At 59.1% G+C, this 54,667-nt stretch carries 57 protein-coding genes and 1 tRNA gene (2 of these 58 cut by a window edge); 39 read left to right on the forward strand and 19 right to left on the reverse strand.

All coding sequences use genetic code 11. The annotated features are described in order from the left end of the window. Positions 1-341 carry the end of an aspartate--tRNA ligase gene (aspS, locus tag B9Z41_RS06830; RefSeq protein WP_100146306.1) on the forward strand. 1,474 nt of this gene lie to the left of the window's left edge, so the window shows 341 of its 1,815 coding nt (coding positions 1,475-1,815); its start codon lies beyond the left edge, outside the window; it ends in the stop codon at positions 339-341. Positions 342-426: 85 nt separating this feature from the next. Here aspS and B9Z41_RS06835 read toward each other — a convergent pair whose 3' ends face one another. Next, positions 427-1,044: an ATP-binding cassette domain-containing protein gene (locus tag B9Z41_RS06835; protein WP_100146307.1), complete on the reverse strand. Its 618-nt coding sequence runs from the start codon at positions 1,042-1,044 to the stop codon at positions 427-429. 64 nt (positions 1,045-1,108) lie between these two features. Between B9Z41_RS06835 and B9Z41_RS06840 the strand changes: the two genes are divergently transcribed. Next, entirely contained in the window at positions 1,109-2,038 is a 930-nt protein-coding gene (locus tag B9Z41_RS06840; RefSeq protein WP_100146308.1) for an alpha/beta fold hydrolase, read from the forward strand. On the opposite strand, the gene B9Z41_RS06845 is transcribed toward B9Z41_RS06840, so the two are convergent. Both B9Z41_RS06845 and B9Z41_RS06850 read right to left on the reverse strand, forming a co-directional pair. Then, positions 2,004-3,107 (reverse strand): class I SAM-dependent methyltransferase, encoded by a 1,104-nt coding sequence (locus tag B9Z41_RS06845; RefSeq protein ID WP_233202571.1) that lies wholly within the window; start codon positions 3,105-3,107, stop codon positions 2,004-2,006. The two genes, B9Z41_RS06840 and B9Z41_RS06845, sit on opposite strands and share 35 nt — an antisense overlap. Positions 3,108-3,138: 31 nt before the next feature. Beyond that, the gene (locus B9Z41_RS06850) at positions 3,139-3,780 is read right to left on the reverse strand and encodes a hypothetical protein (protein WP_100146310.1); all 642 of its coding nucleotides are present in this window, start codon (positions 3,778-3,780) and stop codon (positions 3,139-3,141) included. Positions 3,781-3,962: 182 nt separating this feature from the next. On the opposite strand from B9Z41_RS06850, the gene B9Z41_RS06855 reads away from it, so the two are divergent. The 5 genes from B9Z41_RS06855 to B9Z41_RS06875 are packed head-to-tail and all read left to right on the forward strand — an operon-like array spanning position 3,963 to position 7,918. Beyond that, a complete protein-coding gene (locus B9Z41_RS06855) occupies positions 3,963-4,700 on the forward strand; it encodes an endonuclease/exonuclease/phosphatase family protein (protein ID WP_100146311.1) in 738 nt (245 codons plus the stop codon). Then, positions 4,700-5,878, forward strand: a complete 1,179-nt coding sequence (clsB, locus tag B9Z41_RS06860; RefSeq protein ID WP_100146312.1) for a cardiolipin synthase ClsB — start codon at positions 4,700-4,702, stop codon at positions 5,876-5,878. Before B9Z41_RS06855 ends, clsB begins: the two co-directional genes overlap by 1 nt. Positions 5,879-5,914: 36 nt before the next feature. Next, a complete protein-coding gene (gene folE / locus B9Z41_RS06865; RefSeq protein ID WP_233202572.1) occupies positions 5,915-6,616 on the forward strand; it encodes a GTP cyclohydrolase I in 702 nt (233 codons plus the stop codon). A gap of 4 nt (positions 6,617-6,620) precedes the next feature. Continuing rightward, entirely contained in the window at positions 6,621-7,046 is a 426-nt protein-coding gene (locus tag B9Z41_RS06870; RefSeq protein ID WP_100146314.1) for a BLUF domain-containing protein, read from the forward strand. A 23-nt stretch (positions 7,047-7,069) separates the two neighbouring features. Then, positions 7,070-7,918, forward strand: a complete 849-nt coding sequence (locus B9Z41_RS06875; protein ID WP_100146315.1) for a DUF429 domain-containing protein — start codon at positions 7,070-7,072, stop codon at positions 7,916-7,918. 12 nt (positions 7,919-7,930) lie between these two features. Here B9Z41_RS06875 and B9Z41_RS06880 read toward each other — a convergent pair whose 3' ends face one another. Both B9Z41_RS06880 and B9Z41_RS06885 read right to left on the reverse strand, forming a co-directional pair. Next, the gene (locus tag B9Z41_RS06880; RefSeq protein ID WP_100146316.1) at positions 7,931-9,211 is read right to left on the reverse strand and encodes a DNA-directed DNA polymerase; all 1,281 of its coding nucleotides are present in this window, start codon (positions 9,209-9,211) and stop codon (positions 7,931-7,933) included. A 38-nt stretch (positions 9,212-9,249) separates the two neighbouring features. After that, complete coding sequence (locus tag B9Z41_RS06885) at positions 9,250-10,926, reverse strand: SulP family inorganic anion transporter (RefSeq protein ID WP_100146317.1); 1,677 nt, start codon at positions 10,924-10,926, stop codon at positions 9,250-9,252. Positions 10,927-10,968: 42 nt separating this feature from the next. Between B9Z41_RS06885 and B9Z41_RS06890 the strand changes: the two genes are divergently transcribed. Then, complete coding sequence (locus tag B9Z41_RS06890) at positions 10,969-11,535, forward strand: thermonuclease family protein (protein ID WP_233202573.1); 567 nt, start codon at positions 10,969-10,971, stop codon at positions 11,533-11,535. Positions 11,536-11,544: 9 nt separating this feature from the next. On the opposite strand, the gene B9Z41_RS06895 is transcribed toward B9Z41_RS06890, so the two are convergent. The 3 genes from B9Z41_RS06895 to gpmA form a co-directional block, all read right to left on the reverse strand. Continuing rightward, positions 11,545-12,297, reverse strand: coding sequence for a molybdopterin-synthase adenylyltransferase MoeB (locus B9Z41_RS06895; protein WP_100146318.1), 753 nt, complete (start codon positions 12,295-12,297; stop codon positions 11,545-11,547). 18 nt (positions 12,298-12,315) lie between these two features. Beyond that, the gene (locus B9Z41_RS06900; RefSeq protein ID WP_100146485.1) at positions 12,316-13,776 is read right to left on the reverse strand and encodes a S41 family peptidase; all 1,461 of its coding nucleotides are present in this window, start codon (positions 13,774-13,776) and stop codon (positions 12,316-12,318) included. Between the two features lie 80 nt (positions 13,777-13,856). After that, a complete protein-coding gene (gene gpmA, locus B9Z41_RS06905) occupies positions 13,857-14,600 on the reverse strand; it encodes a 2,3-diphosphoglycerate-dependent phosphoglycerate mutase (protein ID WP_100146319.1) in 744 nt (247 codons plus the stop codon). Positions 14,601-14,701: 101 nt separating this feature from the next. Here gpmA and B9Z41_RS06910 point away from each other — a divergent pair, with 101 nt between their 5' ends. The 4 genes from B9Z41_RS06910 (at position 14,702) to B9Z41_RS06925 (ending at position 16,914) form a co-directional block, all read left to right on the forward strand. Continuing rightward, complete coding sequence (locus tag B9Z41_RS06910; RefSeq protein WP_100146320.1) at positions 14,702-15,109, forward strand: rhodanese-like domain-containing protein; 408 nt, start codon at positions 14,702-14,704, stop codon at positions 15,107-15,109. 20 nt (positions 15,110-15,129) lie between these two features. Then, complete coding sequence (gene grxC, locus B9Z41_RS06915; RefSeq protein WP_100146321.1) at positions 15,130-15,387, forward strand: glutaredoxin 3; 258 nt, start codon at positions 15,130-15,132, stop codon at positions 15,385-15,387. A gap of 79 nt (positions 15,388-15,466) precedes the next feature. Next, on the forward strand, positions 15,467-15,898 hold the full coding sequence (gene secB / locus B9Z41_RS06920) for a protein-export chaperone SecB (protein WP_100146322.1): 432 nt from the start codon (positions 15,467-15,469) through the stop codon (positions 15,896-15,898). A gap of 20 nt (positions 15,899-15,918) precedes the next feature. Then, positions 15,919-16,914 (forward strand): NAD(P)H-dependent glycerol-3-phosphate dehydrogenase, encoded by a 996-nt coding sequence (locus tag B9Z41_RS06925; RefSeq protein ID WP_100146323.1) that lies wholly within the window; start codon positions 15,919-15,921, stop codon positions 16,912-16,914. Between the two features lie 41 nt (positions 16,915-16,955). On the opposite strand, the gene yjjJ is transcribed toward B9Z41_RS06925, so the two are convergent. Continuing rightward, positions 16,956-18,299: a type II toxin-antitoxin system HipA family toxin YjjJ gene (gene yjjJ / locus B9Z41_RS06930; protein WP_100146324.1), complete on the reverse strand. Its 1,344-nt coding sequence runs from the start codon at positions 18,297-18,299 to the stop codon at positions 16,956-16,958. Between the two features lie 229 nt (positions 18,300-18,528). Between yjjJ and B9Z41_RS06935 the strand changes: the two genes are divergently transcribed. Continuing rightward, entirely contained in the window at positions 18,529-18,999 is a 471-nt protein-coding gene (locus B9Z41_RS06935; RefSeq protein WP_100146325.1) for a hypothetical protein, read from the forward strand. A 117-nt stretch (positions 19,000-19,116) separates the two neighbouring features. On the opposite strand, the gene panC is transcribed toward B9Z41_RS06935, so the two are convergent. The 7 genes from panC to metG form a co-directional block, all read right to left on the reverse strand. Next, complete coding sequence (gene panC, locus B9Z41_RS06940; protein ID WP_100146326.1) at positions 19,117-19,983, reverse strand: pantoate--beta-alanine ligase; 867 nt, start codon at positions 19,981-19,983, stop codon at positions 19,117-19,119. A 10-nt stretch (positions 19,984-19,993) separates the two neighbouring features. Continuing rightward, positions 19,994-20,869: a 3-methyl-2-oxobutanoate hydroxymethyltransferase gene (panB, locus tag B9Z41_RS06945; RefSeq protein WP_100146327.1), complete on the reverse strand. Its 876-nt coding sequence runs from the start codon at positions 20,867-20,869 to the stop codon at positions 19,994-19,996. 36 nt (positions 20,870-20,905) lie between these two features. Next, positions 20,906-21,703, reverse strand: coding sequence for a ScpA family protein (locus B9Z41_RS06950; RefSeq protein WP_100146486.1), 798 nt, complete (start codon positions 21,701-21,703; stop codon positions 20,906-20,908). 86 nt (positions 21,704-21,789) lie between these two features. Next, positions 21,790-21,993: a DUF3460 family protein gene (locus B9Z41_RS06955; RefSeq protein WP_100146328.1), complete on the reverse strand. Its 204-nt coding sequence runs from the start codon at positions 21,991-21,993 to the stop codon at positions 21,790-21,792. Positions 21,994-22,022: 29 nt separating this feature from the next. After that, on the reverse strand, positions 22,023-23,702 hold the full coding sequence (locus tag B9Z41_RS06960) for a SulP family inorganic anion transporter (RefSeq protein WP_100146329.1): 1,680 nt from the start codon (positions 23,700-23,702) through the stop codon (positions 22,023-22,025). Then, entirely contained in the window at positions 23,699-24,445 is a 747-nt protein-coding gene (locus tag B9Z41_RS06965; RefSeq protein ID WP_100146330.1) for a YoaK family protein, read from the reverse strand. Before B9Z41_RS06965 ends, B9Z41_RS06960 begins: the two co-directional genes overlap by 4 nt. Positions 24,446-24,450: 5 nt before the next feature. Continuing rightward, on the reverse strand, positions 24,451-26,598 hold the full coding sequence (gene metG / locus B9Z41_RS06970; RefSeq protein WP_100146331.1) for a methionine--tRNA ligase: 2,148 nt from the start codon (positions 26,596-26,598) through the stop codon (positions 24,451-24,453). 78 nt (positions 26,599-26,676) lie between these two features. Here metG and apbC point away from each other — a divergent pair, with 78 nt between their 5' ends. From apbC to B9Z41_RS07060, 18 genes are all read left to right on the forward strand, one after another. Next, positions 26,677-27,768: an iron-sulfur cluster carrier protein ApbC gene (gene apbC, locus B9Z41_RS06975; protein ID WP_100146332.1), complete on the forward strand. Its 1,092-nt coding sequence runs from the start codon at positions 26,677-26,679 to the stop codon at positions 27,766-27,768. Between the two features lie 67 nt (positions 27,769-27,835). Further along, positions 27,836-28,726: a helix-turn-helix transcriptional regulator gene (locus tag B9Z41_RS06980; RefSeq protein ID WP_100146333.1), complete on the forward strand. Its 891-nt coding sequence runs from the start codon at positions 27,836-27,838 to the stop codon at positions 28,724-28,726. A 180-nt stretch (positions 28,727-28,906) separates the two neighbouring features. Then, entirely contained in the window at positions 28,907-30,574 is a 1,668-nt protein-coding gene (gene boxC, locus B9Z41_RS06985) for a 2,3-epoxybenzoyl-CoA dihydrolase (protein WP_100146487.1), read from the forward strand. 46 nt (positions 30,575-30,620) lie between these two features. Beyond that, positions 30,621-32,048, forward strand: a complete 1,428-nt coding sequence (boxB, locus tag B9Z41_RS06990; protein ID WP_100146334.1) for a benzoyl-CoA 2,3-epoxidase subunit BoxB — start codon at positions 30,621-30,623, stop codon at positions 32,046-32,048. A 24-nt stretch (positions 32,049-32,072) separates the two neighbouring features. Further along, on the forward strand, positions 32,073-33,353 hold the full coding sequence (boxA, locus tag B9Z41_RS06995) for a benzoyl-CoA 2,3-epoxidase subunit BoxA (protein ID WP_100146335.1): 1,281 nt from the start codon (positions 32,073-32,075) through the stop codon (positions 33,351-33,353). Positions 33,354-33,401: 48 nt separating this feature from the next. Further along, a complete protein-coding gene (locus tag B9Z41_RS07000; protein ID WP_100146336.1) occupies positions 33,402-33,998 on the forward strand; it encodes a DUF3305 domain-containing protein in 597 nt (198 codons plus the stop codon). After that, complete coding sequence (locus tag B9Z41_RS07005) at positions 33,988-34,575, forward strand: DUF3306 domain-containing protein (protein ID WP_100146337.1); 588 nt, start codon at positions 33,988-33,990, stop codon at positions 34,573-34,575. Before B9Z41_RS07000 ends, B9Z41_RS07005 begins: the two co-directional genes overlap by 11 nt. Then, positions 34,502-36,601 (forward strand): 4Fe-4S binding protein, encoded by a 2,100-nt coding sequence (locus B9Z41_RS07010; protein WP_100146338.1) that lies wholly within the window; start codon positions 34,502-34,504, stop codon positions 36,599-36,601. The genes B9Z41_RS07005 and B9Z41_RS07010 overlap by 74 nt, the downstream gene beginning before the upstream one ends. Beyond that, positions 36,601-37,224: a molecular chaperone gene (locus B9Z41_RS07015; RefSeq protein ID WP_100146339.1), complete on the forward strand. Its 624-nt coding sequence runs from the start codon at positions 36,601-36,603 to the stop codon at positions 37,222-37,224. Before B9Z41_RS07010 ends, B9Z41_RS07015 begins: the two co-directional genes overlap by 1 nt. A gap of 152 nt (positions 37,225-37,376) precedes the next feature. Beyond that, positions 37,377-37,580: a formate dehydrogenase gene (locus B9Z41_RS07020; RefSeq protein WP_100146488.1), complete on the forward strand. Its 204-nt coding sequence runs from the start codon at positions 37,377-37,379 to the stop codon at positions 37,578-37,580. A gap of 32 nt (positions 37,581-37,612) precedes the next feature. Further along, entirely contained in the window at positions 37,613-40,579 is a 2,967-nt protein-coding gene (locus B9Z41_RS07025) for a formate dehydrogenase subunit alpha (protein WP_100146340.1), read from the forward strand. Positions 40,580-40,592: 13 nt separating this feature from the next. After that, positions 40,593-41,219: a formate dehydrogenase FDH3 subunit beta gene (gene fdh3B, locus B9Z41_RS07030; protein WP_100146341.1), complete on the forward strand. Its 627-nt coding sequence runs from the start codon at positions 40,593-40,595 to the stop codon at positions 41,217-41,219. Then, a complete protein-coding gene (locus B9Z41_RS07035) occupies positions 41,216-41,449 on the forward strand; it encodes a hypothetical protein (RefSeq protein ID WP_369823299.1) in 234 nt (77 codons plus the stop codon). Before fdh3B ends, B9Z41_RS07035 begins: the two co-directional genes overlap by 4 nt. Positions 41,450-41,463: 14 nt before the next feature. Continuing rightward, positions 41,464-42,615, forward strand: a complete 1,152-nt coding sequence (locus B9Z41_RS07040; protein WP_100146489.1) for a formate dehydrogenase subunit gamma — start codon at positions 41,464-41,466, stop codon at positions 42,613-42,615. Between the two features lie 16 nt (positions 42,616-42,631). Beyond that, on the forward strand, positions 42,632-42,967 hold the full coding sequence (locus tag B9Z41_RS07045; RefSeq protein WP_100146342.1) for a hypothetical protein: 336 nt from the start codon (positions 42,632-42,634) through the stop codon (positions 42,965-42,967). A 71-nt stretch (positions 42,968-43,038) separates the two neighbouring features. Beyond that, positions 43,039-43,902: a formate dehydrogenase accessory sulfurtransferase FdhD gene (locus B9Z41_RS07050; RefSeq protein WP_100146343.1), complete on the forward strand. Its 864-nt coding sequence runs from the start codon at positions 43,039-43,041 to the stop codon at positions 43,900-43,902. Next, positions 43,899-46,523 carry an ABC transporter permease gene (locus tag B9Z41_RS07055; RefSeq protein ID WP_100146344.1) on the forward strand — a complete coding sequence of 875 codons (2,625 nt, stop codon included), beginning with the start codon at positions 43,899-43,901 and terminating at the stop codon, positions 46,521-46,523. Before B9Z41_RS07050 ends, B9Z41_RS07055 begins: the two co-directional genes overlap by 4 nt. 20 nt (positions 46,524-46,543) lie before the next feature. After that, positions 46,544-46,948 (forward strand): group II truncated hemoglobin, encoded by a 405-nt coding sequence (locus B9Z41_RS07060; RefSeq protein WP_100146345.1) that lies wholly within the window; start codon positions 46,544-46,546, stop codon positions 46,946-46,948. 57 nt (positions 46,949-47,005) lie between these two features. Here the strand turns inward: B9Z41_RS07060 and B9Z41_RS07065 are convergent, their stop codons facing one another. Then, on the reverse strand, positions 47,006-47,647 hold the full coding sequence (locus B9Z41_RS07065; protein ID WP_100146346.1) for a Smr/MutS family protein: 642 nt from the start codon (positions 47,645-47,647) through the stop codon (positions 47,006-47,008). Further along, entirely contained in the window at positions 47,644-48,321 is a 678-nt protein-coding gene (gene radC, locus B9Z41_RS07070) for a DNA repair protein RadC (protein WP_100146491.1), read from the reverse strand. The genes B9Z41_RS07065 and radC overlap by 4 nt, the downstream gene beginning before the upstream one ends. Before the next feature lie 59 nt (positions 48,322-48,380). Between radC and B9Z41_RS07075 the strand changes: the two genes are divergently transcribed. The 5 genes from B9Z41_RS07075 to B9Z41_RS07095 all read left to right on the forward strand — a co-directional run bounded on the left by B9Z41_RS07075 (position 48,381) and on the right by B9Z41_RS07095 (position 51,713). After that, positions 48,381-48,845 carry a peptidylprolyl isomerase gene (locus tag B9Z41_RS07075; protein ID WP_233202574.1) on the forward strand — a complete coding sequence of 155 codons (465 nt, stop codon included), beginning with the start codon at positions 48,381-48,383 and terminating at the stop codon, positions 48,843-48,845. After that, on the forward strand, positions 48,842-49,774 hold the full coding sequence (ispH, locus tag B9Z41_RS07080) for a 4-hydroxy-3-methylbut-2-enyl diphosphate reductase (protein WP_100146348.1): 933 nt from the start codon (positions 48,842-48,844) through the stop codon (positions 49,772-49,774). Before B9Z41_RS07075 ends, ispH begins: the two co-directional genes overlap by 4 nt. 19 nt (positions 49,775-49,793) lie before the next feature. Further along, on the forward strand, positions 49,794-51,116 hold the full coding sequence (serS, locus tag B9Z41_RS07085) for a serine--tRNA ligase (protein ID WP_100146349.1): 1,323 nt from the start codon (positions 49,794-49,796) through the stop codon (positions 51,114-51,116). Continuing rightward, positions 51,113-51,598, forward strand: a complete 486-nt coding sequence (locus tag B9Z41_RS07090) for a hypothetical protein (protein ID WP_100146350.1) — start codon at positions 51,113-51,115, stop codon at positions 51,596-51,598. Before serS ends, B9Z41_RS07090 begins: the two co-directional genes overlap by 4 nt. 24 nt (positions 51,599-51,622) lie before the next feature. Then, positions 51,623-51,713: transfer RNA gene (locus tag B9Z41_RS07095), tRNA-Ser, on the forward strand. A 148-nt stretch (positions 51,714-51,861) separates the two neighbouring features. Here the strand turns inward: B9Z41_RS07095 and B9Z41_RS07100 are convergent. After that, the gene (locus B9Z41_RS07100) at positions 51,862-52,839 is read right to left on the reverse strand and encodes a tripartite tricarboxylate transporter substrate binding protein (protein ID WP_100146351.1); all 978 of its coding nucleotides are present in this window, start codon (positions 52,837-52,839) and stop codon (positions 51,862-51,864) included. A gap of 191 nt (positions 52,840-53,030) precedes the next feature. On the opposite strand from B9Z41_RS07100, the gene B9Z41_RS07105 reads away from it, so the two are divergent. The 3 genes from B9Z41_RS07105 to B9Z41_RS07115 form a co-directional block, all read left to right on the forward strand. Further along, entirely contained in the window at positions 53,031-53,237 is a 207-nt protein-coding gene (locus tag B9Z41_RS07105; protein ID WP_199172953.1) for a heme-binding protein, read from the forward strand. Between the two features lie 107 nt (positions 53,238-53,344). Next, positions 53,345-54,571, forward strand: a complete 1,227-nt coding sequence (locus B9Z41_RS07110) for a voltage-gated chloride channel family protein (protein ID WP_100146353.1) — start codon at positions 53,345-53,347, stop codon at positions 54,569-54,571. Then, positions 54,568-54,667, forward strand: the 5' end (the start) of a protein-coding gene (locus B9Z41_RS07115; RefSeq protein WP_100146354.1) for a hypothetical protein. The gene runs 350 nt beyond the window's last position; only the first 100 of its 450 coding nucleotides appear in the window; the start codon lies at positions 54,568-54,570; its stop codon lies off the right edge, out of view. Before B9Z41_RS07110 ends, B9Z41_RS07115 begins: the two co-directional genes overlap by 4 nt.

Below are 54,667 nucleotides of genomic sequence, written 5' to 3' on the forward strand. Positions count from 1 at the left end.
GTTGGGAAATGGGCGGCGGCTCAGTGCGTATCCACCGTGCGGACGTGCAGCAAAAAGTGTTTGATGCTTTGAAGATCACGCCTGAAGAAGCCCAGCTGAAATTTGGCTTCTTACTCGACGCACTGCAATACGGCGCACCGCCACACGGTGGCTTGGCTTTTGGTTTGGACCGCATCGTCACTTTGATGACCGGTGCCGAGTCGATCCGCGATGTGATTGCCTTCCCCAAAACCCAGCGTGCGCAGTGCTTGCTGACCCAAGCGCCAAGCCCGGTGGACGAAAAACAGTTGCGCGAATTGCACATTCGCTTGCGCAATGTGGACGCAGTGAAGGCTTCATAGGCCTTGATAGGCAGGCACTTCGGTGCCAACAAAAAGGCGCTGAGTTCATTCAGCGCCTTTTTTGTTGGCGAGTCCTGTTTGTGGTTTACAACGTCGCGTCTAAATTCAGCACACTCGCCAGTGGTACATCGCGCGGTGCTTCGTAATCGGCCACTAGCCACGCGCGGTGGGGGTGATCAGCAGCCTCACGCAAGAAGTCTTTGATCACACGAATAGACGCTAGGTCAAGCCCGCCAAACGGTTGATCCAGCAACGTGACGGTGGCCCCCGATGTCAGCGCGGCAATCACCATCACTTTGCGCCGGCTGCCTGTGGACAGCATGTTCAAACGTTTGTGGCGGTGTGTGTGCATGTCCAGCGCGTGTGCCAACTCGTCTTGCAATGCGTCGCTCCAGTTGGGGTAGCGCTTGCGCAGCGCATCCCAGCAGGCTTGCACGGTGGTGTGGTCATGTGCGGTTGCTTGCAGGTCAGTCCAGAACACGCCACCGGCGGGCACCGTCACCGAGCCACTGGTTGGCGGCATATCACCAGCCAACAACCGCAGCAGCGTGGTTTTGCCAGTGCCTTCGTCGCCGCAAATCCAACTCACACCTGGGGGGCAGTTGAAGTTGAGGTGCTCAATGATGGACAAGCCTGCAGGTCCGCCGCTCAAGTGGTGTGCTTGCAGCAAAAAAGAAGAGGTATTCATGGTGGATGTCGGCATGGTGTGATCCTATTCAACAAGTTGCCTTTGTTGAGACAACAGCATGGACTAGGATGACCTATCCATGACCACCGTATCTCTTCCTACCCAGTTCAGCCAGTTGCTACCGACAAAACGTCGACTGGCTTACAGCGACGTCGGTGACGCCAACAGCACGCAGGTGCTGTTGTGCTTGCCCGGTCTGCTGGAAACCCGCACCACGTTTGAGCCTTTGCTGCGCGCGGCGCAGACGATTCCCGATTTGCGTGTCATCAGCCTGGACCATTGCGGTCGGGGCGACTCTGACCCCTTGCCCCACGACAGCGGCTATGCGATGTCGGTGTATTTGCAAGATACGGCGCAGTTTATGCGCCAGGTGGTGATGCCAGATGGCGCACCGGTGCCTCGTATCGAGGTGCTGGGCACCAGCATGGGGGGCATCTTGGCCATGTACTTGGCGCAAGACCCGCAGTTGCAAATCAAAGGCTTGTTCCTCAACGACATTGGCTTGAGTTTGAATTGGATGGCTATCTACGGTTTGTACGGCAGCATGAAGCAAGGAGGGCGTATGCCCGCACCGCACGAGCTGGCACAACAACTGAACGTGACAGTTGGGTCAGTGGAGGCTGTGCAATCGAGCACGCACTTTGATTTGCCCTACAAGAAAGACTGGAAGGGCATGCACTTTGCGCATCTCTTAGAGACCTTCAATGGCCCGGTACGTTGGATTTATGGCGGTGAGTCGGCGGTGTGTACGCGAGAGCAACTCAACGAAATCAAGCGCGTGTTGCCGGGCAGTCCGCTGTTTTTAGTTGCCGGTGCTGAGCATCCTGCACCGTATACCGATGCAGTTTGCCAATTTGTGTTGATGGCCCTCAAGCCTGCACCCGTGGCGCATAAGAAACATTCAGAATTTACCCAACAAGAGCTGTGGGTACAGACCACCACACCCGGTCAAGACCAAGGCTTTTGGCCCTGGCTCAAACGGCGCTACCTAGGCGCCAAAGCGAAGTAACTTCTTGGGCCCTGGCTGCATGCAGCGGGTCGCTGGTGTCCATCACTTTGCTGTGGCGTGGACGAATGTCGTGCCGTCCCAGCACCTGCAGATCGGCCTGTGTGATCCAGTCCAGCAGCTCTTCACGGCTGCGCAGGCCCAGGTGCTCTGCCAAGTCGGACAAGATGAGCCAACCTTCGCCTTGTGGCGTCAGGTGTTCGCGCAAGCCTGCCAAGAAGCCTCGTAGCATGCGACTGCCTTCGTCATACACCGCATGTTCAATGGGCGAGCTAGGTCGCGCGGGCACCCAAGGTGGGTTGCACACGACCAAGGGTGCTTGGCCTGGGGGAAATAAATCTGTTTGCAGCAGTTCAACCTGCGTCACCTTCAAGCGCTGCAAGTTCTCACGGGCACAAGCCAGTGCACGCGGGTCTTGGTCTGTGGCAACCACACGCCGCACGCCGCGTCGTGCCAGCACAGCAGACAACACACCGGTGCCGACGCCAATGTCAAATGCCAATTGCGTGTCGGGCAGTGGGGTGTTGGCCACCAAGTCCACATATTCGCCACGGATGGGGGAGAACACGCCGTAATAGGGGTGGATGCGGTTGTTGGGAGGCTCTCCCAAGGCCGTAATTTCTACGCCTTTTTTGCGCCACTCGTGCGCGCCCACCACGCCTAAGAGTTCGCGCAATGACACCATGCAGCCTTTACCGTTGCTTGGCCCCCAGGCTTCTTGGCAGGCCACGCGCAAGTCGGGTGCGCGGCGCAAGGGAATGCTGTAGTCAGCGTTGAGCGGCACCAGCACCATGCCCAGTGTGCGGGCGCGTTGGCCCAAGGCTTGGCGGTGCAAGTGAAAGCTTTGTGCGGCTGTGGGGTGTGTTACTGGTGTTTTGGCGGCTTTGCGTGGCTTGCGGTCCGCGCGCCTGACCAAGGCTTGCAGCAGTTGGCGCGCGTTGTGAAAGTCGCCTTGCCATAACAAACCCGTGCCTTCACAGGCCAAACGGTAAGCCGCATCTGCATTGAGGGTGTCGTCTGCCAGCACCACGCGCCGGGGGGCTGGTGCGCCGCTTTCAGCGCGCCAATTCAAAGATAAGGGGTCTGTCAAAAGGGGGAGATTTCTAGGGGGTGTTCTTCCAGTACCAAGTCAGACCCAGTTGCCAGCGTTTGCTGTCGGGTTCATACCAATACTTTCCGTTCATTATCACTTGGTCGGAGTCTGCCAAGTGGGTGTAGCGCAGGTAAGGTGTGACCACGTTGCGCGAGTCCAGGCTGTAGTCCCAACTGATTTGCGCGTATGTGCCATGTTTTTGGGTGTTGGTCACGTCTTGCTTGCCATTGCCGGTTTCTGACAAACGTGAAATGTGCTGGCCACGTAACAAGATGCCGGTGTCTATTTGCCACGCGTTGCTGCTCACCCAACGCAGAGGCAACCACAGTTGGACCGCTTGTCGTTCGTAACCTGCGCTGCCTGTGCTGGTCGTGCCGCGTAAATCGTTCCACAAGGTGTGGATGCCTAAGCCCGCATACAACCCCTCGGTATTGCCTGTGCCGGGCAGCACACGGGTCATGCTGCGCCAGCGCGACTCAATGTTGATGACACGATCCATGGCGCCCGTTTTGTCGCTGCTGTAATGTTGCTGACCGACAAACAAGTCTCCTTCGCCAAGCAAACCCGCCTGTTTGCCCAGGCTCAGTGTTCTGACGTGTAGCCCCAGCTCAGGTCCATGCAGTTGCATTTCGGGTTCTTTGTAATGGTTCATTCCGACACTGGTAGACCATTTATGCTCGGGGGGCTCAGCCCTTGAGTTTTCAGTAAAAATGGTAAAAACAGTACCGAATATGAAATGTAAAGCTTTTTTCATTTCTGATTTTTAACACAAATTAATTAAATTGTATCAATTTCTTTAATTATTATTTATTTGATATATATCATTGAATATTCATGAAAACCTTCAAAATCGCTACTTACAACATTCACAAAGGTGTGCAGGGCTTGGGGCCAGCACGTCGTTTGGAGATTCACAACCTTGGCCATGCGGTTGAGCAATTCGATGCAGACATCGTGTGCCTGCAAGAGGTGCGAGCCTTCAACCGCTTGCATGCACGCCGCTTTGTGCATTGGCCTGACATGGGGCAAGCAGATTTTTTAGCCCCCGAGGGTTACACCGCGATCTACCGAACCAATGCCATCACCAAGCACGGTGAACATGGCAACGCGTTGTTGAGCCGTTGGCCTGTGGTCGACCACAGCCATGAAAACATGTCTGACCATCGCTTTGAACAGCGTGGTTTGCTGCACGTCACCTTGCAAGTTCAAACGCGTGATGTGCATGTCATCGTGGTGCATTTGGGCTTGTTGCCTGCCAGTCGCGTGCGGCAGGTCAAACAATTGCAAAGCTACATCGCACGCGAGGTTCCCGCAGACATGCCGGTGCTGGTGGCGGGCGACTTCAACGATTGGGGCAACACGGTGTCTCGCATGATGGCTGAATTCGGGTTTCAAGGGCACCTGGGTGCGTCGGCACCGACCTATCCCTCACGTTTGCCATTGGTTCAACTGGACCACGTGTATGCGCGGGGCGTGCAGGCTGTGAACAGCGTCACGCCACAAGGCAACATCTGGGCCCGTATGTCAGATCACCTGCCCTTGTTGGTCGAATTTGCCTGGGATGCTGCCTGATGCAACAACACGCGGCACACGACATTTGCTTGCTGCGTGGTGCGGTGGACTTGTTCCCTGCACTGATTGAGGCCATGGATAGCGCCCAACACGAAGTGCGTTTGGAGACCTATATTTTTGACACGGCGGGCGCTGCGGCAGACGTTGCACATGCCATGGTGCGTGCAGCAGCGCGCGGGGTGTCTGTCTGCTTGGTGGTCGACGGCGTGGGCACGCGCGAGCTGCCTGAAGTTTGGCGCCAGCGCTTTGAACGCGCGGGGGTGCAATGTCGCGTGTATGCGCCCTTGAGTGGCGGCGGCTTGTGGCTACCCAGCCACTGGCGACGTTTGCATCGCAAGCTGTGTGTGGTGGACCGCGAGCTGGCTTTTTGTGGCGGCATCAACATCCTCGATGACTTCTTGGACCCACATGTGAAGGGCTTGCTGGCAGTGGCCAGGCTGGATTACGCGGTCAGCCTGCGGGGGCCTTTGGTTGACGCCGTGCACGACACCATGACACAGCTTTGGTCACGCTTGGAGGCCGTGCGCGAATTGCGCAGCAAAGATGTGGTGGGCGCGTTGGATGCTTTGTTGAGTGCTGATCAGACCGTGCAGTTGTCAACCCGAGGCACCGCGCAACTGGTGTTGCGTGACAACGTGCGCCACCGTGTCCACATAGAGCGCGCTTACCGCAAAGCGATTGGTGTGGCACACCAAGACATTGTGCTGGCCTGTGCCTATTTCTTTCCGGGGCTGCGCTTGCGTCGTGCCCTGGTGATGGCTGCGCAGCGCGGTGTTCGTGTGCGCTTGCTGCTGCAAGGGCACTACGAGTACTTTTTGCCTTACCACGCCTCTCGTCAGTTGTATGGCCAGCTGTTGGCGGCAGGGGTAGAGATTTATGAGTACCACGCCAGCTTCTTGCATGCCAAAGTGGCCGTGGTCGATGGGGTTTGGGCCACGGTGGGCTCGTCCAATCTCGACCCTTTGAGTTTGCTGCTGGCGCGTGAAGCCAATGTCGTGGTGCGTGATGCCACGTTGGCCCAAACCCTGCAAGCCAGTGTGGTGGATGCCATGGACACAGGTTCCGTCAAGGTCGATCCACAGGCTTATGTTCAGCGTGGTTGGTGGCAGCGCGCCGTGGACATGATGGCCTCTTTGGTCTTGCGCTTTGGGGTGTTTTTGACGGGCAAGCGGTACTGACTGTGGGGCTTTACGTTCGCTGCTACCATGCTCGCCATGAATGAGAAAGACACCTTCGAAGGCACGCCCGTTTCGGTCAAGATTCGCGAGCGTTTGACCGCCGCGCGCAAGCGCTACCACTCCAACGACAACATTGCCGAGTTCATCCAACCTGGTGAGTTGGAGGCCTTGCTCAACGAGGTCGAAATCAAGATGCAAGGCGTGCTCGACAGTCTGGTCATTGACACCGAGCATGACCACAACACGGGCGACACTGCCCGTCGTGTGGCCAAGATGTACTTGCAAGAAGTCTTCAAGGGGCGTTACCTCACGGCTCCTGCCATCACCGAATTCCCCAACGCCGAACACCTCAATGAGTTGATGATCGTCGGGCCCATCACCGTGCGCAGCGCATGCAGCCACCACTTTTGCCCGGTGATCGGCAAGATCTGGATTGGTGTGTTGCCCAACGAACGTACCAACGTGATCGGCTTGTCTAAATACGCGCGCTTGGCCGAATGGGTCATGGGGCGTCCTCAAATTCAAGAAGAGGCTGTGGTGCAACTGGCTGACTTGATCCAAGAAAAAACACAGCCCGATGGCTTGGCCATCGTCATGGAAGCCAGCCACTTTTGCATGTCTTGGCGCGGTGTCAAAGACATGGACAGCAAGATGATCAACTCGGTCATGCGCGGTGCTTTCTTGAAAGACCCCAACTTGCGCCGTGAGTTTTTGTCTCTGATTCCTAAAAAGGACTGATGCCATGCTGGTTCGTTTGTTGTATGTGAGCCGTGCGGTGCACCCTGAGTCGCCCGAAGCCACCGAGTCCATCTTGGCCAGTGCGCGTGACCACAATCTTGGCAACGGCATCACCGGTGTGTTGTGCTATGGCGGGGGCATTTACCTGCAAGCCATTGAGGGCGGGCGCAACCAAGTCAACGCGCTCTATACCCACATCGTGCGCGATGAGCGTCACAAAGACGTGGTCTTGCTCAGTTACCAAGAAATCAGCGAACGCCGTTTTGGTGGATGGACCATGGGTCAGGTGCGACTGGACAAACTCAACCCCTCCATCGTGCTCAAGTACTCTGAAACCGCAGAGCTCGACCCCTACGGCGTGTCGGGCCAAGTGTCGTTTGCGCTGCTGGAAGAGTTGATGGCCACCGCGTCCATCGTCGGCCGCGCCTGAACACGCCTTGCAGTTTGGCCGGCATGAGTGCCTCGCCTGTTTTGCTGGGCTGCGACTTCAGCAGCAGCCCCTCTCCACGTAAACCCATCGTGTTGGCCCTGGGCCATGTGGCGCAAGGTCGGGTTCAGTTGCGCGAGCTGGTGCGCTTGCACACCCTGCCAGACTTTGCCAATTGGCTGCAACAACCGCAGGCTTGGGTGGGTGGTTTTGATTTGCCTTTTGGCTTGCCGCGTGAACTGGTGCAGACCTTGGGCTGGCCGACCGATTGGCAAGCCTGCATGCAGCACTATGCCGCCCTGAGTCGTGCCGACATCCGCGCGACCTTCAAAGCCTTTTGCGATGCACGCCCTGTGGGCGGCAAATTTGCCCATCGCGCCACTGACATACCGGCGGGCTCCAGCCCTTCCATGAAGTGGGTCAACCCGCCTGTGGCCTACATGCTGCACGCCGGTGTGCCTTTGCTCATGCAAGCTGGTGTGTGTGTGCCACGCTTGCATGTGCCTGCCCCCGTGAGTCACCCATCTGTAGAGCGACGCATTGCCTTGGAGGCCTACCCTGGCTTGTTGGCGCGAGAGCTGATTGGCAATACCAGCTACAAAAGCGACGACAAAGCCAAGCAAACCCCTGAGCGCTTGATTGCCCGCAAGCAACTGTTGCAGGCCCTGGAGTTGGGCCAGACCCGCTTGGGTCTTCGCCTCAAACTCACCCACGCCCAACACGACACCTTGGTAGACGACGCCTCCGGCGACAGCTTGGATGCTGTGCTGTGCATGGTGCAAGCTGCATGGGCTCAGACGCAGCACGAAGCAGGGCACCCGCACTATGGCTTGCCTGCGTGTGATCCGCTGGAGGGGTGGATCGTCACCGCCTGAGCTGCCTGTGCGTCAGCGCTCGGTTTCCAGGTCAGGAATTCGATTGAAGGCAATGCGCATCGGCGCGGTGTCCAGCGCCTCGTGTGCGCTGGCAAAGTACACCGCATTCTTGCCATGCGTGCGGTTCAAGATGTCCATTGCCGCCATCAGGCGAGTGCGGTCACGCTGCACGGCGCGGTTTTGCCCGGTGTGTCCCGGTGCCGCGCCAAGCTCAAACGCCGGAGCGTCAAACAAATCGGGTGTGTGTTGCGCCGCGGGCACCAGCCCACACAGCTGCACCCCCACGGCCAGGGGACGGGGCAAACGATGCAAGCCACTGAACCACAGTTGCTCCAGGGCATGCAGCAGCGTGGCGGTGTCTTGTGTTTCACCCATCTGTGTGTAGCGCTCGCCACCCGGCTCGGTTTGCCAGCGGTGGGCGCAACGTGCAAACACCTGCATGGCCGTGGCATAAAAACCTTGTTTGCGCAGCCGCATGGCCGCCTTTTGCGTCAGGCGGTTCAGCACCTGCCATGCCCCTTGCGGGTTGCGCAGCTCAGGCGGCAACACATGCGAATGCCCGAGCGAGCGCGTCACGGTTTCGCGTGGCCCATACCACTGACCACGCAGCTTGTCGTACATGTCTGACCCCGCCAAACCGCCCCAGGCGGTGTGCAGCACATTGCGCGGGGCGGCATACAACTGCTGCATCGACTCAATGCCGCAGCGTGCCAAACGCTCGCGCATGCGTGGGCCAATGCCTTGAATGTCAGACAGCTTGAGCGGGTACAAGCGCTCAGGCAACTCGTGCAGTTCAATCACCGTCAATCCGTTGGGCTTATGCATGTCAGATGCCAACTTGCCGAGCATGGTGTTGGGCGCAATGCCAATTGAGCTGCGCAAACATTCGCCCACCGTGCGTTGCACCTCGGCCTTCACTTGCTGCGCCAGGGCCACAGCGCGGTCACGCTCGCGCCAGCGGCCTGTCAACTCGCACTCCATCTCGTCAATGCTCAGCACCTGTCGCACTGGCACGATGCGGTCAACGGCAGCCACGGCCTGGTGGTGAATCTCCACGTACTTGGCGTGGTCGGCCAGCACAAAGTGAATGTCGGGGCACAAGCGGCGCGCTTCGGCTACGCCGGTGCCGGTGCGAATGCCAAACGTCTTGGCCTCCACGCTGGCTGCAATGCAGCACGACGTCTCGGCCATCACGGGCACCACGCCTACTGCCCGACCGCGCAGTGCAGGGTTGAGCTGCTGCTCAACCGAGGCGAAATAGCTGTTGAAGTCGACGAAGAGGGTGCGGAGCATCTGCCCATGATACTGTATTTAAATACAGTATCATGGTGTCAAATGTGCCACTCTTCGGTGAAGTCATCCACCCGCTGCAAGGCATGAATCGCCTCTGCATCGGTGCGGTACATGCGCAAGCCCGCGTGGGGTTGCAAGCAGCCTGCACGGTGCAACACGGTTTCGACGGGCAGCTTCATGCCGCTGATGTGCAGGGTGATGCATCGCTCCGCCAGCATGGCTTCGAGCTTGGCTAGGCTCTCCACACCCGTGGCGTCAATGCGGTTGATCGGCTGGGCAAACAGGCAGACATGATGCACGTCGTGGTGGTGGCTCAGGTGCTCCACCACCGCTCTCTCCAATGAGCTGGCCGCGGCAAAGTCCAACTCGGCATCCATGCGCAGGGCATAGAGCTGTGGGGCCAAGGGGGGCAGTTTCCACAAGTGGCGGTCGCGCAGGCTGCCATCGGCATGCAAGCCCACTTCGATGATGCGTGGGTGCAAACGCGTGTGCAAGAAGTGGCTCAAGCCCATCAGCATGCCAGCCAACACGCCCCAATACAAACGCGGCGCCGACAGCAGGGTGATCACCAAGGTCACGACCGCCGTGGCGGCTTCGACTCGGTTGATGGTGTACAGCTTCACAAACGCGCGTGGCTTGATCAACCCCATCACGGCCGCCACCACAATCGCTGCCAACACCGACTGCGGCACGGGTTGTAGCACCGAGGTGAACCACAGCAAGATCAGCAAAATCACGCCGACAGAAAACACCGTCGCCCACGCAGACTGTGCGCCTGCGTACAGATTCAAGGCCGAACGCGAAAACGAAGAACTGGTGGGAAACGCGCCACACAAACCCGAGGCCACTTTGCCCAAGCCTTGGCCAATCAGGTCTTGGTCTTGGTCCCAGCGTTTGCCACTGCGGTCGTTGTCGACCTTGGCACTCGAGGCGGTTTCTAAAAAGCTCACCAGGGTGATCACCAGCGTGGGCAACACCAAGTGTTTGAAGGTTTCCCAGTCCAACACCGTGGGCCAGTACACACTGGGCAGACCTTGCGGCAAGGCACCCACCACCGCTGTGCCTTGGGCCGGTAAGTTCAGCCCAGCGCTCACACCCGCAGCACCTAAAACCACCACCAGCACGGTGGGAAACGTGGGGCGCCAGCGGCGTGCCCACACCAGCAGCACCAAGGTCACCAGCCCAAACAGCAAGCTGGCCCCGTCGATGTGCTGCGGCTGCCACAGCGATGACCAACCGTGCGTGAGGCCCAGCAGCGCGGGCAGTTGCGAGACAATGATCAGCACACCTGCCCCTTGCGTGAAGGCCATCAACACGGGGGAGCTGACCAAATTCAACAGCCAGCCAAAACGCGCAAACCCCAAGCCCACTTGCAGCAAACCCGTCATCAGCGACAGCCACACGGTGAGGTTGACCCACTCGGCGCTGCCCGGCTCGGCCATGCCTGTGAGCGAAGCCGACACCAAGATGGCGGTGAGGGCGGTGGGCCCGACCGACAAGCGGCTTGACGCGCTGAACAGCACCGCCACCAGCGCCGGAATGAGCGAGGCATAAATGCCCGTGATCAAGGGCATGCCCGCCAGCGCGGCATAGGCCACGCCTTGTGGGATGACCATCAAGCCCACACTCAAGCCGGCAAAGGCCTCGCTGTGTAGCAGTTGTGGGGTAGGGCGAGGCCAGTTTAAAAACGGAAACCAGTGTTTCAAATCACGCATGGGTCGATCCTAACTGGGGGCTGTATCAACGGCTGCCTCTCGATGTCTGTGAGCGACGCTGCCAAATCTTCGGTGGTCAATGGCGTCCAATATGTCGTGATGCAAAAACTCAGAACTCTCTATCGGTTGCGCGCCTGCGTGGGCGTGGTTTGCCTATGGGCGGGGGTGACGCTGGCCAGCGTTGAGCGAGCTTGGGTCGGTGTGGTCACGCATGTCAGCGACGGTGACACCGTGTGGGTGCAGTCGGTCCAAGGAGGTGAGGTGCACAAGGTGCGCTTGCTGGGTATTGACGCCCCAGAGATTTGCCAAACCTGGGGCCCTCAATCGCGTGATGCCTTGCATGCTTTGTTGCAAGGCCAAACGGTCGAGGTGTTGGGCCACCACCGCGACACCTATGGGCGCTTGCTGGCGCAGCTGTCACGCCAGGGCCATGACGTGGGGGCTTGGATGGTGGCGCAAGGCCATGCGTGGTCGTACAGCTACCAGCAGCAGGCGGGCGTGTATGACGCTTTACAAATGCAGGCACAAGGGCAACGCAGGGGCTTGTTTGCAGACCCACGTGCCATGCCGCCACGTTGGTTCAGGAAGCGCTTTGGCGCTTGCCCTTGACGCGTCAATTCAATGGGCGTGGCTGCACACCGGGCAGCTGGGGTTGCGCTGCAAGCGCACCTCGTTCCATTCCAGGCTGCGTCCGTCGAGCATTTGCAAACGGCCCGTCAGGCGTGAACCCAACCCCGCCAGTAATTTGACGGTTTCCATGGCCTGCAAGCTACCGATCACGCCTACCAAAGGCGCGAGCACCCCCAGGGTGGCGCAACGCACTTCTTCAGGGGCTTCGTCGGGCGGGAAGATGCAGGCGTAACAGGGCGACTTGGCGTCGCGTGCGTCGTACACCGCCAGTTGTGAGTCCATGCGAATTGCCGCGCCCGACACCAGGGGCACGCGGTGTTTCACGCAGGCTGCGTTCACCGCTTGGCGAGTGGCGAAGTTGTCGCAGCAGTCCACCACCACTTGCACGGTGGGTACCAAGGCGTCGAGTTCTGTGGCGTCGAGCTTGTGTGCCAAAGCGCTCACGCGCACCTCGGGGTTCAAGGCCTGCATGGCTTGGGTGGCCGAGGCCACCTTGCTCATGCCGACACGCTCGGTGGTGTGGGCGATTTGGCGTTGCAGGTTGGTGAGGTCCACCACATCATGATCAGCAATCGTGATGTGGCCCACACCCGATGCCGCCAGATACATCGCCACTGGAGAGCCCAGCCCACCTGCGCCGACGATCAAGGCATGGCTGTCGAGCAAGCGTTGTTGGCCCTCCACACCGAGGTCATCCAACAGGATGTGGCGCGAGTAGCGCAGCAGTTGGTCGTCGTTCACGGCAGGCTCACCCGTGTGTCACTTGTCTTTGGCTTCCACGACAGGAGGGCGCTCGGTTTGTGTTTTGCTAGCCAACACAGGCAGTCCTTTGAGACGCTGGATGGCCTGTTGCAACTGGAAGTCCTTGTCGCTGCCAAACTCGGGCGGGCGGCGTTCGCTGTTGGGTTTTTTGGACTCTTCTTCCAAGCGCTTGATGGCTTCTTCACGCGCCTTTTCGCGCTCTTTTTCTTGTTCTTTCGTGGCTTCATTGCCCTGGCCGCTTTGCAGGTGCTTGTCGAGGTCGGCCTCACGCATGCGCAAGATGGCATACGGACTGCCCTCTGCGGTGTCATCTAACAGCACATCGGGCACGATGCCTTTGGCCTGGATAGAGCGTCCGCTGGGGGTGTAGTAGCGCGCGGTGGTGATCTTCAGGGCAGTGTCTGTGCCTAACTGGCGCACGGTCTGCACCGAGCCCTTGCCAAAGGTTTGGCTGCCCATGATGGTGGCGCGTTTGTGGTCTTGCAGCGCACCTGCCACGATCTCGCTGGCCGAAGCCGAGCCTTCGTTCACCAACACCACCAGCGGCACATTTTTGTAAATACCTTTGGTGTTTTGTTGCAGGCGGGCAATCGGGTCGGCATTGCCACGGCGGTAAAACTCGGGCGAGGCTTTGTAGGCAAATTTACTTTCAGCCATTTGACCGTTGGTTGATACCACGGTCACGTTCTCTGGTAAGAACACAGCCGACACGGCCACTGCAGCATCCAGCAAACCGCCTGGGTCGTTGCGCAGGTCAAGCACCAAGCCTTTGAGCTTGGGTTCTTGCTTGTAAATCTCTTCGAGTTTTTTGGTGAAGTCTTCTACCGAGCGTTCTTGGAACTGGCTCAAACGAATCCAGCCCAGCCCAGGCTCAATCACTTTGCCCTTGACGCTTTGAGTTTTGATTTCCTCGCGCACGATGGTCACAGGGAAGGTGCGGTTCTCGTCTTTGCGGAAGATGGTCAACAGCACTTTGGTACCAGGCTCACCGCGCATGCGTTTCACGGCGTCATTGAGCGACAGGCCCTTGACCACGGTGTCATCAATCTTGGTGATCAGGTCGCCCGACTTCATGCCAGCTCGGAAAGCTGGGGAGCCTTCGATGGGGGACACCACCTTGACCAGACCCTCTTCCTGGGTGATCTCAATGCCCACGCCCACAAAACGACCCGTGGTGCCTTCGCGGAACTCTTTGAAAGTTTTCTTGTCGTAGTACTGCGAGTGTGGGTCCAGGCTGGCCACCATGCCAGTGATGGCGTCGTTGATGAGTTTTTTCTCGTCCACGGCCTCGACGTAATCGCTCTTGACCATGCTGAACACAGCGGCGAGTTGTTGCAACTCTTCCAGCGGTAGTGGTGCCATGTTGGCGCGTGCCGTGGTTTGCAGTGACACGGTGGTGAGTGCCCCGGTCAATGCCCCGACGGTGATCCAACCTGCGATCTTGAGTTTGTGGCCCATGGTGCCCTTGCGTGTAGACGTGATGTAAGAGAGGCTCAATATACAACGCGCCCGCACGGCGCATTGTGTCTGGCAGGTAATTAGCCTTTGCCTTGTGAGGCCACTGCGGCAGCCGCTTTGGCGGCGGCTTGTGCGTCACCCAGGTAGTAGTGGCGAATGGGCTGGAGGTTCTCGTCAAGCTCATACACCAAGGGAATGCCATTGGGGATGTTCAGCCCCACGATGTCTTGGTCGGAGATGTTGTCCAGGTACTTCACCAAAGCGCGGATCGAGTTGCCGTGTGCGGCCACCACAATCCGTTTGCCTGCCTTGATGGCCGGTGCCATCGATTCGTTCCAGAACGGCATCACGCGCTCCACGGTGTCTTTCAAACACTCGGTCAGCGGCACTTGTTCCGGCGCGAGCTTGGCGTAGCGCGGGTCGCTGCGTTCGCTGCGGGGGTCGGTGGCTTCTAGCACCGGTGGGGGCGTGTCATAGCTGCGACGCCAGATCAGCACCTGGTCTTCGCCGTACTGCTTGGCCATGTCGGCTTTGTTCAAACCTTGCAAGCCGCCGTAATGGCGCTCGTTGAGTCGCCAGCTTTTGACCACGGGCAGCCAGGTGCAGTCCATTTCTTCCAACGCCAGGTACAGGGTACGGATGGCGCGTTTCAACACGCTGGTGTAGGCCACATCAAATTGAAAACCTTCCGCCTTGAGCAGACGACCCGCGTTTTGCGCTTGGGCGATGCCGGTGGGGGTTAAGTCCACATCGGTCCAGCCGGTGAAGCGGTTTTCAAGGTTCCAGGTGGATTCGCCGTGGCGGATTAAAACGAGCTTGTACATAGGGTGTTTTGAAACAAAGTCAGCTAAAGGAGTGGGCTGATTTTAGAATGCCGTCCTGACACTGATTTTTTTACTACAACTTCTCCTGAACTGGACCCCCCGTGAAATTTATCCTCGACAACTGGATGTTGATTGCTGTTGCGCTGACCAGCGGCTTCTTTTTGCTGCTGCCCGTGGTGCAAGATGCAGCGGGCTCTGGCCTGTCGCCTACGCAAGCGGTGCAATGCATGAACCGCGAAAAAGGCGTGGTCATTGATGTGTGTGGCGACGACGAGTTTGCCGCTGGTCACGTGTCGGGTGCTGTGCATGTGCCCCTGGACCAACTGGAAGCGCGTTTGCCCGCCGTGGTCAAGAACAAAAGCGTGCCGTTGATCATGATGTGCGCCTCGGGCGTCCGCTCCAAACGCGCCCAGGCTGTGGCACAAAAACTGGGCTATGAGAAGGTGCATTCGTTGCAAGGTGGGCTGAAAGCTTGGAAAGAAGCTAATCTTCCCGTCACCAAAGCTTGAATTTTTAAAGAAAGACCCTCATGCAAGCCGTCAAGATGTACACCACCGCTGTTTGCCCTTACTGCGTTCGGGCCAAACAAATTCTTCAAGCCAAAGGCGTGGCACATATCGAAGAAGTGCGTGTCGACACCAACCCTGACGAGCGCATGCGCATGATGGACCTGACGGGTCGACGCACCGTCCCTCAAATCTTCATTGGCGACACCCACGTGGGCGGTTGTGACGACTTGATCGCTCTCGACAGCCAAGGCGGTTTGGTGCCTTTGCTGCAATCTTGAGCTGACATAATCGGCGCCATCCCGATTTGCTGCCCGCTTCGGTGTTCGCCGACGCGGGCTTTTTTGTACAAGGAAAAAAATGTCTGACGACCTCACCCCCGTGTTCCAAATTCAGCGCGTCTACTTGAAAGACCTGTCGTTGGAGCAACCCAACTCACCCGCCATCTTGACGTCACAAGAGCAGCCTTCCGTGGACATTCAGTTGGGCGTTGGCATGGAACAAGTGGCCGACGGCGTGGTGGAAGTGACCGTCACCGCCACCGTGACCACCAAGCTGCAAGACAAAACCGTGTTTTTGGTGGAAGCCAAGCAAGCCGGTATTTTTGAAATCCGCAACTTGCCGGAAGACCAAATGGGTGCTGTGGTGGGTATTGCTTGTCCGCAAATCGTCTACCCCTACCTGCGTGGCAACGTGGCCGATGTGATTCAACGCGCTGGCTTCCCACCTGTGCACTTGGCGGAAATCAACTTCCAGGCCATGTACGAGCAGCAACAAGCTGCGGCACAGTAATCTTTGACCGATAGACCGCGATGAAAATCGCCGTTTTGGGCGCAGGTGCATGGGGCACTGCCTTGGCCATCCATGCGGGCCATCAACATGACGTCACCTTGTGGGCGCGTGATGCGGCCCAAGCGCAAGCCATGCACACCACCCGTGTGAATGCACGCTACTTGCCCGACATGCCGTTCAGCCCGGGTTTGCAGATCTCTTCACAAGCTTTGGGCGCCTGGGTCACCACACAAGACTTGGTGGTCATTGGGGCCCCCATGCGTGCATTGCGCGGTATGCTGTCTGAGTTGGCGCCTTTGTTGGGCGCACAGGTGCCTGTGGCTTGGTTGTGCAAAGGCTTTGAGGCCGCCCCGAACGGGGTGGGCAGTATGGCCCACGAGGTGTGTGCCCAGGTGGCACCCGCCTTGCGCGGAGGGGCCTTGAGTGGGCCGAGCTTTGCGCAAGAAGTGGCACGTGGCCAGCCCACTGCCTTGGTGGCCGCCAGTGGGTATGCGGATGTGCGCGAAGGCTTGGTGCAAGCCTTTCACAACAGCAGCTTGCGGGTCTACGCCAACGACGACATCGTAGGTGTCGAAGTCGGTGGTGCGGTGAAAAACGTCTTGGCCATAGCCACCGGTTTGTGCGACGGCTTGCAGTTGGGGCTCAACGCCCGTGCGGCCCTGATCACCCGTGGTTTGGCTGAAATGACCCGCTTAGGGTTGGCCTTGGGTGCCAAGACCGAAACCTTCATGGGCCTGTCGGGCTTGGGCGACTTGGTGCTCACCGCCACGGGCGATTTGAGCCGCAACCGCCAAGTGGGTTTGGCGCTGGCCCAGGGCCTGAGCTTGCAACAAGCGGTGGATTCGTTGGGCCATGTGGCCGAAGGTGTGTACAGCGCCCGCACCGTGGTGCAGCGGGCCGGTGCCTTGGGTGTAGAGATGCCCATTGCACAAGCTGTGGTGGCCTTGCTCGATGGCCAGATCAACCCGCAGCAAGCTGTGGCTCTGTTGATGGGGCGCGGGGCCAAAGGCGAGTAAAAGCGTTAAGAAGTAGTTGAAAGCGCACCCGAGCTTGTCTGTCAAGCCAACCGCGCAATCTGCTTGCTGGCGCTGTACATATGCGCGGCCAGTGCATCGATACAAATTTCAAAGTCAGCGCTGAATTGACTGCTTGCACGCAGTGCCGCCAGATAACTTTGCGCCATCGCTTGTGCAGTGCGCCAATGGTCGTTGCGAACGCTGGCATGCAGCGTGATCGCTGGTACTGTGTCGGGCAGCTTGCCGCTGCTGCTGGGCGCAAAGGCCATGGGCGTCATGTCGTAAGCAGGGGCGATGCTGTAAGGCCTGCCATGCTCAGACACCCACGACAAGTTGCCTGCGTGCATATCTGTGTTGCCCATCAAAGCCCCAAACGCCCACAGCACTTCGGCGGTCTCGGCTGCTTCGGGTGTGACCGCGCCCAGCGCTGCCAGTCGCTGCGTAACCACCGGCCAAGGATGGTGCGCGGCACCCACAAACTCTGCATCTAAAGCGGCCAGCGACACCACGGCCTTGCGGCCCAACGTGCCCACGCGGTCAAAGCGCGCCACCTCTAAAAAGCGTTGGCCCTCAAAGTCCACCACAGAAGACTGGGCGGCAGCCATACCCGCTTGACGCAAGGTGGTGAGCGCGATGTGCTCAGCCAACAAAAGGTCTCGCCAGCGTTGGCTTACCGGGCTAGGGAGCTTTTCGCTGAACTTCACCATCACATGCTGGGGGCCTTCGTTTGTTTCGGCGTAGGCGGTGAACTTCGGCTGTTCGCCCCCCGCAGAAGAACCGGGTGACTCACCCTGCGACGCACCTACGGCCATGCTGGCGTAGGCCTGCGCTTTGTTGGTCTGGGTCAAGCACACGGGCTCCGGCATGGCAATGAACTTGTCGCGTGCAATGCTGCCTAGGAGCAGGTTTCCCACCAAGTCGTGCCCATGTACCAGCAGGGCACGCACGGCGTGGCTGTCGGTCCATTCTTTGAGTGTGCTTGGCAGCCCCAAGGAGGCACCGTAGCGCGCCGCGTAAGCGCGGCCTAAGTAGCCTTGAGGCCGCATGTCCAGCAGCCACCATGGCAAGCCGTCGCTGTGCACCTGCAACCCATCGGCTTGCGTGAACACAAACCCATCAGGCCGCACGGGTGTGAGCACGCCCAGCGCTTTGAGCTTGCCATTGGCATCCACACGAAACACGGGCACATCGCCAAAACCACGGCCTGTGTCACGCAGCACATAGCGGGAACCTTTTTTCTGCCCGATCTTCATCACTTCGTCATCCATGGCCGCCAGCGCACGTGTGGCTGTGGGCTGGCTGATGCCAATTTCCTTTGCCATCTGCGTGCCCGACTTGGGGCCTTCTGCTAGGCGCAGGCGCAGGAGTTCGGCGTGGGTGGACATAGGGTCTTTTTGAGTGAAATTTTGAATTAAAATTGAATCATAAAATAAAAAATAAATTTAGCCACAATTGATGTGGCGCAAGTGTTCTTGTCGAGAGCGTTTGCAGACAGGCTCGTACTTGTGCTGTTAAGGCTGTTGTCAATTAGCCCAGTCTTTATCGGATTTGTGGAAGATATTGCCGTTTGTTTTATCACACAGGTTTTGCGCAATACGTTACGTTGGGCTTCATATGGTGGCATCCGTCACAACTATCCTTTTGCAGGCGCTTAGCACGTTCGTCATCGCCGTGTTCAGCACATGGCTCACGATAAGGCTCTCCCAAAGAAAGTTCCGGGCCGAGCGTCTCTGGGATCGTAAGGCCGTTGCTTATGAACGTGTGATTGAGGCTTTTCACAAGGCCAAGAGGTTCTCCTCTGAGAATCTAGACGCGGTCTATGAGGGCCGCGAGGTACTGGAGGAAAGAAACATAGAGCTTCGTACCTTAGCCAAGGAAGCACGAGAAGAGATTCGTCGTGCTGCCGAGATTGGGAGCTTCTCACTGTCCGAGCTTGCGCTGAAAATCGTCACAAACTACGAAGCCGAACTTGGCGATACAAAGGGAATCATCATGTGGCACGACTATCTTGACCATGACTACGCAGTGACAGATCGAGCGTTGAAAAGCTTCATTGCCGAAGCAAAGCGTGACCTCGATCAGTGAAGCCTGCCCCTTCACCCAATCCAATTCCTAACGGCAAGTCACTAGGCCAAACAATGAAGAATTTAACGCGCCATACCCAAGATTGGTAGCTTTCCGATGGTGCCACCTTAGGACCCCTCAAACCTCCAAGTTATCAATCAACCGCGTCTTACCCAACTTGGCCGCACCCAACACCACCAACGGCTCTGCACAGGGCCCGGTGATGGGCGACAGGTCGTGCTGGCGGCGCACGGTCAGGTAGTCGGGCACCCAATCGCGCGCGCGCAGCGCTTGCATGGCTGCTTCTTCGGCGACAGCCACATCAAGCGCCCCTTTGGCGTTGCCGTCTCGAACCGCAGCAGCCAGGCTTTTGAGGGCGAGTGAGAGCTGCACAGCTTCGGTCAATTCAGCCTCGCTCAGGTAGCCGTTGCGTGAGCTCAGGGCCAAGCCATTGGCTGCACGACGCGTTTCACCGCCGATGATGTCGATGGGCAAGGCCATTTGTTGCACCATGCGGCGAATCACCATCAGCTGCTGGTAGTCCTTCTTGCCGAACACGGCGATGTCGGGTTGCACGCAGTTGAACAGCTTGTGCACCACGGTGCTCACGCCGACAAAAAAACCGGGGCGAAAAGCGCCTTCCAACATATCGGCCAATTCGGCTGGCGGGTGCACCTTGAACACCTGAGGTTCGGGGTACAGGTCTTTCTCGGACGGGGCAAACAGCACGTCGCAGCCGTTGGCGGCGAGCAGTTCGCAGTCGCGCTCAAAGGTACGGGGGTAGCTGTCAAAGTCTTCGTGCGGTGCAAACTGCAAGCGGTTGACAAAAATACTCGCCACCGTCATGGCGCCAGGCCCACCCGCACGCGCATCCACGGTGTGGCGTGCCATGCGCATCAGCTCCAGGTGTCCGTCGTGCAGGTTGCCCATGGTGGGCACAAAGGCGCGCAGCGTGGCGGGCTTCAAGGTGCGGCGCAAGTCTGCAATGGTGTGAATGATTTGCAAGGGGTGCTCCTTACCAAGCGTGCTTGGCGTTGACGGGAAAGCTGCCATCCTTGACGGCTTTCACATAGGCGGCGATGGCTTCTTGCACACCGCTGCTGCCGTGCATGAAGTTACGCACAAACTTTGGGTTTTTGCCCAGGTTGACGCCCAGCATGTCGTGCATCACCAGCACTTGGCCTGCGGTGCCGTTGCCCGCCCCAATGCCGATGGTGTGGCAACGCGGCAGTGCCTGTGTGAGTGCGGTGGACAGTGCCTCGGGCACCATCTCCAGCACCAACATGGTGGCGCCTGCGTCTTGTAATTCGAGTGCGTGTTGGCGAAGTTGCTTGACACTTTCGTCGCCACGGCCTTGCACGCGGTAGCCGCCCAAGGCGTGCACGGTTTGCGGTGTCAGCCCCAAGTGCGCGCACACCGGAATGCCGCGTTCCACCAAAAAACGCACGGTCTCGGTGGTCCAGCCACCACCTTCGAGTTTGACCATGTGGGCGCCCGCTTGCATCAGCACGCAGGCGCTGCGTAGCGCCTCTTCGCGCGAGGCGTGGTAGCTGCCAAAGGGCAGGTCGCCAATGATCCAGGCGGTGCCTTGTACGCGTTGCAAGCCACGCGCCACGCTCTCCACGTGGTAGCGCATGGTCTCCAGCGACACGCCCACGGTGCTGGCCAAGCCTTGACAAACCATGCCCAACGAGTCGCCCACCAAGATGCACTCCACACCCGCTGCGTCAGCCACGGCGGCAAAGGTGGCGTCGTAGGCCGTGAGCATGGCAATTTTTTCGCCGCGTGCGCGCATCTCGTTCAAGCGCGGCAGGCTGATGGGCTTGCGTGCGGACACCGGAGAGGCGGGGGGCAAGGTGCCGTAAGGCGTGGCGTTGGTGGTGTGGCTCATGGGGTATGTTGGCAAGAAGCGCCCATGTGGGCAGCGTCAACTCGGGGTGTAGGCCAGGCGCACGTAGATGGGCGCAAAGGCCTCGGCTTGGGTGATGTCGATCAGGGTTTCTTTGGCCAGTTCGAGCAAGGCAATGAAGGTCACCACCAGCACGGGCACGCCCTGGCTGGGGTCGAAGAGTTTTTCAAACTCGACAAAACGCTGACCTTGAAGGCGACGCAGCACGATGCTCATGTGTTCGCGCACCGACAACTCTTCGCGTGAAATCTTGTGGTGCTGCACCAGCTTGGCCCGCTTCAAAATGTCGGCCCAGGCTTGCTGCAACTCCACCACATGCACTTCAGGAAAACGCGGTTGCAACGATTGCTCAATGTAGACCTGTGCGCGCAAAAAGTCGCGACCAAACTGCGGCACTTCGTTGAGCTTGGCTGCGGCCAGTTTCATTTGCTCGTATTCGAGCAAGCGACGTACCAGCTCGGCACGTGGGTCTTCAGGCTCTTGACCTTCCGCCACTTTCTTAGGGGGCAGCAACATGCGTGATTTGATTTCAATCAGCATGGCCGCCATCAGCAAGTACTCGGCGGCGAGCTCCAAGTTGCGGTTGCGAATCTCTTCCACATAGCTCAGGTACTGGCGCGTGAGCGCAGCCATGGGGATGTCGAGGATGTTGAAGTTTTGTTTGCGGATGAGGTACAGCAGCAAATCCAGCGGCCCCTGAAAGGCCTCCAGAAAAACTTCCAGCGCATCGGGTGGGATGTACAGGTCGTGCGGCATGGCGAACAGAGGTTCGCCATATAGCTTGGCCACAGCCACGTGGTCCACCACCTCGGGCATGACCGCAGGTGACTCTGCCGCTTCAGGCAGCGTGGTGTCGGAGGGGTTCACGCCAAAACCGTTTGGGGTTAGAGACAGCGCAACGCTCAGGCGTTGGTTTGGTAGACGTAGGGCTTTTGTGCCACGCGTGCTTCACCGAACTCGGCTTGCACGTCACGGTCTAATGCTTTGTCCCACAACAAGGCACGGCCCTCACGCTGCTGCGCTTCGAGCAGGGGCTTTTGGGCCTTGAGCTGCTCGATGAACTGGGTGGTTTCCGAGGTGTAGTGGTCACGCTGAAAAATAGACATGGGGCTTGTTTCCTTCAATTGCAATGATTTTACCGACCTGTGGCCAGTGCCAGGCCTTGGGCCAAGTCAGCCGCCAAGTCGGCGGGCGGCACCAAGGCCAGCAGACCGCTGCGTTGGGCAATGTCCAGGGGCTGGTGGCCCAAGCCACACACGATCAAGCGCACCTGCTTTTTGTGACAGGCCCGTGCCAGGGCCAACAAGGCGTCGGCACCGGAGGAGTCGATGTAGATCAGGTTTTTCAAATCCAGCACCAACGCGCGACGGGGCAACTGGTCTTGCATGGCTTCCACCAGTTTCACGGCACCAAAAAACAAGGCACCGTACAAGCGGTGGGCCTGCACTTCGGCTTCAAGGCCAGCCAGCATCGGAAAGTGCTGTGCCTGCACCTGCTCCGCGCGCGTCAAGCTGGAGATGCGGTAAATGAAGGTCAAGCACGCGGCCATCAGGCCCACCTCAACCGCCACGGTCAAATCCACCATCACTGTGAGCAAGAACACAGCGATCAGCGAGACGCGATAGGGCATGCGGAATTGGCGCAGGTGCACAAACTCGCGCCACTCGCCCATGTTCCAAGCCACGAACATCAAAATCGCTGACAGCGCGGCCAGCGGCACGCTGCCTGCCAAGGGGGCGGCCAACCACATGATCGCCAGCAAGGTGAGGGCATGCACCATGCCCGCGACGGGGCTGTTGCCACCGTTTTTCACGTTGGTCACGGTGCGGGCAATGGTGCCGGTGGCGGGCATGCCACCGAAGAAAGGTGTCACCAGGTTGGCAATGCCCTGGGCCATCAGCTCTTGGTTGGCGTCGTGGTGGTCGCCATAGGGCGAATCCGCCATCATTTGGTCTGCAATGCGTGCGCACAGCAGCGACTCAATCGAGCCCAGCAGGGCCAAGGTCGTGGCCGGGATCAGCAAAAACTTGGCCGTCTCCCAGCTGAAGGTGGGCAGTTGAAAGGCGGGTAAGGCGTTGGGAATGCGGCCAAAGCGTGAGGCGATGGTTTCAACGTCCAAGCCCAGCCAAGTGATGGCCAGCGTCGCCCCCACCAACACCACGATAGACCCTGGGACGATGGAGAGTTTTTTGCTCACGGCGTAGTGCGCGTGCAGGCGAGGCAATAGCACCTGCCACACCACCAACACGCCCAAGCACAGGCTGGCCAATGCCAGCGCCTGCACATTCACGGTGTGCAGGTTGGCACTCAAGGTGGTCAAAACGCCCAAAAAATCGGCGGGCACGCTGGCCACCTGCAGGCCCAAGAAGTCTTTGACTTGCGACACCATGATCAGCACCGCAATGCCGTTGGTAAAGCCAATCACCACCGCCACCGGGATGAAGCGAATCAAGGTGCCCAAACGCAAAGCGCCCATGGCCAGCAACATCAGCCCCGACATGGCAGTGGCGATCATCAAATTGGCGAGACCATAGCGTTCCAAAATGCCGTACACGATCACGATGAAGGCCCCCGCCGGCCCACCAATTTGTACCCGGCTGCCGCCCAAGGCCGAGATCAAAAATCCCGCAATGATGGCGGTGAACAAACCCGCTTCCGGCTTGAGCCCCGACGCAATGGCAAACGCCATGGCCAGTGGCAGTGCCACCACGCCGACGGTCAGGCCTGCGCCCACGTCTTGCATCAAGCGCTCACGGTTGTAGCCTTGCAGCGCATCGAGCACACGGGGACGAAAGAAAAACGATGTCGCCTTCATGCAGTTGCCTCCCACCATTGACGAATGTCGTCCAACACCGGGCGCATGGCCAAGGTCCACAGCAACACCGCCAAAGGCAGTGTGGTGATGTACCCCCAGGCCTTAAAGCCCCAGGCACCCGACAAGCCACCGACAAAAAAGCAGGCAATCAGCAAGGCTTGTAGGCGCAAGCGTTGGCGGTTGGCGCGCACATCGCTGGGTCCTTTGAGTCGGTTGACGTAGAGCCACTTGCCCAGTTCAATGCCGAGGTCAGTCACCAAGCCGGTGACGTGGGTGGTACGAATTTCGGCGTGCGATATCTTGGTGATCACGGCGTTTTGCAAACCCATCATGAAGCACAGCAGCAGCACGGTGAGTGGCAAGAACAGGCTGGCAAAGCCACTGATGGCAGCACCAAACAGCCCAAACACCAACAACGCCACCGACTCCACCACCAAGGGCAAGCTGTACGCGCTGCGCAGTTGCTTGCGCAAGCCCCAGTTGACCAAGATGGCGGTCCACATGGCCCCCATCAAAAACGCACACAAACTGCCCAGGCCCACAGCCACCAGCGCGAACTGCCCCAGCACAATGTCATCGGCTACTGACGACACGACCCCTGTCATGTGCGAGGTGTAACGCCCCACCGCCAAAAAACCGCCCGCATTGGCAGCCCCGGCAACAAAACTCAACACGGCCCCCAACCTGACGTTGGCCTGGGATGAGCGCACCACGCTCGTCCATCCGCGAATGAGTGGAAACATGGGGCTCAGTGAATCCGCATGCCGGGTTTAGCGCCTGGCCAGGGGTGCAGCACGTAGATGCCCGGTTCAACTTTTTCGTCGGCGTGGCTGGCCGCGAGCACCATGCCTTCTGACACGCCAAACTTCATCTTGCGTGGTGCCAAGTTGGCCACCATCACGGTGAGCTTGCCCACCAAGTCTTCGGGCTTGTACATGCTGGCAATGCCGCTGAAGACGTTGCGTGTTTTGCCCTCGCCCACATCGAGTGTGAGGCGCAGCAACTTGGTGCTGCCTTCCACCGCTTCGCAGTTCACGATCTGTGCAATGCGCAAATCGATCTTGGCAAAGTCGTCGATGGAGATGGTGGGGGCGATGGACTCGCCACCTGGCCGCCCCAAGGCGAGTCCAGCCCCCTCGGGGGGCAGCGAGGACACGTCAGTGCCGAGCGTGGGGGCTCTTGAACCGCCGCCGGGGGTGAGTTTTTCTTCCACCACGGCCGGGGGTTCGAACAGTGCATCCAGCATCTTCACGTCCACGCGTTGCATCAGGTGCTTGTACTCGCCAATCGTGTGTCCTGCGCCCAAGGGCTGTGCGGCATTGGCAAATGTCAACGGCGCCACCTTCAAGAAAGTTTCTACCTGGCTGGCCAGGGCCGGCAGCACGGGTTTGAGCAGGGTGGTCAACAGACGGAAGGCCTCGATGCAGGTGCTGCACACGTCTTGCAAGCGTGCCTCCATGCCTTCTTGTTTGGCCAACTCCCAAGGCTTGTTGGTGTCCACGTATTCGTTCACGCGGTCGGCCAACAGCATGACTTCGCGCAGCGCTTTGGCAAAGTCGCGCTCGGCATAGTGCGCCGCAATCGGAGTCAGGCCATCGCTCAGGTGGCTCAGCAGCGCATCGCCGTCAGATGACACGGCACCCAGCTGACCGGCAAAACGCTTGGTGATGAAACCTGCCGAGCGGGACGCGATGTTGATGAACTTCCCCACCAGGTCAGAGTTCACACGGGCCATGAAGTCTTCGGGGTTGAAGTCCACGTCTTCGTTGCGACCATTGAGCTTGGCCGCCAAGTAGTAGCGCAGCCACTCCGGGTTCATGCCCAGGCTCAAGTACTTGAGCGGGTCCAGACCCGTGCCGCGGCTCTTGCTCATCTTCTCGCCGTTGTTGACCGTTAAGAAGCCATGCACAAACACATTGGTCGGTGTCTTGCGGCCGCTGAAGTGCAGCATGGCTGGCCAGAACAAGGTGTGAAAGGTCACGATGTCTTTGCCAATGAAGTGGTATTGCTCCAGCGCTGGGTTGGCCATGTAGGCTTCGTAGTCAACGCCGCGTTTGTCGAGCAAGTTTTTGAGCGAGGCCAGGTAGCCCACGGGGGCGTCAAGCCAGACATAAAAATACTTGCCGGGTGCATCGGGAATTTCGATGCCGAAGTAGGGCGCGTCGCGTGAAATGTCCCAGTCGCCCAAGCCTTCGCTGGTGGTGCCGTCAGGGTTGGTGCGCACGCTGAACCACTCTTTGACCTTGTTGGCCACTTCGGGTTGCAGCTTGCCGTCTTGGGTCCAGTTTTGCAAAAACTCAACACAGCGCGGGTCGGAGAGTTGGAAGAAAAAGTGCTCTGAACTTTTGAGCTCAGGTTTGGCACCCGACAAAGCCGAGAACGGGTTGATCAAGTCGGTCGGGGCATACACCGCGCCACACACTTCGCAGTTGTCGCCGTACTGGTCTTTGGCATGGCACTTGGGGCATTCGCCTTTGATGAAGCGATCTGGCAAAAACATGTTCTTCTCTGGGTCGAAGAACTGTTCAATCGTGCGCGTCTCGATCAGCCCGGTGGTTTTCAGGTCGCGGTAAATCTGGCGCGCCAGTTCATGGTTTTCCGGTGCGTCGGTGCTGTGCCAGTTGTCAAACTGGATGTGAAAACCGTCCAGATAGGGCTTGCGACCGGCCGCAATGTTGGCCACAAACTGCTGCGGCGTGATGCCAGCCTTCTCTGCGGCAATCATGATGGGGGCGCCATGGGTGTCGTCCGCACCCACGAAATCGACCTGATGGCCCTGCATGCGCTGGTAGCGCACCCAAATGTCGGCCTGGATGTACTCCATGATGTGGCCGATGTGAAAGTTGCCGTTGGCGTAGGGCAGGGCGGTGGTGACAAAGAGCTGGCGCTGAGACATGAAGAGGAAGACCTTGGGGGGAAGGGACTAATTTTAGTTCGCTAGACTCTGGCGCATTCATATTTGGAGATCTCCCCCATGGCATTGACCGAGCAGGCGCTGAATGCAGTCCTACAAACCGTGCTCGACCCCAACACGGGCAAAGACTTTGTGAGCACCAAGGCGCTCAAAAACCTGCACATTCAAGGTGACGATGTGTCGTTTGACGTGGTGCTGGGCTATCCGGCCAAGAGCCAAGTGGCCGACATGCGCAAGCACCTGATTGCCGCTGCCAAAAGCGTGGCCGGTGTGGGCAATGTGTCGGTCAACATCACCACCCAGATCGTGGCCCATGCGGCCCAGCGCGGTGTGCAGCTGTTGCCACAAGTCAAAAACATCATCGCCGTCGCCTCTGGCAAAGGTGGCGTGGGCAAAAGCACCACCGCCGCCAACCTGGCTTTGGCCTTGGCGGCTGAAGGCGCCAAAGTGGGTTTGCTCGACGCCGACATTTACGGCCCTAGCCAACCCATGATGATGGGCATTGAGGGGCGTCCCGAAAGCGAAGACGGCAAGACCATGGACCCGCTGGAGAACTATGGCGTGCAAGTCATGTCGATTGGCTTTTTGGTCGACCAAGACGAAGCCATGATCTGGCGCGGCCCCATGGCCACCCAAGCCTTGGAGCAGTTGCTGCGCCAAACCAACTGGAAAGACCTGGACTACCTGATCGTGGACATGCCCCCCGGCACCGGCGACATCCAACTCACCCTGAGCCAGCGCGTGCCGATGACAGGTGCGGTGATCGTCACCACGCCACAAGACATTGCGCTGCTGGACGCCAAAAAAGGCATCAAGATGTTCGAGAAGGTGGGCGTACCCATCCTCGGCTTGGTCGAGAACATGGCGGTTCACGTGTGCAGCAACTGCGGCCACATCGAACACATCTTCGGTGCCGACGGTGGCAAGAAAATGGCCGCGCAATACGGCATGGACTACTTGGGTGCTTTGCCCTTGAACATGCAAATCCGCTTGCAAGCCGACAGCGGCAAACCGACCGTGGTGGCTGACCCCGACGGTGAAGTGGCGGGTATCTACAAAGCTGTGGCACGTCAGGTGGCCTTGAAGATTGCGGCCAAGGCCAAAGACTTTTCGTCCAAGTTCCCCAGCATCAAAATCTCCAAAGACACCTGAGCTTTATTTGATGCAGCGCAACTGCACTATCGTGCATTTCGATTCGAAATTGCATTAAAGTGCAGGCATGTCACCCGCAGACGACGACACCAACCGCCACCCTTTTCTCACCACCTTGGGTGAGCGCGTGCGCACCTTGCGTGCGCGTCGTGGACTCACGCGGCGCGCGGTGGCGCAAGCGGCTCATGTGTCGGAGCGGCACCTGGCCAACCTAGAGTCGGGCACCGGCAACGCCTCCATCCTGATCTTGTTGCAGGTCGCACAAGCCTTGCAATGCTCGATTTTTGAGTTGTTGGGTGATGTGACCACCTCGTCGCCCGAGTGGCTGCTGATTCGTGAGCTGCTGAGCACCCGCAACGAGGCTGAACTGCGCCGTGTTCGCCTGCAACTGGGTGAGATGTTTGGCAGCCATGGGGATGAAAAAGCACGCAGCAACCGCATTGCCCTGGTGGGCTTGCGCGGTGCTGGCAAGTCCACCCTCGGCCAGCGCTTGGCCGATGATTTGGGCTTTCCGTTCATTGAGCTGAGCCGTGACATCGAAAAGTTTGCCGGCTGCAGCATCAGCGAAATCCATAACCTGTATGGCACCAACGCCTACCGCCGTTATGAGCGACGGGCCTTGGAAGAGGCGATTCAAATTTACCCCGAGGTCGTGATTGCCACCCCGGGTGGCTTGGTGTCGGACTCTGCCACCTTCAACGAAGTGCTCACGCATTGCTTCACCGTGTGGCTACAGGCCAAGCCCGAAGACCACCTAGGGCGGGTGGCTGCCCAAGGCGACATGCGGCCCATGGCTGGTAGCCCGGAAGCGCTGGAAGATTTGAAGCGCATTCTGGAGGGCCGCTCAGCCTTTTACGCCAAGGCTGATTTGACGTTTGACACCAGCGCTCAGCCCCTGGATGACAGCTTTTTGGCGCTCCGTACCCAAATCCGGCAAGCCCTCAAGTTGCCACTGTAAGTACCTACTCTCGTTCGAATCATTGACAGTCAAGGAACCTTAGACAAGGTGCCTGTGCTTTGTCATATTCAGGGTAAACATGCATAAAAATGCATTTGCGATAATTCAAAACATGCAATATGATGCACATCAATGCATTTCAAGCACCTATCGCCCAGCCACTCACCGGAGACACCTCACATGAGCAACGCCATCACCGTCGACTACCAAACAGACCCCAGCCAGTACAAGCACTGGCACATGAAGTTTGAAGGCGAAACCGCCACCTTGCAGCTCAACATCAACGAAGACGCAGGCATTCGCCCGGGCTACAAGCTCAAACTCAACTCGTATGACCTCGGCGTCGACATTGAGTTGCACGATGCCCTGCAACGCATCCGTTTTGAACACCCCGAAGTCAAGAGCGTGGTGGTCACCAGTCTGAAAGACCGCATCTTCTGTTCTGGCGCCAACATCTTCATGTTGGGCCTGTCCACGCATGCTTGGAAAGTCAACTTCTGCAAGTTCACCAACGAAACCCGCAACGGCATCGAAGACTCCAGTCGCCACGATGGCCTGAAGTTCATTGCCGCGGTCAATGGCGCATGTGCCGGCGGCGGCTACGAGTTGGCCTTGGCCTGTGACGACATTGTGTTGGTGGACGACCGTTCCTCCAGCGTGTCTTTGCCCGAAGTGCCGTTGCTGGGCGTGTTGCCCGGCACGGGTGGTCTGACCCGCGTGACCGACAAACGCAAGGTCCGCCACGACCATGCCGATATTTTTTGCACCAGCGTGGAAGGTGTGCGCGGCCAACGTGCGGTGGACTGGCGCTTGGTGGATGAAATTGCCAAGCCCGCCAAATTTGCCGAAGCCGTGCAAGCGCGTGCCGACCAATACGCGGCCAGCAGCAAACGCCCAGGTGCCGCCGCCACAGGCAAAGGCGTGAAGCTCACACCTTTGAACAAAACCGTGACTGCGGATGCGCTGACTTATGAGTACGTGCAAGTGGCGATTGACCGCGCCAAGCGCACAGCCACTTTCACCGTGCATGCGCCCAAGGTGGCGGTCCCGACAACGGTGGAAGGTATTGAGGCTGCTGGCATCCATTGGTACCCACTGCAAATGGCGCGCGAGTTAGACGACGCCATTTTGAGCATGCGCACCAACGAGCTCGATGTGGGCACTTGGTTGCTGCGCACCGCTGGTGACGCGCAGCTGGCGCTGCAATCTGATGCCGTGCTGGCACAACACCAAAGCCACTGGCTGGTCAACGAAACACTGGGCATGCTGCGCCGCACCTTGGCACGCATTGACGTGTCGTCCCGCTCTTTGTTTGCGCTGGTGGATGAAGGCTCTTGCTTTGTCGGCACCTTGGCCGAGTTGGCATTTGCCGCTGACCGCACCTACATGCTGGCCTTGCCTGATTCGCCCGACACAGCGCCACGCATGGCCTTGAGCGAGCTCAACTTTGGGCACTTCCCCATGGTCAACCACCAGTCGCGTTTGCAACGCCGCTTTTACGAAGAAGTCACGCCGCTGGAACACGTGCGCGCAGCAGTGGGTCAAATGCTCGATGCGGACCAAGCGCTGGCCCTGGGCTTGGTCACCGCAGCACCCGACGATATCGACTGGGCCGATGAAATCCGCATCGCCGTGGAAGAGCGTGCTGCCATGTCGCCCGACAGCTTGACGGGCCTCGAAGCCAATTTGCGTTTCTGCCAAAAAGAGTCGATGGAAACCCGCATTTTTGGACGTCTGTCGGCATGGCAAAACTGGATCTTCAACCGCCCCAACGCCGTTGGCGAAAAGGGTGCCCTCAAGGTCTACGGCAAAGGCGAGAAAGCCGCCTTTGACTTGAACCGCGTCTAAGCCTGTTATCTACGATTCATCTGCAAGGTCTAACCAGGAGTTCCACATGTCAGCCATCAACTACAGCGAAAAAATCCCCAACAACGTCAACCTGTCCGAAGACCGCACGCTGCAACGTGCGCTCGAACATTGGCAGCCCAACTACCTGAATTGGTGGAACGACATGGGCCCAGACGGCTCGCAAGACTTTGATGTCTACCTGCGCACGGCGGTCAGCGTGGACCCACAAGGCTGGGCCCAGTTTGGGCACGTCAAGATGCCCGACTACCGCTGGGGCATTTTCTTGAACCCTGCCGAGCAAGACCGCAAGATTCACTTTGGCGACCACAAGGGTGAAGCTGCTTGGCAAGACGTGCCTGGCGAACACCGCGCCAACTTGCGCCGCATCATCGTCACGCAAGGCGACACAGAACCTGCGTCGGTGGAGCAGCAGCGTCACTTGGGGCTCACCGCGCCCAGCCAATACGACTTGCGCAACCTGTTCCAAGTCAACGTGGAAGAAGGCCGTCACCTCTGGGCCATGGTCTATTTGCTGCACAAATACTTTGGCAAAGACGGCCGCGAAGAAGCCGAGGGCTTGTTGGAGCGCAACAGTGGCAACGCCGACAACCCCCGCATCTTGCAGGCCTTCAACGAGAAGACGCCCGATTGGCTGAGCTTTTTCATGTTCACTTACTTCACCGACCGTGATGGCAAGTTCCAGCTCTGTGCTTTGGCCGAGTCATCATTTGACCCCTTGGCACGCACCACCAAGTTCATGCTGACCGAAGAGGCCCACCACATGTTTGTGGGTGAGAGCGGTATCTCGCGCGTCATCCAGCGCACAGTGGACATGATGAACCAGCTCAAGACCGACGACGTGGGCAAGCTGCGTGCAGCGGGTGTGATTGACCTGCCCACCATCCAGCGTTACATCAACTTCCACTTCAGCGTGACCATTGACTTGTTTGGCGCTGACCAATCGTCCAACGCGGCCACCTTCTACAGCTCGGGTCTCAAAGGCCGTTACGAAGAAGGCAAACGCACGGATGACCACACCCTGCGTGGCGAGCACTACAAGGTGTTGGTGGTGGAAGGTGACAAACTGATTGAAAAAGAAGTGCCCATGCTCAACGCCTTGAACGAGGTGCTGCGTGACGACTACATCACCGACTCTGTGGGTGGCGTGGAGCGCTGGAACCGCGTCATCACCAAGGCGGGCATTCCGTTCAAGCTGACCGTGCCACACAAGGCTTTCCACCGCAACATCGGTGCTCTGTCTGGCACCAAGGTGTCGCCGGATGGTCGTGTGGTGAGCGAAGCCGAATGGAACGCCAAAGTGGGCGAGTGGCTGCCAAGCGCCGAAGACCGTGCCTACGTGGGCAGCTTGATGGGTCGTGTGGTCGAGCCGGGCAAATTTGCCAACTGGATTGCGCCGCCTGTCATGGGCATCAACCGTCAACCGGTGGACTTTGACTACGTCCGTTTCAACTGATTGATTTGCGCTTTAATTCATGCCATGAACGCCACCACCGAACTCATTCAGCAGCATCTGATCGATCCCGAGATCTGTATCCGATGCAACACCTGCGAAGCCACTTGTCCGGTGGGGGCCATCACGCACGACAGCCGCAACTATGTGGTGCTCGCAGACAAATGCAATCTGTGCATGGCCTGTGTGCCGCCTTGTCCCACGGGGTCGATCGACAACTGGCGCACCATGCCCAAAGCTGCTGCGTACAGCGTCGAAGAACAACTGGGTTGGGATGAGTTACCCACAGCGTTGAGCGAGGCCGAGCTTGCGGCCATGGGGGGTGACGTCAGCGCGCAAGACGCTGCACCAACCCCCAGTGCGGCATCGGTGGCTTCTGCCACGGCCACTGCGGGTGAGGGCACTGCGTTCAACTCGGGTGCATTCGGCGCCACCGCCCCGCCTTGGTCGGCCGCCCATCCGTACACCAACTTGCATGGTCCCAAAGCGCCCGTGATGGCCACAGTGGTGGGCAATGTGCAGGTCAACGAGGCTGGCACGGCCAACGAAACCCACCACATCGTGCTGGACTTTGGCAACATGCCGTTCCCAGTGTTGGAAGGCCAATCGATTGGCATCATCCCGCCTGGCGTAGACGCCCAGGGTAAGCCCCACCATGCGCGTCAGTACTCCATTGCCAGTCCACGCAACGGGGAGCGGCCTGGCTACAACAACCTTTCGCTCACTGTGAAGCGGGTGGTGGAAGACCACCAAGGCCAGGCGGTTCAAGGCGTGGCCTCCAATTACTTGTGTGACTTGAAAACCGGCGACGCCGTGCAGGTGATTGGCCCCTTTGGTGCCAGCTTTCTGATGCCCAACCACCCCAAGTCCAACATCGTGATGATTTGCACGGGTACGGGCAGTGCGCCCATGCGTGCCATGACCGAGTGGCGTCGTCGCTTGCGTCAAAGCGGCAAGTTTGAAGGCGGTAAGCTCATGCTGTTCTTTGGCGCTCGCACCCAACAAGAGTTGCCTTACTTTGGCCCCTTGCAAAAGTTGCCCAAAGACTTCATTGATATCCACTTTGCTTTCTCACGCACAGCCGGTCAACCCAAACGCTATGTGCAAGACCTGATGCGCGAGCGCAGCGCCGATTTGGCGCACCTGCTCAAAGACCCCAACACCTGTTTTTATGTGTGTGGTTTGAAGAGCATGGAAGAAGGCGTGGTCATGACCTTGCGTGACATTGCCAACGAAGCTGGCCTAGGCTGGGACAACGTGGCACCCGCCTTGAAGCGTGAAGGGCGCTTGCATTTAGAGACCTACTGAGCAAGCCTAGGGTGGCGCGGGGTATGGCTGGCCCGCTAACATCGCCGCATGAATTCTCGTCCCAGTTTGCAAGTTGCCGTGGTCATGCGTCGTGAACGTGTGCCCGGTGCCATGAGCCAGTGGCAGCCCTGGCGTTGGGTCTTGCACGATGTGTTGGGCCACGACCTCACGCCACACGCGCAGCACTTTGGCAGCGCACCGCGTTGTTTGCGTCACACCGACGACGAGCAACTGTGGCTGCACCCAGGCTTTAAGGTTGAACTGTTTCGCGACGACGCCGAAGGCTACTACCTCAACGCCACCACCCCCGCACCGTGCTGGTTTGTCTTGTGGCGCATGGAAGAAGAGCCTGCCATCAGTGACCAGGTGATGGCGGTGCCCACCATGGTGAGCCTGAGTTACCACGACGCGGGCCGTTGGTTGGATGCGCAAGAAAACGTTGACCAGATCGCTGCTCCCGAAGAGGTGGTGGCCTGGATGGCCGCATTTGCCGAAGAACACTGGGTCGCCGAGGTCAAGCGCCGCAGACGTCCCGACAGTTTCAAACCTCTGCAAGACCGCTTTGGCAATCCAGCGGCGGTGAGCACCAGCAAATTGCGTGGTGGCGGGCCGGGTTCAGGCAATGGGGGAACACATGGCGAATGACGACACACCCGCTGGCTTCTTAGGCCGTTGGTCGCGCCGCAAGGCCGAGGTGCGCGAAGGCAAACCTGTGGCTGACCCGGTGCCCGCCAGCGTGCGGGTGGTGACGCCCGTGCAAACACTCAACGATCCAACGCCTGACCCGCAGACCCAAACGTCTGCCACGCCTGCCACGCCTGCGCCCACCTTGGACGATGTGCAGTCACTCACCCCCGAGTCTGACTACACACCCTTCATGGCCCGTGGCGTCACGTCGGACGTGAAAAACGCAGCCATGAAAAAACTCTTCACCGATCCTCACTTCAATGTGATGGACCGCATGGATGTGTACATCGACGATTACGGTCAACCCGACCCAATTCCTCTGGCCATGCTGCGTCAAATGAATGGCGCCAAGTTTTTGAACCTGTTTGACGAAGAAACCCAAACGCCCGCAGACGCCCCACCTCAACTCGTGGCACAGTCCGTCCCTGCCCAAACCCTTTCACCCACCGACACCACCACGCATGACCACGCTGATTTGCGACTGCAACCAGACCCAACCCCTCGACCCGAAAGCACTGGGCCAGAGCCTGCATGAAGACCTGACCTTGCACACGGCCCTGTGCCGTCGTGAAGCGGGCGCTTTTCTCAACGCGGTACAAAGCACCACCGACGAGGTGGTGGTGGCGTGCACGCAAGAGCAGCGCTTGTTTGGTGACTTGGCTGCGCAAGCGCAAGCCAAAACTTCGGTCATCAAGTTTGTCAACATCCGCGAAACCGGCGGCTGGAGCCGCGACGCCAAACAAGCCTCGCCCAAAATCGCCGCACTGCTGGCCACCGCGCATTTGCCAGAGCCAGAGCCCGTGCCCACCGTCACCTTCAAGAGTGCGGGGCGCTTGCTGATCATTGGCGCCCTGGATGCGGCTGAACAAGCGGCGGCCTTGCTCTCGGATGTGCTCAACGTCACTCTTTTTACCCAAGGGCCAGGCGAGGCGGGGGGGGCACAAAGTCGCCGCTACCCCGTCTTGGGCGGGCAGGTGCTGCGCGTGGAGGGCTGGTTGGGCGCGTTCAAACTCACCTGGTCCAGCAACAACCCGATCGACTTGGATATGTGCACCCGCTGCAACGCCTGTGTGGTGGCTTGCCCAGAACAAGCCATTGGCTTGGACTACCAAATTGACCTGAGCAAGTGCCAGTCACACCGCGACTGCGTGACCGCCTGCGGTGCGGTGGGCGCCATCAACTTCCAGCGTGAGGCCGCGCCAGAAACGGCCGACTTTGACTTGGTGCTCGACTTGCGCGCACACAGCGCCTTCAGCCGCCACGCGCTGCCGCAAGGTTATTTCCGCCAAGCCGATGCGGCCACCTTGCTGCGCTTGCGCGAGTTGGTGGGCGAGTTTGAAAAACCGCGTTTCTTTGCCTACAAACAAAAGCTGTGCGCACACAGCCGCAACGAGCAAGTGGGTTGCCGGGCGTGCGTGGACATCTGCTCGGCTGAAGCGATCAGCTCTGAATCCGCGCGTCAACAGATCAAGGTCAACCCCAACCTGTGTGTGGGCTGCGGTGCCTGCACCACGGTGTGTCCGACGGGCGCTTTGAGCTATGCCTACCCGAGTGCGCCTGAACAGGGTGTGAAACTCAAAACCCTGCTGAGCACTTACCAACAGGCCGGTGGCCAAGACCCCGTGTTGCTGTTGCACAGCCAAGAGGCGGGTCTTGCCTTGGTGCATGAGCTGGGCCGTGCGGCCCAGTTGCAGCTGGCCCAGGGCGTGCCCGCGCATGTGATTCCGGTCTCGCTGTGGCACACCGCCAGCCTGGGGCTGGACGTGTGGCTGTCCGCGCTGGCTTACGGCGCTGCGCAAGTTTTGGTGTTGGTCACCCGCGAAGAAGCACCGCAATACGCCGATGGCTTGCAAGCCCAAATGAACCAAGCCCAGGCCATGCTCGAAGGTTTGGGCTATGCCTTGCCTGGCCAACCCGTGTTGCAACTGGTGCATGCCACGCAGGCGCTGGAGCTGGATGCCGAATTGCAACGTGTGTGCAGTGGCAAACAGCGTCTGCGCTCACGCCTGCCTGTGGCCACCTTTGCCTTGATGAATGACAAACGCAGCAGCTTGAGCTTGCTGGTCGACCACTTGTTGGAGCATGCACCTGCTTTGAAAGCCAACACGGCACCTGAGGCCTTGAGCCTGCCCGCCGATGGCGCATTGTTTGGCTCGGTGGACGTGAACAAAGACAGCTGCACCTTGTGCATGAGTTGCGTCAGCGCTTGCCCGGCCAATGCCTTGCAAGACAACCAACAAGCCCCGCAACTGCGCTTCGTTGAGAAGAACTGCGTGCAATGCGGCCTGTGTGTCACCACCTGTCCTGAAAACGCCTTGCAGTTGGTGCCGCGCTTGTTGCTGACCGCACAACGCAAAGAGCTGCGCGTGCTCAACGAAACCCAACCCTATGGCTGTGTGCGTTGTGGCAAACCCTTTGGCACGCTCAAGGGCATTGAGGCCATGATGGCCAAACTGGCGGGACATTCGATGTTCCAAGGCGCGGCGCTGGAGCGCCTCAAAATGTGCGGCGACTGCCGTGTGATTGACATTTATTCCTCGGGTGACGAGCAAAAAATCTGATGACCCAAACAGCCCCCCATCTGTCTTCCGCCCTTGACGAAGAAACTGCCCGTGCCGAGTTGTACGGACTGATCGCCGAGCTGTTTTACGCCTCGCCTGCGCCTGCCTTGTTGGCGCAGTTGCGTGTGGCTGCCACCGAAGCGCCTGCCTCCGGCGGGTTTTTAGAAGAGCCTTGGCGCGCCCTGGTGGGCACGGCGCGCGACATGGACGACGCCAGCATCCAGCGCGAGCACGAGGCCTTGTTTGGCGGCGTCGGCAAGCCCGAGGTGTATGTGTATGCCTCGCATTACCTGAGCGGTTTCCTGAACGAAAAGCCGTTGGCGCAACTGCGCACCGATCTGGCCGCTTTGGGCCTCACGCGCGATGCAGCCTCCATGTCGGAGACCGAAGACCATGTGTCTTACCTCATGGAAGTCATGCGTTTTTTGGTGGCGGGTGATGATGTCGCGGTTTCTAACTTGACCCAACAAGCCAAGTTCTTTGCGGCCCATGTTCAGGCCTGGGTGTTGGGTTTGTGCGATGTCTTGCAAGCCAATCCACGGGCGCGTTTTTACGCCGCCTTGGCTGAACTCACGCGCGCCTTTGTCAGCGTCGAGACCCAAGGCTTTGACATGTTGGCGTGAAGCCTTCAGTCAAAAGGCTTAGAAATAATTTCGCGTTCAGCCGATACCCCATCAACGGGATGGGGCATGACGTTATTACTTACCAACTTTGGTTCTAGAACCATTACAGTATGCAATGTCGTGCATATCCACGACCAGACGAGGAGATCGACATGAAAAAAGAACAAACCCAGGCGTCGCGCCGTGGATTTTTTATGGGTGCCGCTGCGGCGGGTGCTGCCGCTGCTGCGGTCACTGCACTGCCCCGCGTGAACCTTCCCACCGAAGTGGCCGCCTTGAAGCCTGCGCCTGAAAACGGCGGTGGTTACAGCTTGAGCGAACACGTCAAGCGCTACTACCAGACCACCCGCGTCTGAGTGACCTGAACCGAATTCGCAGGAGTACCTCTATGTTGCTGACCCGTAAATCTGACGCTGCCCAGTCTGGCAGTTCTGGCTTGGTCGACCGCCTGCAGCGCGGTTTGTCGCAAGCGTTGCCTACTTTGGATCGTCGTGGCTTCTTGCGCCGTTCCGGTCTGGGTGTGGGGGTTGGCTTGGCCGCCACCCAATTGAGTTTGGTGAAAAAAGCCGATGCAGCCGATGCAGCCAATGCCACCGCAGGCAACGGCACGGGCAAGATTGAAGTCAAACGCACGGTGTGCACCCACTGCTCGGTGGGTTGTGCGGTCGATGCTGTGGTGGAAAACGGTGTGTGGGTACGTCAAGAACCTGTGTTCGACTCCCCCATCAACTTGGGCGCACATTGCGCCAAAGGTGCGGCCCTGCGTGAGCACGGTCATGGTGAATTCCGCCTGCGCTACCCCATGAAGCTGGTCAACGGCAAGTACGAGCGCATCAGCTGGGACACGGCCCTGACCGAAATCAGCGCCAAGTTGCTAGAGCTGCGCAAAGCCAGCGGTCCTGACTCGATTTACTGGATTGGCTCTTCCAAGCACAACAACGAGCAAGCCTATTTGCTGCGCAAGTTTGTGAGCTATTGGGGCTCCAACAACTGTGACCACCAGGCCCGTATTTGCCACTCCACCACCGTGGCCGGTGTGGCCAACACCTGGGGTTATGGCGCCATGACCAACTCGTACAACGACATGCAAAACAGCAAGGTCGCTCTGTACATCGGCTCCAACGCTGCCGAAGCTCACCCTGTGAGCATGCTGCACATGCTGCATGCCAAAGAAAACGGTTGCAAGATGATCGTGGTCGACCCACGCTTCACCCGCACAGCGGCCAAGGCTGACGAGTACGTGCGTATCCGTTCGGGCTCGGACATTGCGTTCCTGTTTGGCCTGTTGCACATCATCTTCAAGAACGGCTGGGAAGATAAGAAATACATCAACGACCGCGTGTTCGGCATGGACAAGGTCAAGGAAGAAGTGCTGGCCAAATGGTCGCCCGACAAAGTGGAAGAGGTCTGCGGCGTCAAGCCAGACCAGTTGCTCAAGATCGCCACCATGTTGAACGAGCACCGTCCCGGCACCATCGTGTGGTGCATGGGTCAGACCCAACACACCACCGGCAACGCCATCGTGCGTGCGTCGTGCATCTTGCAATTGGCTTTGGGCAACGTGGGCAAATCGGGCGGTGGCACCAACATCTTCCGCGGCCACGACAACGTGCAAGGCGCCACCGATGTGGGCCCGAACCCCGACTCATTGCCCGGTTACTACGGCTTGGTCGAAGGTGCCTGGAAGCACTTTGCCAAAGCCTGGGGCGTGGACTTTGAGTGGATCAAAGGCCGCTTTGCCAACCCCGGCATGATGAGCAAGCCTGGCATCACCGTCTCGCGCTGGATCGATGGTGTGCTGGAGAAGAACGAACTCATCGACCAAGACAGCAACCTGCGCGGCGTTTTCTACTGGGGTCATGCACCCAACTCGCAGACCCGTGGCTTAGACATGAAGCGCGCCATGGACAAGCTCGACTTGTTGGTGGTGGTCGATCCTTACCCTTCCGCCACGGCGGCCATGGCGGCCATGCCCGGCAAGGCTGAAGACCTCAACCCCAACCGCGCGGTGTACCTGCTGCCTGCGGCCACACAGTTTGAAACCAGTGGTTCGGCCACGGCCTCAAACCGCTCGCTGCAATGGCGTGAGAAAGTGATCGAGCCCCTGTGGGAGAGCCGTTCAGACCACATGATCATGTACCAATTTGCCGAAAAACTCGGCTTTGGCAAGGAGCTGGTCAAGAACTACAAGCTGCAAAAAGTCAACGGCATGGACGAGCCCATGGTGGAAGACATCTTGCGTGAAATCAACAAGTCGGTTTGGACCATTGGCTACACCGGCCAAAGCCCAGAGCGCTTGAAGGCGCACATGCGCAACATGCATTTGTTTGACGTCAAGACCTTGAAGTCAAAGGGTGGCAAAGACAAAGAAACCGGTTACGACTTCGGCGGCGACTACTTCGGTCTGCCCTGGCCTTGCTACGGCACACCTGAACTCAAGCACCCTGGCTCGCCCAACCTGTACGACACCTCCAAGCACGTCATGGACGGCGGCGGTAACTTCCGCGCCAACTTTGGTGTGGAACGTGAAGGCAAGAACCTATTGTCTGAAGACGGCTCTCATTCGTTAGGTGCTGACATCACCACCGGCTACCCCGAGCTTGATCACGTGCTGCTCAAGAAGCTGGGTTGGTGGGATGAACTCACCGATGCCGAAAAGGCGTTGGCTGAAGGCAAGAACTGGAAGACCGACAACTCAGGCGGCATGATCCGCGTGTTCATGCAAAACCATGGCTGCCACCCGTTTGGCAACGCCAAGGCCCGCGCTGTGGTGTGGAACTTCCCAGACCCCATCCCGCAACACCGCGAGCCTTTGTATGGCACGCGTCCTGACCTGGTGGCCAAGTACCCCACGCACGACGACAAGAAAGCCTTCTGGCGCCTGCCCACCTTGTACAAAACCGTGCAAGACAAAAACGTGGCCGACAAGGTGCACGAGAAGTTCCCGCTCATCCTCACCTCGGGCCGTTTGGTCGAGTACGAGGGCGGTGGCGAAGAAACCCGTTCCAACCCCTGGCTGGCTGAGTTGCAACAGGAAGCCTATGTCGAGGTGCATCCCAAGACGGCGGCGGATCGCGGCATTCGCAACGGCGAACGTGTGTGGCTGCATAGCCCCACGGGCGCACGTCTGAATGTGCAGGCCTTGGTGACCGAGCGTGTCGATACCGGCACGGTGTGGATGCCTTTCCACTTCTCGGGTCGTTGGCAAGGTGCCGACATGCTGGCGCATTACCCCAAAGGGGCCGCGCCCATTGTGCGTGGCGAGGCGGTCAACACCGCCACCACCTACGGTTACGACAGCGTGACCATGATGCAAGAGACCAAGACCACGGTCTGCAACCTCGAACGCGCTTGAAGGAGCAACAACCATGGCCCGCATGAAATTTATCTGTGACGCAGAGCGTTGCATCGAGTGCAACGGTTGCGTGACCGCTTGCAAGAACGAACACGAAGTACCTTGGGGCGTGAACCGCCGCCGCGTGGTGACCTTGAACGACGGTGTGCCCGGCGAAAAGTCGATCTCGGTGGCCTGCATGCACTGCTCCGATGCACCTTGCATGGCGGTGTGCCCCGTCAACTGTTTTTACAAAACCGACGAGGGCGTCGTGCTGCACGACAAAGACGTCTGCATCGGCTGCGGCTACTGTTCGTACGCGTGTCCCTTTGGTGCTCCTCAGTTCCCTTCGCAGGGCACCTTCGGTGTGCGCGGCAAGATGGACAAGTGCACCTTCTGCGCGGGTGGTCCAGAAGCCAACGGCAGCCAAGCCGAATTTGAAAAATATGGTCGCAACCGTTTGGCCGAAGGCAAGCTGCCAGCGTGCGCTGAAATGTGTTCGACCAAAGCCCTGCTCGCCGGTGACGGCGACGTGGTGGCCGACATCTTCCGCAACCGCGTGGTCAAACGCAACAAGGGTGCTGAAGTGTGGGGCTGGGGCACTGCTTATGGTTCCAAACAAGCAGGTCAAAAACTCGCTGCTGAAGGAGTCAAAAAATGATGTCGCGTACTTCGCTGTTGACCGTGTTGGCTGTGGCCAGCGTGGCGGGCTTGAGCGCTTGTGGTGAGAAGCCACAAACCCTGGGCACCAAAAATGACGCCACCGCCTTCAGCGGTGTGACCAACGCCTTCGTGGCACCAGGCTGGCAAGCCGGTGACAAGAACAGCTGGGAGCAGCACCTGCGTGCGCGCGCGCAATATGGCATGAACGACAACACACGCGCACCGTGAACCAGGGGCACACCATGTCACGTTCTATTCAATCGGTGTTGTGTGCGGTGTTGACGGTGCTTGCACTGTCAGCCGACGCGCAAGACAAAGCGGCAGCACCTGTCGCTGCCACAGCGCCTGCCGTGCAGAGCGTCAACATCCAAGACGTCAAACCCGACGCCAGCGATGCACCTGGTTACGCTGACCAAACCAACGCTGAGCGCAGCAAAGTGCAGCCAGGCAACAACGCGCCCATGTGGCGTGATGTGGGCAAAGGGGTTGCAGGCTACAGCAGCTTGCCCAAAGAAACCGCGCCTGAAGCAGGTGTGTTGATTCAGCCCTTTGTGCAATATCCCGGATCGCGTGTGACCAATGCGGGTGAGGCTTGGCGACAAGTGCGCAACCAGTGGCTGATTCCTTATGGTGGTTCGTTGCTGTTGATTGTGGCAGGTGCGATTGCCGTTTTCTTTTGGCGCAAGGGCGCGATTGCCATGCACGGCAAGCCCACGGGTCGCGAGATCGAGCGCTTCACCCCGTTCGAGCGCTCCGCGCACTGGGCCAACGCGATTGCGTTTGTGGTGTTGGCCATTTCTGGTTTGACCATGGCCTTTGGCAAGTTTGTGTTGCAACCCATCATCGGTGACACCTTGTTTGGTTGGCTCACCTACTTGCTGAAAAACGCCCACAACTTTGCGGGGCCGTTGTTTGCTGTGTCTTTGGTGGTGGTGTTCGTCACCTTCTTGAAAGACAACATGCCACGCAAAGGCGACCTGAACTGGTTGCTCAAAGGCGGCGGTATTTTGAGCGGTCACGAAGTGCCCTCACACCGCTTCAACGCGGGTGAAAAACTGGTGTTCTGGGGTGGCGTGTTCTTCTTGGGTGCGGTGGTGGTGGCGTCAGGTTTCGTGCTTGACAAAATCGTCCCTGGCTTGATTTACGAACGCGGCACCATGCAAGTGGCGCACATGGTCCACGCCGTGGCCACGGTGTTGATGATGGCCATGTTCATGGGACACATCTACATTGGCACCATCGGTATGGAAGGCGCCTACAAAGCCATGAAGACCGGCTATGTGGATGAAACCTGGGCCAAAGAACACCACGAACTTTGGCATGCCGACATCCAAGCAGGCAAAATTCCTGCGCACCGCAGCCCCGAAGCACCTGGCTCGACGGCACAGGCTTGATCTCAGGAGAATTTCTATGAACAAAAACCTCATTGCACTCATCCTGGCTGGCCTGAGTGCTGGCGCATTGGCCAAGTTACCTGCGCCCAGCGACGAAGCCAAGGCCAAAGCCGCCGAAGCCGCCGCCAAGACGGCACATGCAGGCAAGGTGGACGGCTACTTGCTGTGCAAGTCGCAAGACAAAGTGGCGGCTCATGTGCAAAAGACCAACAAGTCCAAAGCCGGCAAGCCTGTCGCCACCGCGCCTTGTGCGGACCCTGGCAAGTTTGTCTACACACCGCCTGAAGCGGCCCCTGTAGCCGCCGCCGCTGCACCTGCCGCCGCTCCTGCTGCTCCCGCCAAAAAATCTTAAATCCATCACAGCTTGGCTGTGCATCGGGCCGCACCTGTGGGTGGCGGCCCGTTTTGTTGTAGCCTGCACCTATGTCTGTTGTTTTGAACCTTCCCCATCTCACCCAAGCCCAAACGCCCTTGACCCGCGAGGTCAGCGTGCTCAACGAGCATGGGGAGCGCAGCATGGCGTCTATTCCGGCTGAGCGTGCGCTCACGGTGTATGTGGACAAGCGAGAGATCGTCACCCTCATGACCTTGGGCGCGCACCCCGAGTTGCTGGTGCTGGGCTATTTGCGCAACCAACGTTTGGTGGGCGCGGCTCATGAGGTGGCATCCATCACGGTCGATTGGGACGCGGGTGAGGGTGGCGCTGGCGTGGCCGCTGTCAAAACGCATGCGGGCATTGCCGATATCCAGGCGCGCACTGCACACCGCGTGGTCACCACCGGTTGCGGACAAGGCAGTGTGTTTGGTGACTTGATGGACGAGATCGACACCCTGGTGCTGCCCGATGCGCAGTTGGGCCAAGCCCGCCTGTACGCCATCTTGAACGCCATTCGTCTGCAAGAGAGCACTTACAAATCGGCTGGCTCGGTGCATGGTTGTGCTTTGTTCGATGGCGAAACTTTGCAGGTGTTTGTGGAAGACGTGGGTCGCCACAATGCCATTGACACCATTGCGGGCTGGATGTGGATGCATGGCGTGGTGTCGGGCCCTGCATCAAGTTTTTACACCACCGGTCGCCTGACCAGCGAGATGGTGCTGAAGTCGGCCCAGATGGGGGTGCCCGTGGTCATCTCGCGCAGTGGCATCACGCAAATGGGCTACGACCTGGCCGAGCGCCTGGGGCTGTGCACTTTGGGCCGTGCCACCAACAAACACTTCTTGGTCTACACCGCGCCACAGCGTGTGCAGCTCGACCCCAGCTTGGCCCAGCGCAGGGAGGCGGCATGAGTTCAACGCACACGACGCACAGCGGTGCTTGGTGGTCCATCGCGTGGCGCAGCTTGTGGCGTGATGCGCGTGCGGGCGAGTTGCGCCTGCTGATGGTGTCCGTGGCCTTGGGGGTGGCCGCCTTGAGCTCGGTCAGCTTCTTGGCCGACCGCATGAACGCGGGTTTGCAGCGTGACGCCGGGCAGTTGCTTGGCGGTGATGCGGTGGTGGTGAGCGACACGCCCACGCCTGCACACATCGTCACCTATGCGCGGGCCATGGGCCTCAAGGGTGTCACCACACTGAGCTTTCCCACCATGGCGCGCGCCGATCAAGCACAAGGCGGTGAAAGCCGCTTGGTGGCCCTCAAAGCGGTCGAGACGGGCTACCCCTTGCGCGGGCAACTCAAGGTGAGCGCAAGCCTGGCGCAAGCCCAAGCGGCCTTGGTGCAAGGTGCCGCGACGGGCTCTGGGGGCGGTGCCCGTGCCGATGTAGTCATTGCCACTGACATTCCCGCCCCAGGCGAGGTGTGGGTGGAGCTGGGCGTGCTGGAAGCCTTGGGGCTCAATATCCAAGACCGTCTGATGCTGGGCAACAGCAGTTTGCGCATCAGCCGTGTGCTGATGCAAGAACCCGACCGTGGTGCCGGCTTCATGAGCTTTGCGCCACGTGTGCTGATGAACAGCACCGATCTGGCGGCCACCGCCTTGGTGCAGCCCGCCAGTCGGGTGACCTGGCGCTACGCGGTGGTCGGGCCAGCGGCGGTGGTGCAGCGCTTCAACGACTGGGCCACGCTTGAATCCAAAAAGCCCGAGGTGCGTGGCGTGCGCGTGGAGTCGCTGGAGGCAGGACGTCCTGAAATGCGTCAAACCCTGGACCGTGCAGGCAAGTTTCTGAATTTGGTGGCTTTGCTGGCGGCTTTGCTCAGTGCGGTGGCGGTGGCGTTATCGGCGCGTGCATTTGCCGCACGCCACCTCGACGACTGCGCCATGCTGCGTGTGCTGGGCCTGAGCCAAAAACGCATTGCGCTGGCCTACAGCCTGGAATTTGTGTGGGTGGGCAGCGTGGCGAGTTTGCTGGGTTTGGCGCTGGGCTATGGCGTGCATCTGTTGTTTGTGCAGTTGCTGGCCGGGCTGGTCGACACCGCCTTGCCTGGCGCCAGTGTGTGGCCTGTGGTCTATGGTCTGGGCACGGGCTTGACCCTGTTGCTGGCCTTTGGCTTGCCACCGGTGTTGCAACTCGCCAGCGTGCCCGCCTTGCGTGTGATGCGTCGCGATGTGGGCCAGCTCAAGGCCACCACGCTGTCGGTCTGGGCCCTGGGTCTGTTGGGTTTTGGTGTGTTGCTGGTCGCTGTGAGTCGCGATGTCAAATTGGGCCTGATGGTGGTGGGTGGTTTTGCGGGTGCTGTGCTTGTGTTTGCGGGCATGGCGTGGCTGGCTGTGTGGCTGCTGCGTCGCACCGTGCGCGAAGGCACGGCCCCACCGTGGTTGATGTTGGCCACCCGGCAAATCAGTGCCCGACCTGTGTATGCCATGGTGCAGGTGAGTGCCTTGGCGGTAGGCTTGTTGGCGCTGGCACTGTTGGTGTTGTTGCGCACCGACTTGGTTAGCAGTTGGCGCAATGCCACGCCTGCCGATGCCCCGAACCGATTCGTCATCAACATCCAGCCCACCCAGGCCGACGAATTTTTACAAACCTTGCGCGATGCCGGAGTGCGCCAATTCGACTGGTACCCCATGGTGCGGGGACGTCTGGTGGCCATCAACCAGCAGGGCGTGGTGCCCGAGCACTACAAAGATGAGCGCGCGCAGCGCTTGGTGGACCGCGAGTTCAACCTGTCTTACAGCTCGCGTGCGCCTACGCACAACACCATCGTGGCGGGCGCCTGGGTGCCCGAAGAAGCCAACGCCATGAGCGTGGAAGAAGGCATTGCCAAAACCCTGGGCTTGAAGCTCGGTGACGTGCTGCGCTTTGACATGGCGGGGGTGCTGCATGAAGCGCGCATCACCTCCATCCGGCGGGTCGACTGGACCTCGATGCGTGCCAACTTCTTTGTCATGTACCCGGTCAGCCGCATGGCCGATGTGCCGCTTACCTACATCGCCGCATTTCGTGCCCCCCCACCTGCACTGCTGCCTGATCGCAGCCACAGCGCGAGTTTTGACAACCAGCTGGTGCGCCGCTTTCCCAACGTGACCAATGTGGACATGGGGGCGACCTTGAACCAGGTGCAACAGGTGCTGGGTCAAGTGGTGCAAGCAGTGGAGTTTTTGTTTTTGTTCACCCTGGCGGCAGGGCTGGTGGTGTTGTTTGCCGCCGTCACAGCCACGCGTGAAGAGCGTGCCCGCGAATACGCGGTGTTGCGTGCGCTGGGCGCATCCAACCACTTGCTGGCACGGGTGCAGCGTGCCGAGTTGGCCGGGGTAGGTGCTTTGGCGGGGTTCTTGGCCGCTTGTGTGGCCATGGCCTTGGGCTGGGGTTTGGCGCGTTACACCTTTGAATTCAATTGGAACCCGAGCCCTTGGGTGCCCTTGATTGGCGCGGCGACAGGCGCTTTGCTGGCGCTGGCTGCAGGCTGGTGGGGCTTGCGCGATGTGCTGCGCCGTCCAGTGGTACAGACCTTGCGCCAAGCCGCGGTGTGAGCGCATCGACAATAGAGCCTATGCAGATTGAAGACAAACCTCCTTTTGACACCCCGTTCGAGTGGATTGGCGGGGAAGAGCGCGTCAAGGCGCTGACCGAGCGCTTTTACGACCTGATGGATTTGGAGCCCGGCTACACCGCCTTGCGTGCGGCGCACGGCCCCAATTTGGACAACGCCCGCCAGCGCCTGTTTTGGTTTTTGTGCGGCTGGCTGGGCGGGCCGCAGCACTACACCGAGCAGTTTGGCCACCCGCGCCTGCGCATGCGCCACATGCCGTTCACCATCGGCATCCAAGAGCGCGACCAGTGGCTGGCGTGCATGGACCAAGCCATGGGAGAAACCGATGTGCCCGCTGACTTGCGCGAGCGCTTGAAAAACAGTTTCTTTCAAACCGCCGACTGGATGCGCAACCAAGGCGTGTGATGCACGGCTAGCCTGAGGCCAATGGCCCATGGCCATCCCAGCGTGACCGCTGTGCTCTCAAGCGTTGCCTGGAGCGAGCAACACCACCAAGGCCCCGGCACCGCCGTCTGAAGGCTTGGCCTGTACAAAGGCCAGCACCTCGTTTTTTTGTACCAACCACCGCTGCACTTTGGACTTGAGCACTGGCTCTTTGCCGGGCGATCCCAGGCCCTTGCCGTGTACCACCCGCACACAGCGCCAGCCCATGCGCTTGGCGTCGCGAATGAACTGACCCAGCGCCGTGCGCGCCTCGTCGCTGCGCAGGCCGTGCAGGTCAAGCTGACCTTGGATGCTCCATTCGCCCTTGCGCAGTTTGCGCGTGACGTCGGTGCCAATGCCCGGGCGTCTGAAGCTCAACTGGTCGTCCACGTCGAGCAGCGTGCTCACGTCAAACTCGTCACTCATGCTCTCCACCAAGGCCGCTTGATCGTCCAGGTCTTGTTGCAGCGGACGCGGCGTGGGGCGGTATGGCGGAATATGTACCCGCTCTTTCACGGGCAGGGGTTGCACGGCACCCACGGCGCGGGCAAACAGGTGGCGCTCGGCCTCGGCCCGGCGTTCTGCTTCGCGGCGCGCCAGTTCAGCCAAAGCGGCGGCTTGTGCCACATCGTTGATTTTTTGTCGAATGGCCCCCAGGTCTTGCAAGGATTTGGATTTCACAACAAGCCTTCTTCTGCCATGGAGAGGTATTGCCCCTGCGCCACGATGATGTGGTCGCGCACCGCCACGTCCACCAAAGCCAGCGCTTCGCGCAGGGTGCGCGTGAGCTGCAAGTCGGCTTGCGAGGGCTTGACCGTGCCACCGGGATGGTTGTGTGCCAGCACCACACCATCGGCACCCAGCGCCAAGGCGGTTTTGGCCACCTCACGTGGGTACACCGTGGTTTGTGAGAGCGAGCCCCGGAACATGGGCTGGTAAGACAACAAGCGGTTGTGCGCATCTAAAAACAACACAGCGAACACCTCGTGTTTGAGTTGGGCCAATTCAAGTTGCAGGTATTGTTTCACTGCCTTGGGCGAATTCATGACCGTGGTTTCGCGTAATTCTTGCGTCAAGGCGCGTCGGGCAATTTCGAGCACCGCCACCAACTGTGCCCGTTTGGCCGTTCCCCCCATGCCTTTGAAGGTTTTTAGCTCGGCAGCGCTGGCATGGATCAAACCCGCAAATCCATTGAAGCGTGCCAACAACTCTTGCGACAACACAAACACGCTTTTACCGGGAATGCCCGTGCGCAGCAGCAGCGCCAACAATTCGGTGTCGGTCAGCGACGTGGCGCCGTGTGTGAGCAGTTTCTCGCGGGGGCGCATCTCTGCGGGCAGGTCACGCATGTGCATCGAGTCGGTCATGAAACACATCTCCTGGTGTGGGATTGGAGGTTTCTACAATGGAGGCCATGTCTGCACCTCACTCCACCGACCACCCTACCATCGGCCCCGGCTCGTTTTTAACCTTGCACTACCGGCTTTCGGGACCGCAAGGCGACATCATCAACACCTTCGCCGAAAAACCAGCCACCTTGTCGCTGGGCTCCGGCGAGTTGTCGCCTGCGGTGGAGCTTCGCCTGATGGGTTTGGCCGAGGGCGTGCGTGCCACGTTTGAACTCGCCACTGGCGAGGCGTTTGGCGAACGCAACCCCGACATGCAGCAATGGGTGGGCAAGAGCCTGCTCAAAGAATTGGGCGATCCGCACGAGCAATACGCTGTGGGCGATGTGGTGCAGTTCCCAGCGCCCAATGGCCAGGGGTCATTCGCAGGTGCTGTGCAACAGGTCAGCGATGACGCAGTGTTGTTTGACTTCAACCACCCGCTGGCAGGTCAACCCGTGACCTTTGAAGTGCAGGTCATCGGCATCTTATGAACACGCTGCAAGACATCGTATTGGCCGAGCCGCGTGGCTTTTGTGCAGGGGTGGACCGTGCCATCGAAATCGTTGATCGTGCCTTGCAAAAATTTGGCACTCCCGTTTATGTGCGTCATGAGATCGTGCACAACACCTTTGTGGTGGAAGACCTCAAGCAGCGTGGTGCCATCTTCATCGAAGACTTGAACGACGTGCCCGCTGGTGCCACCCTGGTGTTCAGCGCCCACGGCGTGCCCAAGTCGGTTGAGCAAGAGGCCGAGCGACGGGGTTTTCGGGTCTTTGATGCCACCTGTCCGTTGGTGACCAAGGTCCATGTGGAAGTGGCCAAGCTGCACAAAGAGGGCTACGAATTCATCATGATTGGTCACAAAGGCCACCCCGAGGTCGAAGGCACCATGGGCCAGTTGAGCAGTGGCATTTATTTGGTGGAAGATGTGGCCGATGTGGCCCGTGTTCAACCCAGCCAGACCGAGCGCTTGGCCGTGGTGACCCAAACCACCTTGAGCGTCGACGATGCGGCAGAGATCAGCCGTGCGGTGACCGCGCGCTTTCCTCATGTGCGCCAACCCAAGCAGCAAGACATTTGCTATGCCACGCAAAACCGTCAGGACGCAGTCAAGCTCTTGAGCGCGCAAGTCGACTTGGTCATTGTGGTGGGCAGCCCCACCAGCTCCAACAGCAACCGCCTGCGCGATGTGGCACAACGCTACGGTGCCGAGAGCTACATGGTTGACAACGCCGGCGAGTTGCAAGAGGCGTGGTTTGTCGGCAAGACCCACATTGGTTTGACCGCCGGTGCGTCAGCCCCCGACATCTTGGTGCAACAAGTCATTGCCCGCATACGCGCCTTGGGCGCACTCTCGGTGCGCACCTTGGATGGCGTGCAAGAAACCATCAAGTTCCCATTGCCCAAAGGTTTGAAGTAGGCCTCATTACAATGGCGGGATGCTAGATATCACCCTGCTTCGCCGCGATTTACCCCACGTCATCGCCCGCCTCGAAACCCGCAAAAACCCACAAGCTTTTCTGAATGTGGCGGCTTACCAGGCGCTTGAAAACGAGCGCAAGACGCTGCAAACCCGCACCGAGGAATTGCAGTCCAGCCGCAACAGCTTGTCCAAACAAATTGGGCAGCTCAAAGCCAAAGGCGAAAACGCCGATGCGGTGATGGCGCAAGTCGCTGACCTCAAAGCCGAACTCGACAGCTCGGCCGTGCGCCTGGATGCGCTGCAAGCCGAATTGCAAACCCTGTTGCTGGCGGTGCCCAACCTGCCGCACGACAGTGTGCCCGTGGGCACTGACGAACACGGCAATGTGGAGTTGCGCCGCTGGAGCCCCACAGGCACCCAACCCACGCCCTTGGGCTTTGCGCCCAAAGACCATGTGGATTTGGGCGAACCGCTGGGCCTGGACTTTGAAATGGGCGTCAAGCTCTCAGGCTCGCGCTTCACCGTGATGAAGGGCCCGATTGCCCGTTTGCATCGCGCCTTGGCGCAGTTCATGTTGGATGTGCAAACCCAGGAGCATGGGTATACCGAGTGCTACACCCCCTACATCGTCAACGCCGAAAGCCTCAAAGGCACGGGTCAGTTGCCCAAGTTTGAAGAAGATTTGTTTGCCGCCAAAAAAGGCGGTCAAGATGGCGAAGCCAGTGGTGAGAACACCGCGCTGTATTTGATTCCGACCAGCGAAGTGCCCTTGACCAACTTTGTGCGCGACGTCATCGTGGCCGAGAGCGAGTTACCCATCAAGTTGACGGCACACACCCCGTGCTTTCGCTCCGAAGCGGGCAGTGCAGGGCGTGACACCCGTGGCCTGATTCGCCAACACCAGTTCGACAAAGTGGAGATGGTGCAAATTGTTCATCCGGACCAAAGCTACGCGGCTTTGGAGGACATGACGCGCCATGCCGAAGCCATTTTGCAAAAGCTCGGTTTGCCCTACCGCGTGATGGCACTGTGCACGGGCGACATGGGCTTTGGTGCCAGCAAAACTCACGACTTGGAGGTGTGGTTGCCCGCGCAAAACACGTACCGTGAAATCAGCTCGGTGTCCAACTGCGAAACCTTCCAGTCACGCCGCTTGCAAGCGCGTTTTAAAAATGCACAAGGCAAAAACGAATTGGTTCACACCTTGAATGGTTCTGGCTTGGCCGTGGGCCGCACTTTGGTGGCGGTGCTTGAAAATCACCAGCAAGCCGACGGCAGCATCCGCGTGCCAGAGGCGCTGCGCCCCTACATGGGTGGCATCACGGAGTTGCGCGCATGAAACACATCCTCATGGTTTGCTTGGCGGTCGGTTTGGTGGCGTGCAGCTCAACCGCGCCGTCGGTGAGCCTTGAGAATGGCCCTGACAGCACCACGGCGCGATTGGGTGTGGACCAACTCGGTCGCACGCCCCTGCCGGTGGGCAGCAAGATGCGAGGACCCGAATCTCTGATTTTTGGCGTGGGTGACAACTGGATGGGGCGTGCCGTGGTGGAGTTACCCACCGATGCTTCAGCCAGTTACAACTTCTTTGCCGATCAGTTTCCACGTCAAGGCTGGACCTTGGTGGCGGCTGTGCGTGGCAAGAAAAACCTGTTGGTGTTCACGCGTGGCGACCGCTCGGCCACGGTGGAGTTGGACGAAGGGGGCTTGTTCAGCAACGTGGTGGCACACATCACCATCAGCCCAACGGGCGGCCTATCCACACCAACGCCTGGCGCGGTAGCGCAACCCTTGGGCAGCACCGGCGCGCGTCGCCCCTGAGATAGAATATCGGCTTCGAACACAGGAGCGATGGCAGAGTGGTCGAATGCGCCGGACTCGAAATCCGGTATACGGTTATGCCGTATCGAGGGTTCGAATCCCTCTTGCTCCGCCAGTAAACAAAAAAGCGCCCTCCGGGCGCTTTTTTGTTTCTATCCCTGATTCATCCACTTATTGGTTGCACTTGGGGCGGCTGTACTACCGCGAGCACGCGCTGACCAGGGTTTCGCAGAGCATCTTTAGGCCCATAGGGTCAGGCTCGATCATTGCGGCACCCAACCTGCCCCTTTGAGCAATTCACTGTGTAGCTTGATCTCGCGGGAAATCATCTGGCGCAATTCCTCCGGACTGGTTGTCGCCACATCCATCGCGGTTTCTGCCAATTTGGCTTTCATTTCCGGATCAAATGCATCCCTTACTGCGCGATTGAGCTGATTGATGATGGGTGCAGGTGTATTGGCGGGTGCCAGCATGGCGATCCATAACTCCACGCTCAGGTTAGCCAGACCTTGTTCTTGCATAGTCGGAACTTGCGGAAACAGCTGTGAGCGGTTTTGACCCATCACACCAAGCGGATGCAAGGTGCCAGCCTTGATGTGCGGCATGGCTTCGGTCATCACCGCAAACACGCTATCGACTGTGCCAGCCAATAAATCATTGATCGCTAAAGCACCGCCCTTGTACGGCACATGTAGCAAATTGGTACGGGTCTTAGATTCGAACAAAAGCCCGACCAAATGCTGTGGGCTGCCATCCCCAGAGCTGGCATAGGTCAGCTTGCCTGGGTTGGCTTTCGCGGCGGCTACGAATGCACCTGCGTTGGGGTATTTTTGTTTGTCCTTAACCACTAAGACCATGGGCTGAGTGACCAAACGTGTGATTGGTGCAAAGTCAGTCTCTGGATCGTACGACAGTGATTTAAAGATGCTTTTATTGGTCGCCAAAAAGGAAAGTGGCGAGATGGTGATTGTGTAGCCATCCGCAGGCGCCTTGGCCACCTGAGACATACCAATTTGGCCAGATCCCCCGGCCTTGTTGTCCACTATCACCGGCTGCCCTAAATTGGCCGATAACTTTTGACCCAATGTGCGCGCCAACATGTCGACCCCACCGCCCGCTGGCAATGCGACGATGACTTTTATTGGTTGAGCCGGGTATTTGCTTTGCGCAAACAGGGGAGTCACTGAAAGCAAGGCGACTAACGCGGCCGCTGTGCAGAGATAGGTACGACGGTCGATCATGGTAAAAATTCTTTCAAGAGTTGCAGCAAACTCATCTCCGTTGAGACCGAGCGCTATTTGTTGGCGGTCAGACAGCCATCTGCCTCGAATGTGCCTACATTCTGATGCAATCCGATGATGTATAGACAACTTTTTAATTGATCGGAGACGCTGCGAACTGTCCGGCGACACGACCGAATTTTCAGAGCGCCTTGGCAGCAGCCTCAGACGGCCGGTTTATTCCTACGCCGGGCGGTGTGTTGTTGTTGAACAGCGAGCACATTGCCATTGGTGCGGTGGGTATCAGCGGCGATGCGTCTGAGAAAGACGAGTTCTGCGCGATTGAAGCCATCAAAGCGGCAGGTTTGACGCCCGAACCTGGCCAGCCAGCAGCCGACTGGAATGCCGCTGGTCTCTGAGTCGCTCAGTGAGTGATCGCTAGAATCCATCGCCATATGGACCGCACTCCCACCAGACGCCCTGCACATCGTGATGTCTTCGAGGTCTGTGGCTTGGGGGGGGATGGATGGCTGACTTGAAGCGTCCCGAATGGTGGCTGATGTGGCCACAACTGCTCAAGTGGCTGTTGCTGTCATCCTTCGTGGCTGTTTTGGCAGGCAGCGCTTCTGCCTTTTTCTTGTGGGCACTGGACTGGGCCACCACCACCCGCGACGCTCACCCTGGACTCATCTGGGCTTTGCCGGTGGCTGGTTTTGCGGTGGGCTGGCTGTATCTGGTTTGGGGCAAGTCGGTCGATGCCGGCAACAACCTGTTGATGGACGAAATCCACGACCCGCAAAAAATCATCCCCTTGCGCATGGCGCCGTTGGTGTTGGGGGGCACGGTGGTCTCGCATTTGTTTGGCGCGTCGGTGGGCCGCGAAGGCACAGCGGTGCAAATGGGGGGTGCGCTGGCTGACCAGTTGACCCATCTCTTCAAGCTCAAGCACCAAGACCGGCGCTTGATTTTGATGGCCGGCATCAGTGCCGGTTTTGCCTCGGTGTTTGGTACGCCTTTGGCGGGGGCTGTGTTTGGCCTCGAAGTGTTGGCGATTGGCCGTTTGCGTTATGACGCCTTGCTGCCGTGCGTGGTGGCGGCTGTGGTGGCAGACCAGGTGGGCTTGCTGTGGGGCGTGCATCACACGGTCTACACCCTGGCTTCTGTGCCCGCAGTGACGGCTTGGGGTTTGCTGGCCATGGTGCTGGCGGGTGCGTTGTTTGGGCTCACCGGACAAGCTTTTGCACACAGCACCCACGCACTCGGTGCGTTCATGAAAAAGCGAGTGGCTTACGCGCCAATGCGCCCCTTCATCGGTGGCGTTGTCGTGGCTGCGGCGGTGATGCTGTGGGGCCTGGAGCGCTACATTGGCCTGGGTATTCCGGTGATGGTGCAAGCTTTTGAGCAACCGTTGGCCCCGTGGGATTGGTTGGGCAAGATGGTGTTCACCGTGGTGTCCCTGGGTACCGGTTTCAAAGGCGGCGAGGTCACACCCCTGTTCTACATCGGGGCCACCTTGGGCAATGCTTTGGCACCTTTGCTGCAGTTGCCATTCGGCTTGCTGGCCGCCGTGGGCTTTGTGGCCGTGTTTGCGGGCGCTGCCAACACACCGATTGCATCGACCTTGATGGCCATGGAGTTGTTCGGCGCTGAGGTGGGCGTGTTTGCCGCCCTCGCGTGTGTCAGCAGCTATTTGTTTTCAGGTCATACCGGCATTTACCGCGCACAGCGCATTGATCACAAGAAGCACTTATGAAGCCCATGTTTGCCGCCTTGTTTTGGCCACGTTCGTTGGTGGTGATGTGCCTGTGTGTGCTCGGCGTGCAGGCTGCTTCGGCGCAGACCTTCAAAA

This window comes from Limnohabitans sp. JirII-31, assembly GCF_002778315.1.
In the GTDB taxonomy this organism is placed as follows: Bacteria; Pseudomonadota; Gammaproteobacteria; order Burkholderiales; family Burkholderiaceae_C; genus Limnohabitans.

Coding starts and splice junctions, on each gene's coding strand:
- secB (WP_100146322.1), top strand. CDS start 15,467: ATGTCTGACGACCTCACCCCCGTGTTCCAAATTCAGCGCGTCTACTTG.
- panB (WP_100146327.1), bottom strand. CDS start 20,869: ATGAGCCACACCACCAACGCCACGCCTTACGGCACCTTGCCCCCCGCC.
- B9Z41_RS06965 (WP_100146330.1), bottom strand. CDS start 24,445: ATGTTTCCACTCATTCGCGGATGGACGAGCGTGGTGCGCTCATCCCAG.
- B9Z41_RS06870 (WP_100146314.1), top strand. CDS start 6,621: ATGCTGGTTCGTTTGTTGTATGTGAGCCGTGCGGTGCACCCTGAGTCG.
- B9Z41_RS07050 (WP_100146343.1), top strand. CDS start 43,039: ATGTCTGTTGTTTTGAACCTTCCCCATCTCACCCAAGCCCAAACGCCC.
- boxC (WP_100146487.1), top strand. CDS start 28,907: ATGAGCAACGCCATCACCGTCGACTACCAAACAGACCCCAGCCAGTAC.
- B9Z41_RS07025 (WP_100146340.1), top strand. CDS start 37,613: ATGTTGCTGACCCGTAAATCTGACGCTGCCCAGTCTGGCAGTTCTGGC.
- B9Z41_RS06855 (WP_100146311.1), top strand. CDS start 3,963: ATGAAAACCTTCAAAATCGCTACTTACAACATTCACAAAGGTGTGCAG.
- B9Z41_RS06935 (WP_100146325.1), top strand. CDS start 18,529: ATGGTGGCATCCGTCACAACTATCCTTTTGCAGGCGCTTAGCACGTTC.
- B9Z41_RS06835 (WP_100146307.1), bottom strand. CDS start 1,044: ATGCCGACATCCACCATGAATACCTCTTCTTTTTTGCTGCAAGCACAC.
- B9Z41_RS06880 (WP_100146316.1), bottom strand. CDS start 9,211: ATGCTCCGCACCCTCTTCGTCGACTTCAACAGCTATTTCGCCTCGGTT.
- yjjJ (WP_100146324.1), bottom strand. CDS start 18,299: ATGTCCACCCACGCCGAACTCCTGCGCCTGCGCCTAGCAGAAGGCCCC.
- B9Z41_RS06950 (WP_100146486.1), bottom strand. CDS start 21,703: ATGCCCGAGGTGGTGGACCACGTGGCTGTGGCCAAGCTATATGGCGAA.
- B9Z41_RS06925 (WP_100146323.1), top strand. CDS start 15,919: ATGAAAATCGCCGTTTTGGGCGCAGGTGCATGGGGCACTGCCTTGGCC.
- fdh3B (WP_100146341.1), top strand. CDS start 40,593: ATGGCCCGCATGAAATTTATCTGTGACGCAGAGCGTTGCATCGAGTGC.
- folE (WP_233202572.1), top strand. CDS start 5,915: ATGAATGAGAAAGACACCTTCGAAGGCACGCCCGTTTCGGTCAAGATT.
- apbC (WP_100146332.1), top strand. CDS start 26,677: ATGGCATTGACCGAGCAGGCGCTGAATGCAGTCCTACAAACCGTGCTC.
- boxA (WP_100146335.1), top strand. CDS start 32,073: ATGAACGCCACCACCGAACTCATTCAGCAGCATCTGATCGATCCCGAG.
- metG (WP_100146331.1), bottom strand. CDS start 26,598: ATGTCTCAGCGCCAGCTCTTTGTCACCACCGCCCTGCCCTACGCCAAC.
- B9Z41_RS06885 (WP_100146317.1), bottom strand. CDS start 10,926: ATGCGTGATTTGAAACACTGGTTTCCGTTTTTAAACTGGCCTCGCCCT.
- B9Z41_RS06890 (WP_233202573.1), top strand. CDS start 10,969: ATGTCTGTGAGCGACGCTGCCAAATCTTCGGTGGTCAATGGCGTCCAA.
- B9Z41_RS07005 (WP_100146337.1), top strand. CDS start 33,988: ATGGCGAATGACGACACACCCGCTGGCTTCTTAGGCCGTTGGTCGCGC.
- boxB (WP_100146334.1), top strand. CDS start 30,621: ATGTCAGCCATCAACTACAGCGAAAAAATCCCCAACAACGTCAACCTG.
- B9Z41_RS07055 (WP_100146344.1), top strand. CDS start 43,899: ATGAGTTCAACGCACACGACGCACAGCGGTGCTTGGTGGTCCATCGCG.
- B9Z41_RS06980 (WP_100146333.1), top strand. CDS start 27,836: ATGTCACCCGCAGACGACGACACCAACCGCCACCCTTTTCTCACCACC.
- B9Z41_RS07045 (WP_100146342.1), top strand. CDS start 42,632: ATGAACAAAAACCTCATTGCACTCATCCTGGCTGGCCTGAGTGCTGGC.
- B9Z41_RS07090 (WP_100146350.1), top strand. CDS start 51,113: ATGAAACACATCCTCATGGTTTGCTTGGCGGTCGGTTTGGTGGCGTGC.
- B9Z41_RS07010 (WP_100146338.1), top strand. CDS start 34,502: ATGACCACGCTGATTTGCGACTGCAACCAGACCCAACCCCTCGACCCG.
- B9Z41_RS07000 (WP_100146336.1), top strand. CDS start 33,402: ATGAATTCTCGTCCCAGTTTGCAAGTTGCCGTGGTCATGCGTCGTGAA.
- serS (WP_100146349.1), top strand. CDS start 49,794: ATGCTAGATATCACCCTGCTTCGCCGCGATTTACCCCACGTCATCGCC.
- B9Z41_RS07040 (WP_100146489.1), top strand. CDS start 41,464: ATGTCACGTTCTATTCAATCGGTGTTGTGTGCGGTGTTGACGGTGCTT.
- grxC (WP_100146321.1), top strand. CDS start 15,130: ATGCAAGCCGTCAAGATGTACACCACCGCTGTTTGCCCTTACTGCGTT.
- clsB (WP_100146312.1), top strand. CDS start 4,700: ATGCAACAACACGCGGCACACGACATTTGCTTGCTGCGTGGTGCGGTG.
- B9Z41_RS07100 (WP_100146351.1), bottom strand. CDS start 52,839: ATGATCGACCGTCGTACCTATCTCTGCACAGCGGCCGCGTTAGTCGCC.
- radC (WP_100146491.1), bottom strand. CDS start 48,321: ATGCACATGCGTGACCTGCCCGCAGAGATGCGCCCCCGCGAGAAACTG.
- B9Z41_RS07110 (WP_100146353.1), top strand. CDS start 53,345: ATGGCTGACTTGAAGCGTCCCGAATGGTGGCTGATGTGGCCACAACTG.
- B9Z41_RS06900 (WP_100146485.1), bottom strand. CDS start 13,776: ATGGGCCACAAACTCAAGATCGCAGGTTGGATCACCGTCGGGGCATTG.
- B9Z41_RS07060 (WP_100146345.1), top strand. CDS start 46,544: ATGCAGATTGAAGACAAACCTCCTTTTGACACCCCGTTCGAGTGGATT.
- gpmA (WP_100146319.1), bottom strand. CDS start 14,600: ATGTACAAGCTCGTTTTAATCCGCCACGGCGAATCCACCTGGAACCTT.
- B9Z41_RS06840 (WP_100146308.1), top strand. CDS start 1,109: ATGACCACCGTATCTCTTCCTACCCAGTTCAGCCAGTTGCTACCGACA.
- B9Z41_RS06960 (WP_100146329.1), bottom strand. CDS start 23,702: ATGAAGGCGACATCGTTTTTCTTTCGTCCCCGTGTGCTCGATGCGCTG.
- ispH (WP_100146348.1), top strand. CDS start 48,842: ATGAACACGCTGCAAGACATCGTATTGGCCGAGCCGCGTGGCTTTTGT.
- B9Z41_RS07020 (WP_100146488.1), top strand. CDS start 37,377: ATGAAAAAAGAACAAACCCAGGCGTCGCGCCGTGGATTTTTTATGGGT.
- B9Z41_RS06955 (WP_100146328.1), bottom strand. CDS start 21,993: ATGTCTATTTTTCAGCGTGACCACTACACCTCGGAAACCACCCAGTTC.
- B9Z41_RS06850 (WP_100146310.1), bottom strand. CDS start 3,780: ATGAACCATTACAAAGAACCCGAAATGCAACTGCATGGACCTGAGCTG.
- B9Z41_RS07035 (WP_369823299.1), top strand. CDS start 41,216: ATGATGTCGCGTACTTCGCTGTTGACCGTGTTGGCTGTGGCCAGCGTG.
- B9Z41_RS06875 (WP_100146315.1), top strand. CDS start 7,070: ATGAGTGCCTCGCCTGTTTTGCTGGGCTGCGACTTCAGCAGCAGCCCC.
- B9Z41_RS07015 (WP_100146339.1), top strand. CDS start 36,601: ATGACCCAAACAGCCCCCCATCTGTCTTCCGCCCTTGACGAAGAAACT.
- B9Z41_RS07075 (WP_233202574.1), top strand. CDS start 48,381: ATGTCTGCACCTCACTCCACCGACCACCCTACCATCGGCCCCGGCTCG.